At 66.3% G+C, this 54,334-nt stretch carries 56 protein-coding genes (2 of these 56 running past the window's edge); 30 read left to right on the top strand and 26 right to left on the bottom strand.

Going from position 1 to position 54,334, the window contains the following annotated elements:
- Window positions 1-768 carry the 3' portion of a 3-hydroxybutyrate dehydrogenase gene (locus ACTZWT_RS20465; RefSeq protein WP_444771510.1) on the top strand. The gene continues 21 nt to the left of window position 1, outside the view, so the window shows 768 of its 789 coding nt (coding positions 22-789); the start codon falls outside the window, past its left edge; its stop codon occupies window positions 766-768.
- A gap of 167 nt (window positions 769-935) precedes the next feature.
- On the opposite strand, the gene ACTZWT_RS20460 is transcribed toward ACTZWT_RS20465, so the two are convergent.
- The 3 genes from ACTZWT_RS20460 to ACTZWT_RS20450 form a co-directional block, all read right to left on the bottom strand.
- On the bottom strand, window positions 936-1,193 hold the full coding sequence (locus ACTZWT_RS20460) for a BrnA antitoxin family protein (RefSeq protein ID WP_444771509.1): 258 nt from the start codon (window positions 1,191-1,193) through the stop codon (window positions 936-938).
- A complete protein-coding gene (locus ACTZWT_RS20455; RefSeq protein WP_444771508.1) occupies window positions 1,162-1,467 on the bottom strand; it encodes a BrnT family toxin in 306 nt (101 codons plus the stop codon). The genes ACTZWT_RS20460 and ACTZWT_RS20455 overlap by 32 nt, the downstream gene beginning before the upstream one ends.
- Window positions 1,468-1,538: 71 nt before the next feature.
- Entirely contained in the window at window positions 1,539-2,900 is a 1,362-nt protein-coding gene (locus ACTZWT_RS20450) for a lipopolysaccharide biosynthesis protein (protein ID WP_444771507.1), read from the bottom strand.
- A 247-nt stretch (window positions 2,901-3,147) separates the two neighbouring features.
- Here ACTZWT_RS20450 and ACTZWT_RS20445 point away from each other — a divergent pair, with 247 nt between their 5' ends.
- The 4 genes from ACTZWT_RS20445 to ACTZWT_RS20430 all read left to right on the top strand — a co-directional run bounded on the left by ACTZWT_RS20445 (window position 3,148) and on the right by ACTZWT_RS20430 (window position 5,876).
- The gene (locus ACTZWT_RS20445) at window positions 3,148-3,357 is read left to right on the top strand and encodes a hypothetical protein (RefSeq protein ID WP_444771506.1); all 210 of its coding nucleotides are present in this window, start codon (window positions 3,148-3,150) and stop codon (window positions 3,355-3,357) included.
- 204 nt (window positions 3,358-3,561) lie between these two features.
- Window positions 3,562-4,107, top strand: coding sequence for a PAS domain-containing protein (locus ACTZWT_RS20440; protein WP_444771531.1), 546 nt, complete (start codon window positions 3,562-3,564; stop codon window positions 4,105-4,107).
- Window positions 4,082-5,404, top strand: coding sequence for a methyl-accepting chemotaxis protein (locus tag ACTZWT_RS20435; RefSeq protein ID WP_444771505.1), 1,323 nt, complete (start codon window positions 4,082-4,084; stop codon window positions 5,402-5,404). The genes ACTZWT_RS20440 and ACTZWT_RS20435 overlap by 26 nt, the downstream gene beginning before the upstream one ends.
- A 169-nt stretch (window positions 5,405-5,573) precedes the next feature.
- Window positions 5,574-5,876, top strand: a complete 303-nt coding sequence (locus tag ACTZWT_RS20430; protein ID WP_444771504.1) for a hypothetical protein — start codon at window positions 5,574-5,576, stop codon at window positions 5,874-5,876.
- Between the two features lie 62 nt (window positions 5,877-5,938).
- Here ACTZWT_RS20430 and ACTZWT_RS20425 read toward each other — a convergent pair whose 3' ends face one another.
- The 3 genes from ACTZWT_RS20425 to ACTZWT_RS20415 form a co-directional block, all read right to left on the bottom strand.
- On the bottom strand, window positions 5,939-6,427 hold the full coding sequence (locus ACTZWT_RS20425; protein WP_444771503.1) for a YbaK/EbsC family protein: 489 nt from the start codon (window positions 6,425-6,427) through the stop codon (window positions 5,939-5,941).
- Window positions 6,424-7,161 carry a haloacid dehalogenase type II gene (locus ACTZWT_RS20420; protein ID WP_444771502.1) on the bottom strand — a complete coding sequence of 246 codons (738 nt, stop codon included), beginning with the start codon at window positions 7,159-7,161 and terminating at the stop codon, window positions 6,424-6,426. The genes ACTZWT_RS20425 and ACTZWT_RS20420 overlap by 4 nt, the downstream gene beginning before the upstream one ends.
- A gap of 264 nt (window positions 7,162-7,425) precedes the next feature.
- Window positions 7,426-8,295 carry an amidohydrolase family protein gene (locus tag ACTZWT_RS20415; RefSeq protein WP_444771501.1) on the bottom strand — a complete coding sequence of 290 codons (870 nt, stop codon included), beginning with the start codon at window positions 8,293-8,295 and terminating at the stop codon, window positions 7,426-7,428.
- A gap of 315 nt (window positions 8,296-8,610) precedes the next feature.
- Here ACTZWT_RS20415 and ykgO point away from each other — a divergent pair, with 315 nt between their 5' ends.
- The 4 genes from ykgO to ACTZWT_RS20395 all read left to right on the top strand — a co-directional run bounded on the left by ykgO (window position 8,611) and on the right by ACTZWT_RS20395 (window position 11,023).
- Window positions 8,611-8,736 (top strand): type B 50S ribosomal protein L36, encoded by a 126-nt coding sequence (ykgO, locus tag ACTZWT_RS20410; protein ID WP_011440316.1) that lies wholly within the window; start codon window positions 8,611-8,613, stop codon window positions 8,734-8,736.
- A 116-nt stretch (window positions 8,737-8,852) separates the two neighbouring features.
- On the top strand, window positions 8,853-9,521 hold the full coding sequence (locus ACTZWT_RS20405) for a tetratricopeptide repeat protein (RefSeq protein ID WP_444771500.1): 669 nt from the start codon (window positions 8,853-8,855) through the stop codon (window positions 9,519-9,521).
- Between the two features lie 70 nt (window positions 9,522-9,591).
- The gene (locus ACTZWT_RS20400) at window positions 9,592-10,554 is read left to right on the top strand and encodes an alpha/beta fold hydrolase (RefSeq protein WP_444771499.1); all 963 of its coding nucleotides are present in this window, start codon (window positions 9,592-9,594) and stop codon (window positions 10,552-10,554) included.
- Between the two features lie 40 nt (window positions 10,555-10,594).
- Window positions 10,595-11,023, top strand: a complete 429-nt coding sequence (locus ACTZWT_RS20395; RefSeq protein WP_444771498.1) for an OsmC family protein — start codon at window positions 10,595-10,597, stop codon at window positions 11,021-11,023.
- A gap of 468 nt (window positions 11,024-11,491) precedes the next feature.
- Here ACTZWT_RS20395 and pyk read toward each other — a convergent pair whose 3' ends face one another.
- Window positions 11,492-12,925 (bottom strand): pyruvate kinase, encoded by a 1,434-nt coding sequence (pyk, locus tag ACTZWT_RS20390; RefSeq protein WP_444771497.1) that lies wholly within the window; start codon window positions 12,923-12,925, stop codon window positions 11,492-11,494.
- Complete coding sequence (locus ACTZWT_RS20385; RefSeq protein ID WP_444771496.1) at window positions 12,922-13,512, bottom strand: DUF1036 domain-containing protein; 591 nt, start codon at window positions 13,510-13,512, stop codon at window positions 12,922-12,924. Before ACTZWT_RS20385 ends, pyk begins: the two co-directional genes overlap by 4 nt.
- A gap of 217 nt (window positions 13,513-13,729) precedes the next feature.
- On the opposite strand from ACTZWT_RS20385, the gene ACTZWT_RS20380 reads away from it, so the two are divergent.
- On the top strand, window positions 13,730-14,023 hold the full coding sequence (locus ACTZWT_RS20380; RefSeq protein WP_444771495.1) for a DUF1244 domain-containing protein: 294 nt from the start codon (window positions 13,730-13,732) through the stop codon (window positions 14,021-14,023).
- Between the two features lie 174 nt (window positions 14,024-14,197).
- Window positions 14,198-14,470, top strand: a complete 273-nt coding sequence (locus tag ACTZWT_RS20375; protein ID WP_011440324.1) for a DUF2312 domain-containing protein — start codon at window positions 14,198-14,200, stop codon at window positions 14,468-14,470.
- Between the two features lie 316 nt (window positions 14,471-14,786).
- On the opposite strand, the gene ACTZWT_RS20370 is transcribed toward ACTZWT_RS20375, so the two are convergent.
- The 5 genes from ACTZWT_RS20370 to ACTZWT_RS20350 form a co-directional block, all read right to left on the bottom strand.
- The gene (locus tag ACTZWT_RS20370) at window positions 14,787-16,382 is read right to left on the bottom strand and encodes a DUF882 domain-containing protein (protein ID WP_444771494.1); all 1,596 of its coding nucleotides are present in this window, start codon (window positions 16,380-16,382) and stop codon (window positions 14,787-14,789) included.
- Between the two features lie 265 nt (window positions 16,383-16,647).
- Window positions 16,648-18,828 (bottom strand): L,D-transpeptidase family protein, encoded by a 2,181-nt coding sequence (locus ACTZWT_RS20365; RefSeq protein ID WP_444771493.1) that lies wholly within the window; start codon window positions 18,826-18,828, stop codon window positions 16,648-16,650.
- Between the two features lie 324 nt (window positions 18,829-19,152).
- Entirely contained in the window at window positions 19,153-20,655 is a 1,503-nt protein-coding gene (locus ACTZWT_RS20360; protein WP_444771492.1) for a sigma-54-dependent transcriptional regulator, read from the bottom strand.
- 72 nt (window positions 20,656-20,727) lie between these two features.
- Window positions 20,728-21,378, bottom strand: a complete 651-nt coding sequence (locus ACTZWT_RS20355; protein WP_444771530.1) for a TerC family protein — start codon at window positions 21,376-21,378, stop codon at window positions 20,728-20,730.
- A gap of 389 nt (window positions 21,379-21,767) precedes the next feature.
- Window positions 21,768-21,941: a hypothetical protein gene (locus ACTZWT_RS20350; RefSeq protein WP_444771491.1), complete on the bottom strand. Its 174-nt coding sequence runs from the start codon at window positions 21,939-21,941 to the stop codon at window positions 21,768-21,770.
- Between the two features lie 25 nt (window positions 21,942-21,966).
- Here ACTZWT_RS20350 and ACTZWT_RS20345 point away from each other — a divergent pair, with 25 nt between their 5' ends.
- The 7 genes from ACTZWT_RS20345 to ACTZWT_RS20315 all read left to right on the top strand — a co-directional run bounded on the left by ACTZWT_RS20345 (window position 21,967) and on the right by ACTZWT_RS20315 (window position 27,939).
- Window positions 21,967-23,718, top strand: a complete 1,752-nt coding sequence (locus ACTZWT_RS20345; RefSeq protein WP_444771490.1) for a M3 family oligoendopeptidase — start codon at window positions 21,967-21,969, stop codon at window positions 23,716-23,718.
- Between the two features lie 137 nt (window positions 23,719-23,855).
- On the top strand, window positions 23,856-24,080 hold the full coding sequence (locus ACTZWT_RS20340) for an AbrB/MazE/SpoVT family DNA-binding domain-containing protein (RefSeq protein ID WP_041798053.1): 225 nt from the start codon (window positions 23,856-23,858) through the stop codon (window positions 24,078-24,080).
- Window positions 24,081-24,092: 12 nt separating this feature from the next.
- Window positions 24,093-24,485 (top strand): type II toxin-antitoxin system death-on-curing family toxin, encoded by a 393-nt coding sequence (locus tag ACTZWT_RS20335; RefSeq protein ID WP_444771489.1) that lies wholly within the window; start codon window positions 24,093-24,095, stop codon window positions 24,483-24,485.
- Between the two features lie 346 nt (window positions 24,486-24,831).
- A complete protein-coding gene (locus tag ACTZWT_RS20330; RefSeq protein ID WP_444771488.1) occupies window positions 24,832-24,984 on the top strand; it encodes an aa3-type cytochrome c oxidase subunit IV in 153 nt (50 codons plus the stop codon).
- A gap of 77 nt (window positions 24,985-25,061) precedes the next feature.
- A complete protein-coding gene (locus ACTZWT_RS20325) occupies window positions 25,062-26,186 on the top strand; it encodes a Re/Si-specific NAD(P)(+) transhydrogenase subunit alpha (RefSeq protein WP_444771487.1) in 1,125 nt (374 codons plus the stop codon).
- 12 nt (window positions 26,187-26,198) lie between these two features.
- Window positions 26,199-26,522, top strand: coding sequence for a proton-translocating transhydrogenase family protein (locus ACTZWT_RS20320; RefSeq protein ID WP_011440334.1), 324 nt, complete (start codon window positions 26,199-26,201; stop codon window positions 26,520-26,522).
- Window positions 26,523-26,535: 13 nt separating this feature from the next.
- A complete protein-coding gene (locus ACTZWT_RS20315) occupies window positions 26,536-27,939 on the top strand; it encodes an NAD(P)(+) transhydrogenase (Re/Si-specific) subunit beta (RefSeq protein ID WP_444771486.1) in 1,404 nt (467 codons plus the stop codon).
- A gap of 126 nt (window positions 27,940-28,065) precedes the next feature.
- Here ACTZWT_RS20315 and ACTZWT_RS20310 read toward each other — a convergent pair whose 3' ends face one another.
- Both ACTZWT_RS20310 and ACTZWT_RS20305 read right to left on the bottom strand, forming a co-directional pair.
- The gene (locus ACTZWT_RS20310) at window positions 28,066-29,181 is read right to left on the bottom strand and encodes an endonuclease/exonuclease/phosphatase family protein (protein WP_444771485.1); all 1,116 of its coding nucleotides are present in this window, start codon (window positions 29,179-29,181) and stop codon (window positions 28,066-28,068) included.
- 274 nt (window positions 29,182-29,455) lie between these two features.
- Complete coding sequence (locus ACTZWT_RS20305; protein ID WP_444771484.1) at window positions 29,456-29,833, bottom strand: VOC family protein; 378 nt, start codon at window positions 29,831-29,833, stop codon at window positions 29,456-29,458.
- Between the two features lie 186 nt (window positions 29,834-30,019).
- Between ACTZWT_RS20305 and ACTZWT_RS20300 the strand changes: the two genes are divergently transcribed.
- Window positions 30,020-30,307 (top strand): cupin domain-containing protein, encoded by a 288-nt coding sequence (locus ACTZWT_RS20300; protein ID WP_444771483.1) that lies wholly within the window; start codon window positions 30,020-30,022, stop codon window positions 30,305-30,307.
- A gap of 146 nt (window positions 30,308-30,453) precedes the next feature.
- A complete protein-coding gene (locus ACTZWT_RS20295; RefSeq protein WP_444771482.1) occupies window positions 30,454-31,293 on the top strand; it encodes a hypothetical protein in 840 nt (279 codons plus the stop codon).
- Window positions 31,294-31,442: 149 nt separating this feature from the next.
- On the opposite strand, the gene rpsU is transcribed toward ACTZWT_RS20295, so the two are convergent.
- The 3 genes from rpsU to purE all read right to left on the bottom strand — a co-directional run bounded on the left by rpsU (window position 31,443) and on the right by purE (window position 33,522).
- Entirely contained in the window at window positions 31,443-31,748 is a 306-nt protein-coding gene (gene rpsU, locus ACTZWT_RS20290; RefSeq protein ID WP_322513935.1) for a 30S ribosomal protein S21, read from the bottom strand.
- Between the two features lie 194 nt (window positions 31,749-31,942).
- The gene (locus ACTZWT_RS20285) at window positions 31,943-33,037 is read right to left on the bottom strand and encodes a 5-(carboxyamino)imidazole ribonucleotide synthase (protein ID WP_444771481.1); all 1,095 of its coding nucleotides are present in this window, start codon (window positions 33,035-33,037) and stop codon (window positions 31,943-31,945) included.
- Window positions 33,034-33,522 carry a 5-(carboxyamino)imidazole ribonucleotide mutase gene (gene purE / locus ACTZWT_RS20280; RefSeq protein ID WP_444771480.1) on the bottom strand — a complete coding sequence of 163 codons (489 nt, stop codon included), beginning with the start codon at window positions 33,520-33,522 and terminating at the stop codon, window positions 33,034-33,036. The genes ACTZWT_RS20285 and purE overlap by 4 nt, the downstream gene beginning before the upstream one ends.
- Before the next feature lie 153 nt (window positions 33,523-33,675).
- On the opposite strand from purE, the gene ACTZWT_RS20275 reads away from it, so the two are divergent.
- Window positions 33,676-34,434: a GGDEF domain-containing protein gene (locus tag ACTZWT_RS20275; protein WP_444771479.1), complete on the top strand. Its 759-nt coding sequence runs from the start codon at window positions 33,676-33,678 to the stop codon at window positions 34,432-34,434.
- Here ACTZWT_RS20275 and ACTZWT_RS20270 read toward each other — a convergent pair.
- Window positions 34,424-34,630, bottom strand: coding sequence for a YdcH family protein (locus ACTZWT_RS20270; protein ID WP_444771478.1), 207 nt, complete (start codon window positions 34,628-34,630; stop codon window positions 34,424-34,426). The genes ACTZWT_RS20275 and ACTZWT_RS20270 overlap by 11 nt on opposite strands.
- A 364-nt stretch (window positions 34,631-34,994) precedes the next feature.
- Between ACTZWT_RS20270 and ACTZWT_RS20265 the strand changes: the two genes are divergently transcribed.
- Window positions 34,995-35,177: a YdcH family protein gene (locus tag ACTZWT_RS20265; protein WP_322513931.1), complete on the top strand. Its 183-nt coding sequence runs from the start codon at window positions 34,995-34,997 to the stop codon at window positions 35,175-35,177.
- 346 nt (window positions 35,178-35,523) lie between these two features.
- Here ACTZWT_RS20265 and ACTZWT_RS20260 read toward each other — a convergent pair whose 3' ends face one another.
- Entirely contained in the window at window positions 35,524-36,630 is a 1,107-nt protein-coding gene (locus tag ACTZWT_RS20260; protein WP_444771477.1) for an NAD(P)/FAD-dependent oxidoreductase, read from the bottom strand.
- 172 nt (window positions 36,631-36,802) lie between these two features.
- Here ACTZWT_RS20260 and ACTZWT_RS20255 point away from each other — a divergent pair, with 172 nt between their 5' ends.
- The 4 genes from ACTZWT_RS20255 to ACTZWT_RS20240 all read left to right on the top strand — a co-directional run bounded on the left by ACTZWT_RS20255 (window position 36,803) and on the right by ACTZWT_RS20240 (window position 42,580).
- Window positions 36,803-39,487: a sensor domain-containing protein gene (locus ACTZWT_RS20255; RefSeq protein WP_444771476.1), complete on the top strand. Its 2,685-nt coding sequence runs from the start codon at window positions 36,803-36,805 to the stop codon at window positions 39,485-39,487.
- Window positions 39,488-39,557: 70 nt separating this feature from the next.
- Window positions 39,558-40,706 (top strand): ABC transporter ATP-binding protein, encoded by a 1,149-nt coding sequence (locus tag ACTZWT_RS20250; RefSeq protein WP_444771475.1) that lies wholly within the window; start codon window positions 39,558-39,560, stop codon window positions 40,704-40,706.
- A gap of 10 nt (window positions 40,707-40,716) precedes the next feature.
- Complete coding sequence (locus tag ACTZWT_RS20245) at window positions 40,717-41,634, top strand: ABC transporter permease (protein ID WP_444771474.1); 918 nt, start codon at window positions 40,717-40,719, stop codon at window positions 41,632-41,634.
- A gap of 145 nt (window positions 41,635-41,779) precedes the next feature.
- Window positions 41,780-42,580, top strand: a complete 801-nt coding sequence (locus ACTZWT_RS20240) for an ABC transporter permease (RefSeq protein WP_444771473.1) — start codon at window positions 41,780-41,782, stop codon at window positions 42,578-42,580.
- Window positions 42,581-42,873: 293 nt separating this feature from the next.
- Here ACTZWT_RS20240 and ACTZWT_RS20235 read toward each other — a convergent pair whose 3' ends face one another.
- The gene (locus ACTZWT_RS20235) at window positions 42,874-44,829 is read right to left on the bottom strand and encodes an AsmA family protein (protein WP_444771472.1); all 1,956 of its coding nucleotides are present in this window, start codon (window positions 44,827-44,829) and stop codon (window positions 42,874-42,876) included.
- A 199-nt stretch (window positions 44,830-45,028) separates the two neighbouring features.
- On the opposite strand from ACTZWT_RS20235, the gene ACTZWT_RS20230 reads away from it, so the two are divergent.
- The 3 genes from ACTZWT_RS20230 to ACTZWT_RS20220 all read left to right on the top strand — a co-directional run bounded on the left by ACTZWT_RS20230 (window position 45,029) and on the right by ACTZWT_RS20220 (window position 49,695).
- Entirely contained in the window at window positions 45,029-45,745 is a 717-nt protein-coding gene (locus tag ACTZWT_RS20230; RefSeq protein ID WP_322513918.1) for a CoA transferase subunit A, read from the top strand.
- An 11-nt stretch (window positions 45,746-45,756) separates the two neighbouring features.
- Complete coding sequence (locus tag ACTZWT_RS20225) at window positions 45,757-46,407, top strand: 3-oxoacid CoA-transferase subunit B (RefSeq protein WP_444771471.1); 651 nt, start codon at window positions 45,757-45,759, stop codon at window positions 46,405-46,407.
- 558 nt (window positions 46,408-46,965) lie between these two features.
- Window positions 46,966-49,695 carry an HAD-IC family P-type ATPase gene (locus ACTZWT_RS20220; protein WP_444771470.1) on the top strand — a complete coding sequence of 910 codons (2,730 nt, stop codon included), beginning with the start codon at window positions 46,966-46,968 and terminating at the stop codon, window positions 49,693-49,695.
- 33 nt (window positions 49,696-49,728) lie between these two features.
- Here the strand turns inward: ACTZWT_RS20220 and ACTZWT_RS20215 are convergent, their stop codons facing one another.
- Window positions 49,729-50,388, bottom strand: coding sequence for a hypothetical protein (locus tag ACTZWT_RS20215; protein ID WP_444771469.1), 660 nt, complete (start codon window positions 50,386-50,388; stop codon window positions 49,729-49,731).
- 152 nt (window positions 50,389-50,540) lie between these two features.
- Between ACTZWT_RS20215 and ACTZWT_RS20210 the strand changes: the two genes are divergently transcribed.
- Window positions 50,541-50,717: a PLDc N-terminal domain-containing protein gene (locus tag ACTZWT_RS20210; protein WP_011440359.1), complete on the top strand. Its 177-nt coding sequence runs from the start codon at window positions 50,541-50,543 to the stop codon at window positions 50,715-50,717.
- 25 nt (window positions 50,718-50,742) lie between these two features.
- Here ACTZWT_RS20210 and ACTZWT_RS20205 read toward each other — a convergent pair whose 3' ends face one another.
- From ACTZWT_RS20205 to ACTZWT_RS20190, 4 genes are all read right to left on the bottom strand, one after another.
- Window positions 50,743-52,401, bottom strand: a complete 1,659-nt coding sequence (locus ACTZWT_RS20205) for an ABC transporter permease (RefSeq protein ID WP_444771529.1) — start codon at window positions 52,399-52,401, stop codon at window positions 50,743-50,745.
- Between the two features lie 181 nt (window positions 52,402-52,582).
- Entirely contained in the window at window positions 52,583-53,608 is a 1,026-nt protein-coding gene (locus tag ACTZWT_RS20200) for a Fe(3+) ABC transporter substrate-binding protein (protein ID WP_444771468.1), read from the bottom strand.
- A 150-nt stretch (window positions 53,609-53,758) separates the two neighbouring features.
- Window positions 53,759-53,962 carry a hypothetical protein gene (locus ACTZWT_RS20195; RefSeq protein ID WP_444771467.1) on the bottom strand — a complete coding sequence of 68 codons (204 nt, stop codon included), beginning with the start codon at window positions 53,960-53,962 and terminating at the stop codon, window positions 53,759-53,761.
- A gap of 129 nt (window positions 53,963-54,091) precedes the next feature.
- Window positions 54,092-54,334 carry the 3' end of a Crp/Fnr family transcriptional regulator gene (locus ACTZWT_RS20190; RefSeq protein WP_444771466.1) on the bottom strand. 468 nt of this gene lie beyond the right edge of the window, so the window shows 243 of its 711 coding nt (coding positions 469-711); its start codon lies beyond the right edge, outside the window; it ends in the stop codon at window positions 54,092-54,094.

Here is a 54,334-nt window from a genome sequence, read left to right as displayed (position 1 = left end):
ACCGCGGTCGTCACCGGCTCGACCTCGGGCATTGGCCTCGCTTATGCCCGCGCCTTCGCCAAGGCCGGCGCCAATGTGGTGATCAACGGCATGGGCGAGGCGGATGCGATCGAGAAGGAGCGCAAGGCGATCGAGACCGACTTCGCCGTCAAGGCGGTGTATTCGCCGGCCGACATGCTGAAGCCCGCCGAGATCGCCGAGATGGTCGCGCTCGGCGAGAAGAGCTTCGGTTCGGTCGACATTCTGGTCAACAATGCCGGCATCCAGTTCGTCTCGCCGATCGAGGATTTCCCGATCGAGAAATGGGACGCGATCATCGGCATCAATCTGTCGTCCGCCTTCCACGGCATCCGCGCCGCGATCCCCGGCATGAAGAAGCGCGGCTGGGGCCGCATCATCAACACCGCCTCGGCGCATTCGCTGGTCGCCTCGCCGTTCAAGTCGGCTTATGTCGCCGCGAAGCACGGCATCGCCGGTCTCACCAAGACCGCCGCGCTCGAACTCGCGACCCACAAGATCACCTGCAACTGCATTTCGCCGGGCTACGTCTGGACTCCGCTGGTGGAAAAGCAGATCCCCGACACCATGAAGGCGCGCGGTCTCACCAAGGAGCAGGTGATCAACGACGTGTTGCTGCAGGCGCAGCCGACCAAGCAGTTCGTCACCTCCGAGCAGGTCGCGGCATTGGCGGTCTATCTCTGCAGCGACGACGCCAGCCAGATCACCGGCGCCAATCTGTCGATGGACGGCGGCTGGACCGCGGCGTAAGCCGAACAGATCGCGATGAACGTGTGCGAGGGGGCACACGCGCACAACTCGACAAGACGTCATCCTCCGCGAAAGCGGAGGATCCAGTATCCCAGAGCATCGCCTCTCTGGGATACTGGATCGCTCGGCCGAGCCGGGCGACGACGAGTGATAAGCGCGCGCCCGCGCTAGTTCTTCGACCTTTGCACGGCTCTTTCCAGAGCCATCCGGATGAAGCGTTGATACGGCACGCCGGCCGTCTTGGCCTCCTTGCGGACCGCCGAGAGTAATTGTTCTGGCAGCCGCAGGTTGACCGACTTGTTCTTCGGCTTCATCTCGAACTGCATCGTCACCAGTCCTGACAGATCGTAGTCGGTCAGATCGGCGTTTGCGACGAAAGCCTCGGCCTCTTCGTCACTTTCCAGCTTTGGCAGCTTCTTCTTCATAATGCGCGACCTCTTTGCGGTGCATGTAACGCGCGCTGATGGGTCTGATAAGCGTTCCATCGCCCGGGTGCCTGAGCGTGAAGATCAGAAAGATCATCCGCTCCGCTTCAGATCGGCCGATCGCCTTGAAACGTTCTTCGGCATCGGAGTGGACAGGGTCGGGAAACACGGCGACGGGCCCGCGAAAGGTGCTCTCGATTTCAGCCCGGGTCACGCCGTGCTTTTCGCACTTCGCGCGATTGCCCTGGTCCCAGTCAAAGCCGGCAACGTCCATGGAACGCCTCCGGGTTTGTGTAGCCGTTTGTATAGGCAAATGTCAACGTGCTGGAGGGATCAAGCTCCCCCTCAGCCTCTCTTCCCGAACGCCAGCACATGCAGGCCGAGGCGTTTGCGGACGATCCAGAACAGCAGCACGGTCTCGAAGGTGAGCGCGACCGAGGTCGCGGCGGCGGCGCCGTAGCCGCCGAAGCGCGGCACCAGCACGAGGCACAGAACGAGGTTGACCGCGAACGCCAGCGCATAGGCCAGCGCGCACATATTCTGGTGGCCGAGCATGTTCAGCAATCGCTCGACCGGGCCGATCGCGGCGCGGACCATCAGGCCGATCGCGGCGACGAACATGATGCCGTAGCCTTGCGTGAATTGCGGGCCGAACAGCCACAGCAACGGCTTGCCGAGCGCGAGCAGCATCAGGGTCGCCGCCAGCGACGGCCAGAACGTCCAGGCGATGGCGTGCTTCACATAGGCCGCGAGCCGGTCCTTGTCGCCGGCGGCGTGATATTCGGTGAAGCGGTGCGCGGTGGTCGCCGACATCGCGTAGTGGATGAACGACACCAGCGCCAGCGTCTTCACCACCGCGTAGTACACGCCGACTTCTTCCGCCGAGCGAAATTGCTGCAGCACCAGCACATCCGTATAGGACAGCAGCAGATAGAAGCTCTCGACCAGCAGGATCGGCAGCGAGGTCGCGAGCCAGCCGCGGACATCGTAGGCGCGGGGACCGCTCGCGACATGGCCGGCGAGTCGCCGGTTCAGCGCGATCATCTGCCCAATCATCGCCAGCCACACCGCAGCGCAGCTCGCCGCCATCGCGGCGACCGCGCCGAGCTGGAAGCCCAGCACGAACAGGCCGGCGGTGAAGCCGATGATCAGCGCCTGGCGAATGATGAATTGCGGCATCAGGCCGAGCTTCATCCAGTCGTGCGAGCGGGCGATGCCGTCCTGGGTGTTGGCGACCACGAAGGCCGGCAGCGTCAGGCAGCCGAGATACAGCGGCAGCACGGTCGCCGGGTCGATCGACGCCGACAGCGCCCACACCAGCGCAGCCAGCAGCAGCGACACCAGGCTCGAGGCGGCGAGCGTTCCCCAGCGGCTGCCGGACAGGAAGCCGCGCAGCCGGTCGAGGTCGCCGCTGGCGCGATATTCTGGAATGATCTTCTGCGCCGACGCGGAGATGCCGAAGTCGAGCATCGAGCCGAGCAGCAGCACCCAGGTCCAGACATAGACGTAGACGCCATAGTCTGAGGTGCCCATCCAGCGCGCCAGCAGGATTTGCGCGCCATAGGCCATCGCGGCGCTGACGACGCGGATGAGGAAGATGGTGCCGGCAAGGCGATTGGTCAGCGAGCGTTCGTTCGAGCTGCCGAACAGGGCAGCGAGCCGAACTTTCAGCCCGGCGAGCGGCGATGTTGCCGGTGGATCATCCATGACAGCCAAAGCGCCCCCGAATGGTCGGGCCGCGGGCGGCCACGGTAGCCTGATCCCTTTAGCAACCAGATGTTAAGATTGGGTTGGGCGGCTCGGCAGCCGCGAACGTGAATAATTCGCAAAAATCCTCTGGCCGGCAGTGTAGGCTGGAACAGGGAACCGGCCCTTCCGTTGGTGGGCAACGGACACTCGACGTTGCGCCTCTTGTCGTCATCAATCACCCAACGCGCAAGGCAGGATATTACCGATGCCCAAGCTTACTCTGAAGACGGTCGGGCTATTCGCGGCGGCAGGTCTGGCTGCGATCATCGTCGCCGCTGTGGTGAACGCGATCATGCACAAGACGTTCGGCTTCTCGCCGAATGCGGTCCGCGAAGGTGCGCTCAATGTCGCGAGTCTCGTCGTCGCGTTTCTGCTGGTCGCAGGGATCGGCCGTCGGCAGAAGGACGAGCGCTGAGTGATTGATTGCGTCCGGATCATCAGAGTCGTGTCCGTCATTTCACGGACAATTTTCGCTGTTGGTTCTGCGTGAGTAGTACATTGGTAGGTCGATCTGAGGAAATATGCCGCGATCGGATAGATCGCGCAGTCGTCGAGCGAACTAACTCTTAAGGGCCTGGCTCGTATTTGTTCGAGGCCGGAACGTTGCGTGCCCGGTCTGATGGTTTGCAGCCGGATAGTGCCCGTGAAACAGATCGCCTCGCCGACCAATGTCGAAGTCTTCTTCGACGCCGACGATATCATCGTCTCCAAGACCGACCTCAAAGGCCGCATCACCTACGCCAACAAGGTGTTCACCGACATCTGCGGCTACAGCGAAGCCGAACTGATCGGCCAGCCCCATTCGATCGTTCGTCATCCCGACATGCCGCGCTGCGTGTTCAAGCTGTTGTGGGATACGCTGGCGGACGGCCGCGAGATCTTCGCCTATGTCAAGAACATGACGCGCAGCGGCGAATTCTATTGGGTATTCGCCCACGTCACGCCGTCGTTCGACGCGGCCAAACAGGTCGTCGGTTATCACTCCAATCGCCGCGTGCCGGATCGCCGTGTCGTCTCGGCGCTGGAGCCGGTCTATGCCGAGCTGCGCGCGGTCGAATCGCGGCACCGCAACGGCAAGGATGGACTCGCCGCCGGCACGCAGCATCTGCTCGATTTCGTCAAAGCGAAGAATGTCCCCTATGATCAGCTCGTCTTCTCTCTCTAACGCGGCCGTCTGTCTCGGCGGCATCGTCGTCTCCGCCCTGACGGCGGCGGCCGGCTTGCTGATCGGCGTGCCGGTGCTGCTGCCGATCGGCCTCGCCGCGACGCTGGCGTTCGCCGCATTGCTCGGCCTGATGCTGCTGCGGCTCGACCGGACCTTGGCGAATCTGGCTGTGGTCTGTCGGCGCATCGCCGACGGCGATTTCGAGGCGCGGGTCATCGGCAGCCGCGAGGGCGGCCGGATCGGGGCGCTGCATCACGTCTTCAACGACATGATAGACCGCTGCGACGCCTTCGTGCGCGAGGCGAGTGCGGCGATGGGCGCGATTCGTGACGACAAATACTATCGTCACATCCTGCCGGCGGGGTTGCGCGGCTCGCTGCTGATCGCGAGCCGGACGATCAACGACGCCATGCAGGCGATCGAGACGCGGGTCGCGGCCTTCAACGCCAACACCGCCGAATTCGAAGGCACGATCGGTGCGGTGATCGACACGGTGTCGTCGGCGTCGAACAACATGGGCTCGACCGCGGGCAGCCTCAATCTCGGCGTCGCTGCGACGCGCGAGCGCACGCTGGCGGTGTCGGCCGCTTCGGAACAGGCCTCGACCAATATGGAGACGGTCGCGGCGGCGACCACGGAGCTCACCGCGTCGGCCAACGAAATCCTCGGCAGCGTCAATCGCTCGGCCATGATCGCCAAGACGGCGGTCGGCGCCTCGGATCATGCGCGCGAGACGGTCGGCAGCCTGTCGACCGCGACCGAGCGGATCGGCACCATCGTTCAACTGATCGAGGAGATCGCCTCGCAGACCAATCTGCTGGCGCTGAACGCCACGATCGAGGCCGCGCGCGCCGGCGAAGCGGGCAGGGGCTTCTCGGTGGTGGCGCAGGAGGTCAAATCGCTGGCCGCGCAGACCGCCAAGGCGACCCACGACATCTCCGTCAGTATCGCCGAAGTGCAGGAGACCACCCGCGCCGCCGTCGACGCCATCTCGGGCATCGGCCAGAGCATCGGCGAGGTCGACGCCATCACCCGTCAGGTGGCGGTGGCGGTCGAGGCGCAGACCGCTGCGACCGGCGAGGTCGCGCGCAACATCGAGCAGGCCTTCGCCGGCATCCGCGACATCTCGTTCAACATTCAGAGCGTGAGCGTCAACGTCGCCGAAACCGAGCAGCACGCCGGAACCACATTGACCGCGTCGGGCTCGCTGGCGCAGCAGGCGACGACGCTCGGCGACGCGGTGCGCGACTTCCTGCGCTCGCTGCGGCGGGACGAAACGTCGCGCCGCGCCGCGTGAGTTTCGCCTCCCCGAGCTGATAGCTGCGCGCCGCACGCGCTGGACGAAGCCAGAGGGGTCTGCACCTTACCAGGATTTCATCAAGATGAATTCGCCCGTCAGCCGCCGTTCACCTGCAACTTCCTAGATTGTCCGCAGGTTTTGGTTTGGACTGAAGGAGGTTGATCCGATGAAACTCAAACTCGCCATTGCTGCTGCGGCCGCACTCGGGGCCGCTATTCTTGCGCCGGGCGTCGCGTCCGCCGCGATGCCGAATGGTCTTCCCGGCCCGGCCAACGCGGTCGGCAGCCAGGCCGCCAACGTCGATCAGGTGCGCTACGTTTGCGATCGCTGGGGTCGTTGCTTCTGGCGTCCGAACTACTACGGCGCTTATGGCTATTATGGCCCGCGGCGGTACTATGGCCCCCCGCGCTTCCACGGCGGCCCGCGCTTCTATGGTCGTCCGGGCTGGCACGGCGGACGGCGCTGGTAACAGTCCTTATACATTGGATGGATCGCGGGGCCTTCGGGCCCCGTTGCCATGTGCGGACTCGCCTACGGTTGCGGCGCGGCCTGTTCGGCGCGCACTTCACTGACATCGACCCATTCGGCGCCGACCAGCTCCGCCATCCGGTGCGGCGAGATCCGCACCGCGCTGTGGGTCGAGCCCGCCGCCGGCACCACGACGTCGAACGCCTGCAGCGAGACGTCGCAATAGATCGGCAGCGGCGACTTCAGGCCGAACGGGCAGACGCCACCGACTTCATGGCCGGTGAGTTCGGCGACCTCGTGCACGCCGAGCATCTTCGGCTTGGCGCCGAACGCCGCCTTGGCCTTCTTGTTGTCGAGCCGTGCGGTGCCGCTGGTCACCACCAGCACGACGCGCTCGCCGAGACGCAGCGACAACGTCTTGGCGATCTGCTCCGGCGGCACGCCATGAGCTTCCGCCGCGAGCGGCACCGTGGCCGAGCTCTTGTCGGATATCTCGACGGCGATGTCAGGGGCGTGTGTGGCGAACCAGGCGCGGACAGTTTCCAGACTCATGCGGACACCACCCGCGCAAGCTCCGCAAGCGAGGCGATGCGGTGATCCGGTTCGAAGCCGAGCACGTCCATCTGCGTGCGGAGCGCCTTGAACATCGTCAGCGGCGGCAACGGTCCGGAGCGCGCCAGCTCACGCGCCATCGTCTCGCGGCTGACACGCTCGATCCAGGCGACGGTGAAGCCGAAGGCTTTGGCGCCGGCGACGTCCCACGGATTGGACGACACGAACAACACTTCGCGCGGTGTCACGCCGAGCCGGGTTTCGGCGAGCGCATAGGCGGCCGGATCGGGTTTGAACACCTTGGCCGCATCGATGCTGATGACGTCGTCGAGCAGGCCGTCGAGACCCGTGTTCCTGGTGAGAGCGCCGAGCATGTCCGGGCTGCCGTTCGACAGGATCGCGAGCTTGCGCCCGTGTAGCGCGGTCAGCGCCGCGATCGCGTCGGGATAGGGATCGAGATGCAGGTATTTGTCGAAAATCCGCCGGGCCGCCGCGCCGCCATCGTCGAGCCCGAGGCAATCCAGCGTGTAGGCCAGCGAGTCCCGGGTGACGACGCCGAAATCTTCGTAGGTGCCCATCAGCGATCGAAGCCACGTGTATTCGAGCTGCTTGATTCGCCAAACCTGGGTGATCACATCGCCGTAGCCGGGGAATGCCTGCTCGGTGACGGATGCGACCGACTGGATGTCGTACAGCGTGCCGTAGGCATCGAACACGACGGCTTTGATGGTCATAGGGGGGGCTCGGTAGTTGCTGCGATTTCGCTGGTAGGGCGACGCTATCGCAGTGGTCGAGCGATGAGAAGCGCGGGCGCCGTTGCTTCGGGAAGCGGTGCAAGGATTGCGGCGGGCTCCCTCGCCCCGCTCTTGCGGGGAGAGGGGTGGGGTGAGGGGCGACGCGAGTCGCTGCGGCTCGGCTGCGGCGAAGCGCCCCCTCACCCGGCATGCATCTGACGATGCATGCCGACCTCTCCCCGCGCGCGGGGAGAGGTGACAAGCTCAGATCCCCAGCAGCTTGCGGGCGTTCTGCTTCAACACCTTGGGGCGGACCTCGTCGCGGATCTCGAGCTTGGCGAAATCGGCGAGCCAGCGGTCCGGCGTGATCACCGGCCAGTCCGAGCCGAACAGCATCTTGTCCTGCAGCAGGCCGTTGATGTAGCGCACCAGGATCGGCGGGAAGTATTTCGGCGACCATCCCGACAGGTCGATATAGACGTTGGGCTTGTGGGTCGCGACCGACAGCGCCTCCTCCTGCCAGGGGAACGAGGGATGCGCGAGGATGATCTTCATGTCGGGGAAGTCGACCGCGACGTCGTCCATGTACATCGGGTTGGAGTATTTCAGCCGCATTCCCATGCCGCCCGGCATGCCGGAGCCGACGCCGGTCTGGCCGGTGTGGAACAGCGCGATCGCGCCGCCTTCCTGGATCGCTTCATACAGCGGGTAGGCGAGGCGGTCGTTGGGATAGAAGCCCTGCATCGTGGGATGAAACTTGAAGCCCTTGATGCCGTAATCGGCGATCAGCCGCTTGGCTTCGCGGACGCCGAGCTTGCCCTTGTGCGGATCGATCGAGGCGAACGGGATCAGTACGTCGGAATTGGCCCGCGTGACCTCGATCATCTCGTCGTTGTTGTAGCGGCGAAAGCCGGTCTCGCGCTCGGCGTCGACCGGGAAGATCACCGCGGCGATTTTCTTGGCGCGATAATAGGCCGCGGTTTCCGGCACAGTCGGCGGATGCTTGTTGGGCGAGCCGAAATACTCGGCCATCCGTGCCTGGAAATCGTCGTAACCGTCGTCGCCGTGGCAGCCGCACGGCTCCTCGGCATGGGTGTGGATGTCGATGGCGACGAGATCGTCGGGATTGAGCATCGGGGCGTTTCCTTGGCCTTCTTGGCGGGGCGGGAGAATTGATTATGGTGTATAACCATTTTTGGAAACTGTGAAGCCGCCCGACCGGCGTTCTGCCGCGCGCGGGCTGCGGGAGGGACCCCTGCGCCGCCTGCTCGGGCCGGCATCCGGCATTTTCCTTGCGGAAACAGGGACTGTGGTCGTCCGGTTCGATTGACAGGCCGGGCTGCCCTCGCTAGAAACCGACCGTCCCGGGCGGAGTGCCGCCGGCGGGAAAGGTATGTTTTACACCTTCGGCCAGTCCCAAACGGCCTTTCAAACAGTCAGGATAGACCCATGAAGGTCCGTAACTCGCTGAAATCGCTGCGTGCCCGTCATCGCGACAACCGCCTCGTGCGGCGCAAGGGCCGGCTCTACGTGATCAACAAGGTGCAGCGCCGCTTCAAGGCCCGCCAGGGTTGATCGCTACCGGGACCGCGCGCGGCTGAGCATTTGCCGGCCGCCGGTCGTTTTGTCATCACGCCTGTGTGACGCGCGCGCTGCTTTGCAGCGCGCTGTGCTGCGTCTAGACTTCGCGGATGGCCCCTGGTTTGACCTTCCGCCGATTCCTGCCTTGCGCGGCCCTGCTGGCCGCGCTGCTGCCGCTCGCGGCTTACGCTCAGGCGCCCGAATCGCCCAGGAACGCGCCGCCAGAGCATTCCCTCGACAAGCCGCTGGAACAGCCGCCGTCGCCGCCGGCGAAGCTCCCCCGCGTCGTCGGTGATCCGGCCAAGGGCCTGGATTTCCTGTTCGGCGCGCTGAAGGCCGCGCCCGACGAGGCCAGCGCCAAGCATGTCGAGGCGCGGATCTGGGCGCTGTGGAGCCAGACCTCCAGCGACACCACGGCGCTGCTGATGTCGCGTGCGAAGGTCGCGATCGAGGCCAAGCAGTTCGACGTCGCGGTGAAGCTGCTCGACGCGGTGGTGAAGCTGCGGCCGGACTATCTCGAGGGCTGGAACAGGCGCGCCACGATCTTCTATCTGCAGAATGAATATGCCCGCTCGCTGGGCGATATCGAGCAGGTGCTGGCGCGCGAGCCGCGCCATTTCGGCGCGCTGGCCGGGCTCGGCATGATCATGCAGGAACTCGGCGACGACAAGCGCGCGCTCGACGCCTTCCGCAAGGCGCTGGCGATCAATCCGCATCTCGACAAGGTGCCCGACCTGGTGAAGACCCTGACCGAAAAGGTCGAGGGCCGCGATATCTGAGCGGGACGACGAAACATTCGCGGCCGCACGGCGTAACTCACACGTGCGAAAATTCTCCCGGGTCTCTTCCATGATCGTGATTGGCGCCATTGCGACGCTCTCCGCGCTGGCGCTGCTGACGCAGGCCGGCGTGCTGTGGCTGCAGGGCAGGTTTCCGCCGCAGGGCGAGACGATCGCCGTCAGCGGCGGCAAGCTGCACGTCGTCGATCTCGGACCGCGCGGCTTGGCCACGCCACCGATCGTGATGATCCACGGCGCAAGCTCGAATCTCGGCGCGATGCGCGTGCCGCTCGGCGACGAGCTTGCGCGGCGGCACCGCGTGCTGCTGATCGACCGGCCGGGCCATGGTTGGAGCAGCCGCGACGTCCTCGCCAATTCCTCGCCTGCGATGCAGGCGCAGGCGATCGGCGAGGCGCTCGATTCGCTCGGCGTGTCGCGCGCGATCTTTGTCGTGCATTCGATGGCCGGCGCGCTCGGCGCGCGGATGGCGCTGGATCAGCCGCAGCGCGTCGCGGGGCTGGTGATGCTGGCGCCGGTGACGCATCCGTGGCGGGGCGGCGTCGGCACCTATAACCAGGTGATGACTACCCCGGTGGTGGGCCCACTGCTGGCTCATACCGTTACGCTCCCGCTCGGATTGTTGCTGACGGAGCCGGGGGCCCGCTCGGCGTTCGCGCCGCAGACCATGCCCGAGAATTACGTCGACGCCAGCGCGACGCCGCTGCTGCTGCGGCCGCGCGCATTCCTCGCCAATAGCTGGGACTTGACCACGCTGAAGGAGGCCGTGGCCGAACAGGCCGCGCGCTATCCGCACATCACCGCGCCGACCGTGCTGATCCATGGCGACGCCGATGAGATCGTCTCTGTCGACATCCATTCGCGCGCCTTCGCCGCGGCGGTCCCGCAGGCGAAGCTGATCGTGCTGCCGGATGTCGGGCACATGGTGCAGAACGCCGCCCCCGATCTGGTGCAACGTGAGATCGAGGCGTTGATAGCGACCGCCGTCACGAAATCGCACGCAGCGATGCACTAGTCTTTCATCCCCGACCACTCACCAAAGCAGGAGCTACGCAATGAGCACGACATTCGGTTCGGCCAAATGGCAGGGCGGCATCAAGGACGGCAAGGGCGCGATCTCGACCAAGAGCGGCGCGCTGTCGGACTACCCCTACGGCTTCGCCAGCCGGTTCGAAGGCAAGCCCGGCTCCAACCCCGAAGAGCTGATCGGCGCGGCGCACGCTGCCTGCTTCACCATGGCGCTGTCGCTGATCCTCGGCGAAGCCAAGCTCACCGCCGAGCAGATGGAAACCAAGGCCGACGTGACGCTGGAGAAAGATGGTGATGGCTTCTCGATCACCGCGGTACATCTGACGCTGACCGCCAAGATCCCCGGTGCCGACGACACGACCTTCCAGGAACTCGCCGGCAAGGCCAAAGCGGGCTGCCCGGTGTCGAAACTGCTCAATACCAAGATCACGCTGGAGGCGAAGCTGGCGGGCTGAGCTTTCAAGTGAAAGTCCAGATCATGCGGCCGCAAGCACTCTCGTGACCTCATGGTCTTTGTGCGAACAACCTCTCGTTCGTCATTCCGGGGCGCGAGCGTAGCTCGCGAACCCGGAATCCATACTCCCCGTGTTCGCGGTGACGCAGAGGGTATGGGTGATCGGAACTAACTAGAGCAGCTCTGTTTTTGATCGAATCACCGGCGTCATCCTGAGGTGCCCGCTGGGCCGCGCCATGCGCGGCCCAGCGGGCCTAGAAGGATGAGCCGCAAGTGCCTTGGCCGCATCCTTCGAGGCTCGCTGCGCTCGCACCTCAGGATGACGACTCCGCCCGCGAGAATGCCGCGTTGCTTCAATCATTCGATGAAGGGCTCTAGCTCCGGGGCTGGATTCCGGGTTCGCGCTGCGCGCGCCCCGGAATGACGAACGCTGATGTTGTGCGGACCGCGCGGAAGCCGACGACCTACATCACACATCCGTATCGGTCGGCCCGACATAGGCGATCCGCACCATGTTGGTGGCGCCGGGGGTGCCGAGCGGGACGCCGGCGACGATGATGACGCGCTGGCCGGATTTGGCGAAGCCGTCGCGGAAGGCGATGCGGCCGGCGCGGTCCACCATGTCGTCCTGATCCTTGGCGTCCTCGGCGACGACGCAATGCACGCCCCACACCGCGGACAGTTTGCGGCCGGTGTTGATGTTCGGCGTGATCGCCACCACCGGCACCTTCGGCCGTTCGCGCGCGACGCGCAGCGCGGTCGAGCCCGAGCTGGTCCAGCAGATGATCGCGGACAGATCGAGCGTTTCGGCAACCTGCCGCGCCGCGCCGGCGATCGCGTCGCCGGCGGTGGCTTCCGGCTCCGGCCGCTGCGCCGTCACCACGGTGCGGTAGATCGAATCGCGTTCGACCTCCTCGCCGATCCGGTTCATCGTCGAGACCGCTTCGACCGGATATTTGCCGGCGGCGGATTCCGCCGACAGCATGATGGCGTCGGCGCCTTCATAGACCGCGGTGGCGACGTCGGAGACTTCGGCGCGCGTCGGCACCGGGCTGGAGATCATCGATTCCAGCATCTGGGTGGCGACGACCACCGGCTTGCCGGCGCGGCGCGCCATGCGGGTCATCTGCTTCTGAAGACTCGGCACCCGCTCGAGCGGCATCTCGACGCCGAGGTCGCCGCGCGCCACCATCAGCGCGTCGGACACGTCGAGGATGTCGTCGAGGCGGTCGATCGCCTGCGGCTTCTCGATCTTCGCCATCACCGCGGCACGGCCGCGGATCATCCGCTTGGCCTCGGCGACGTCCTCGGCGCGCTGCACGAAGGACAGCGCAACCCAGTCGATGCCGGCCTCGCAGGCGGCTTCGAGGTCGGCGCGGTCCTTGTTGGTCATCGCCGACATCGGCAGATCGGTGTCGGGCAGGCTGACGCCCTTGCGGTCGCTCAACTTGCCGCCGATCACCACGCGGGTCACGGCGCGATCGGGTGAGGTCTCCTCGCAGATCAGCCGGACCTTGCCGTCGTCGAGCAGCATCGCGTCGCCGACTTTCAGCGCGGAGAGAATTTCCGGATGCGGCAGGTGGACGCGGTCGGCGTCGCCGGGCTCCTTGCTGGAATCCAGCACGAAGGTGGCACCGTTGTTGAGCTGGATCGGCCCATTGCCGAACATGCCGACCCGCAGCTTCGGTCCCTGCAGATCGACCAGAATGCCGATCGGGCGGCCGTAGCTCGATTCGACGTTGCGGATCGTCTTGATCAACTCCCGCATCATGTCGTGCGAGGTGTGGCTCATGTTGATGCGGAACACGTCGGCGCCCGCCTCGAACAGCTTGCGGATCATCGCGCTGTCGGAAGAAACGGGGCCCAGTGTCGCGAAGATCTTGATCCGGCGCAGGCGTCTCATGGCTTGGTTCCGCCGTCGCCTGGCGGTGCGGTCGGCGTAGCCGGCGCGGTGCGGCCCGGCGTCTGCGGGATGCCGGGCATCGTGGCGCCTGGCGGCGCCCCCGGCAAGCCCGGCAGTCTCTGGGGGTTCTGTTCGTTGCTCTCGGTGAGCTGAACGGTCCAGGCGCGCTGTTCGCCGGTGTCGACCTCGAAGAACCCGGTGCGGTCGAAGCCGCGCGCGAGACAGTTTTCGGTGCCCTTGATGGTGAACTCCTTGTCGCGCGAACACATGAAGGCCTGGCCCGACCACTCGCCGCCGCGGTCGTAATCGAGCGCATAGATGTAGTAGTAGCGCGCGACCAGCGTGCCGCGCAGCAGGGTCTCGCAACTCCGCGACGACACGTTCCACCAGCCCTCGGTGGTCCAGCCGTCGACGTCCTTGTAGCCGAGCGCGATGCCGACCCGGCTCGATGTGTTGTTGCACAGCCGGAAATCGGCCGCGGCCGGAGCGCTGGCCAGCAGCAGGGCGCACAGCGCCAGCGCCGCCGTCAGGGCGATCGGGACACGGCGCAGTCGTGGGGTGCGGGGGGGAGAATCTGTGCTGAACATGCCGCCAAGCTATAACAAAACGGGAATGATTTCGCGTGACATGACCGGCCTGTCAACGGGGCGCGACGGCAGCTGGGACCGCTGGCGCAATCAGGTGGGGCGGGGAAAGCTCGATCCCGCCCATCGTTGTAGCCGCAAGATGTGGCAAAATCCGTCACGACCCCCATGTCAGCGGGACGATTCAGCGGGACGATCCGTGCACGAGAAGGTGAGCGAAATGGACGACAACACCCGAACAGAACTCGAAGCCGCGGCGTTCCGCCGGCTGGTGGCGCATCTGCGCGAGCGCACCGACGTTCAGAACATCGACCTGATGAATCTCGCCGGATTTTGTCGCAATTGCCTGTCGAACTGGCTGAAGGACGCCGCCGACGCGCAGGGCGTCGCGATGAGCCGCGACGAGAGCCGCGAGGCGGTCTACGGCATGCCCTACGAAGCATGGAAGGCGAAACATCAGAGCGCGGCGACGCCGGCGCAGGTCGATGCGTTCGACAAATCCCGCGGCCACTGACGCGCGAGTCCAGCACGCAAATCGTGGCCCGCGATTTCTTCTGTGCGGTCGCTGTGGATGAGCGCGATGCCCCTTGACGGGGCGGGCCGCTGTGGGGACTGTCCCCCTCAGATGCGGCGCGTGGCGTTCATCCCCGCCGCCCTTTCCCGATCATCAAATCCCCAGGAGTGAACGATGGCCACCTCTGCTGCCGCCGTCCAGGACGAGCCCGCGACCAAATTCGCCAAGGACCAGCTCAAGGCCATCATCGAACGCATCGAGCGGCTGGAAGAAGAGAAGAAGACGATCTCCGACGACATCCGCGACGTCTATGCCGAAGCCAAGGGCAACGGCTACGACGTCAAGGCGCTGCGCACCATCGTGCGGATGCGCAAGCAGGACGCCAACGAGCGCGCCGAGCAGGAGACGATCCTCGAGACCTACATGCAGGCGCTCGGAATGCTGTGAGGGCGCGAGCTCTCGATCAGCCCTTCGCTGCCTCGACAGGCCGCGCACAACCGCAACGTCGTCATCACCCGCGCATGCGGGTGAACCAGTATCGCAGAGACTCGACCGTTTGCGCGCCGTCGACGCGGTGACTGCGAGCCTGAACCCCAAGCGCTCTGAATAATGGGTCGCCTGCTTCCGCGGGCGATGACGCCGGTGAAGGGTGCACGTCGACGTCTGCGAAGGGTGCAGCGTGGGCGCTCGTGAAGGGTGCAGCGTCGCGCTGCAACCAGTTCAATCGTAGCGTCCGGGAAAGCGCCGTGCGAGGCGCCCGCGCTCAGCGCAGCGCGGCGGTGGTGAAGCTCGTGGTCGCCACGGTGGCCACGGCCGGTCCGGTGAACGTGTCGACGTAGAGGCCGGGCTGCGGATCGTCGCAGAACGTCATCGTCACCGCGACGTTTGGCTTGGCGAAGTGTTTGGTCAGCAGCGTCATGTCGGCATCGCCGATCGCCGTCGCGCCGGTCGTGACCGCGCTCGGCATCAGGATCATCGCGCGCATCCAGACGTCGCTGTCGCGGCTGCCGGCGGCGGCGATCCGCGCAGAATTCGAGACCACGCGGGACTTACCCTGCGCCGTCTTGCCGACCACGGTGTCGATCCTGGACGAGACCACCGGGTGGCGCGCCGGCGACGGCGGCCGTATGCCGGTCGGCATCGGGGCGCTGGCGGTCACGATATGCGGATGGGCCGGCTGCGGTTTCGAGACCTTCTCGGTCGAACTGGCGGCGAATGCCATCGCGTTCATCGGCGATTGCGGGTCGGCGGCCTCGAGCGCCTGTCGGGCACTGATCGCCGCGACCTGCTGTGGACTGGCCTGCTTCGGCGCCACCGGGATGTCGTCCCAGAAGCCGCGGGCATTGATGATATCCGCCGGCGTCAGTTGCTTCGGCTCGGATCGGGCCGTCGGCTTCGCGACCGGCAGCGGCACGCTGTCGTCCGCAGAAGCAACCTGGATCGGCAGCGCCGGCTTGGCGCGCGGCATCGGCACCGGCTCGGCGCCAACAAGCTTGGCCTCGGCGTCCGCGACCTTGATGTCGGGAAGCTTGCCGGCGGGCTTGGCGCTGACGGCTGCGGGCGTCGCACTGGCGCCGGCGCTTTCGTCTTCGTCGTCGGCCGACTTGCCGCCGAACAGCGCGGTCAGGAAATTGGTCTTCGAGGCCGAGGCATTGCTGCCGTCGCCGCGCTTGCGGATATCGGCCATCGCCATTTCATAGCCACGCAGCGGCTTGCCGTCGGTCGGCAGATGTACGGTGCGGCCATCCGGGAAGACCCGGGCGAGCTGGTCGGGGGACATCCGCGGCCAGTGGCGGATCCGGCCGGTGTCGAGATGGACGAAGGGCGATCCGGAGGTCGGATAGAAGCCGACGCCGCCACGCTGCAGACGAAGCCCGGCGAAGCGGATCTTCTCCAGGGCGACGCCCGGAATGAAGAAGTCCATCGCGTGGCCCATGGTGTGCTGGCTGTGGCGGGCCACGCCGGAGGAGCGGCGGCGGAGCATGGCGTTGGTGGCGGGGGAGCGGTAGGCGGAGATGATCTGGATCGGCTGCTTGCCGTCGACGTCGCGGTAGACTTCCCAGAGGATGTCGAACAGCGTCCGGTCCATGACGGTCTTGTCCTGGCTGCGCCAGTCCCGCAGGAAGTGATTGAGCTTGCCGAGTGCCTCTTCGTCGTAGCGGCCGTTGCGCTTGAAGGTGACGGTGAGGTCTTCGCCGGAATGGGTGTGATGGAAGGAGAGGGTGCGGCTGTCGCCGACGGCGGAGGCGTCATGCACCGAGCCTGCGCCGGCCAGCAGCAGGGCGGACGACAGCGCGGCGCCGTAGCCGGCTCGGGGCAGCGACAATGATTTCAGACGGCGCGCAAGTCCAGCCAGCACAAAAGAGCCCCACCAGAAGGACGACCGAACGGGAGCCTGTCTCAACCCCGAATTCGTGAGACAGGTGACTGCATCGTTCACGGAGCGTTACCGACCGCGACTACGATGCCCGTTTCCCCAAGTCGATCATCAACCATAACCTGCGGACTATGGCGAAATCGAGCCCGCTGCCGGCATCCTGATGGACAATGGTTAATGGAAAGGGCTCAGCCGGAGCTGAGCCCTTGTTCCATTTCAGCTTTCCGTCTTAACGATGGAACCGCCTTCAGCGCGTGAAGCGTTGCTGCGGGCGGCGCATCTGCGGCTGCTGGGGTGCCGGAGGACCGCCGAACAGGCGTTCGAAGAAGTTGAACCCGGACGACTGCGACGAACCGGTGTAATCGCCGGCGACGTTCACGCCCGGCGGCAGGTTGGTCGGGCGACTGTAGTTCGGCTGGGCATGGGCGACCACGGCTTCGAGGTTCTTGCCCTTGTCGTTCTTCAGCAGAGTCAGCATCCTGGCGTCGCGGCCGTAGACGTCCTTGCGGATCTGCAGCTTGCCGTCGTCGTCCACGAATGCGGTCTGATAGGTGATGTGGACCGGGATCGGCGTCGGAAAGTTCAGATTGATCTCGCTGCGGCCGTACATCGCGCGGATCTTGGCCGGGGTGTAGTCCTTGTCCGGCATCGCGATGTTCAGCAGCGCCGCGGCGTACTGATCCGGGTTCTGCACCCGCATGCAGCCGTGGCTGAAGGCGCGCTCTTCCCGGGCGAACAGTTTCTTGTCCGGGGTGTCGTGCTGATACACCAGGAACTTGTTCGGGAAGTTGAAGCGGATGCGGCCGAGTGCGTTGGCATCGCCCGGCGGCTGCGAGATGTGGATCGAGCCGTCGCGGTTGCGCGACATCTTCAGGCCCATCCGGTCGAGCACGGTCGGGTCCTGCGCAAGCGCCGGCAAGTACTCGTTGTTGATGATCGACGGCGGCACGTTCCAGGTCGGGTTGACGGTGATGTACTTCATCGTCTCCGTCAGCAGCGGCGTTGCGTGCTTGCCCGGCTTGCCGATCACCACCCGCGTGGACCAGACCTGTGCGCCGTTGTGCATCAGCTTCAGCGTGTAGTCCGGCACGTTGAGGATCACATAGGCGTCGCCGAGCGACGGCGCGCCGAGCTGGCGCGGCAGCCAGCGCCAGCGCTCCATGTTGACCATGATGGTATCGATGCTGCGGTCGCGCTTCGGCGTGTTCAGCGTCTGGACGGTGCGGTTGCCGAGAATGCCGTCGGCCTGCAGGCCGGCGCCGCGCTGGAATTCGCGCACCGCTTCGGCGACCCTGGCGTCGTAACGGGTGCTGTCGGCGTCTTCGGTGATGCCGAGCCGGGCGCGCAGTTGCGGCACCCGCGGATCGTCCATCGTCGCCGCCGGGCGCTTGTTGCGCTCCGGGACGAATTTCAGCGTCTCGCCTTCGGCGATCTCCAGCAGCGGCTTGTCGCCTTCGCCGCGCAGCCGGGCGAGTTTCTTCTTGAGCTCGCGATACAGCTTGTGCGGCGGGTTGTAGCTGTCGAGCGCCGCGGAGGCGTCCTTCGCGGTGGTGACGTTGGCGAGCACTTCCGCAGGGTCGATCGGATGCTCGGGATACTGAACGTCGGACCCGGTCTGCGACCAGTGCATCCGGCCGCTCTGGGCATGACGCGCATAGTCCATCATGCTCCCGGTCAGCCGCAGCTCGGCTTCGGCGAGCGCGTCGGGGGCGGTCGCGGCGGCGAAATCGGGCACCGGATAGTCGGACGGATCGAGGCCGTCGGCGGCGGCGTCTTTGAGCCGCGCGATCACGCCCTTGCCGGCCGCGGTCAGCGCCCCGGATTGGGTCCACACCGGCGCGTAGTCGCGCGCTTCGTAGAACTTCTCGACCGCGGCGCGCTCGGCCTTGCGGTCGAAATAGCGCGACGCCCTGGCCGCGAGCGTGTCGCGGATCTTGTCGGCGACCGGCTGATCGGCCGCCGGCACATGGCTCGCGGCCTTCTGCGGTTCGGCGGGCTGATCCTTGGTTGCCTGCTCCTTGACCGGCTCGGCGGCCGGCGCCGTTGCGGCGGCGGCTGCAGGGGTGCCGGCAGGCATTGGCTCAGGCGCGGCGGCGGTCGGTGCGGGCACCGCGGACGCCGGCGCGGTGGCGCTGTCGGCCTTGGGGTCTGTGTCGGATTCAGTCGTGGTTTCGGTCTTGGCTTCAGTCGACGACTCGGTCGGCGGGGGCGCCGGAGCGGCGATGGAATCGAGTTTGAAATCGCCGATCGAGGGCGGCGGCAGGTCGACGGGCTGAGGCACCGGAACCGCGGCGTCGATGGCGAGCTCGGCAGGGGTCTTCGGGGCCGATTGTGCGATCACCGAATTTGCCGAAACGGTCAGGAAAGTCGCCGCAACGGCCATCAGCACGCCTTCGAATCCGCGGCGGCCAGTCGAGTGATCTCGCATTCGTGTACCCCTTGGGCGAAGCTGCCCGGCGGGCAGTTCATGGTCTTGCGGTTCGGTTCCCGGCCGCCCCGCGCGATAAGCGACAACGCGTCTCAAACTCACGATCCAGTCGGACGATACACATGCCCGGTTCATGCGGCCAGCGCCGGCCGGGTAGATTCACGACAAACTGACCGCGCAGGCTCCGAGTTTCAATGCGTTAGCCGCATTCATCGGGTGCTTTTGCCATGTGCTGCCAGCTTTGTCTGTCACCACGCCGCAACGGTTCGAATCTTCCAGGCGCGGATTTCGCGCCGCCGTTGCCGCGGCGGCACCCCAATTCCCTCAACGCGTGTCCGCCGGCGAGGAAGCCTGCGCTGCGCGAGTCGCTTCCATCTCGTCCAGCTTGCGATACAGCGTCGAGCGCCCGATCTTCAGCCGCCGCGCGACTTCCGACATCTGGCCGCGATAATGCGAGATCGCGAAGCGGATGATTTCGTTCTCCAGTTCGTCCAGCGGGCGGACGTCGCCGCCGGCAGTCAGCATCGGCAGGATGCCGTGCGTCGGCAGTGGCGCGATCGGCACCTCGTTCGCTGCAACGAACTGCGTCGAGGTTGCCGGTTCCAGGATCAGCGGTTCGCCGTCGGCTTCGCCGGTCGGCACCGTCGAGGGTGCGCTCGCCAGCGGGAAGTCGTCGACGCCGAGCTGATCGCCGTCGCTCATGACCACCGCGCGATACACCGCGTTTTCGAGCTGGCGGATGTTGCCGGGCCAGTCGAGCTGGGCGAGGCGGGCCATTGCCTCGCCGTTGATGCCGCCGATCTTGCGGTTTTCCTCGGCGCAGAACCGCACCAGGAAATGCCGCAGCAGCGGTGGAATGTCCTCGCGCCGCGCCCGCAGCGGCGGCACCGTCAGCGGCAGCACGTGCAGCCGATAGAACAGGTCTTCGCGGAACAGGCCGGCCTTGACCCGGTCGAGCAGCCGGCGATTGGTCGCCGAGATGATGCGGACGTCGACCTTGAGCGGCTTGCGCCCGCCGACCGCCTCGACCGCGCCTTCCTGCAGCGCGCGCAGCAGTTTGACCTGCGCGGCCAGCGGCAATTCGCTGACCTCGTCGAGAAACAGCGTGCCGCCGGTGGCTTCGACGAACTTGCCCATGTGGCGATCGGTGGCGCCGGTGAACGCGCCCTTTTCGTGCCCGAACAGAATCGACTCGACCAGATTGTCCGGGATCGCGCCGCAGTTCACCGCGACGAACGGCTTGGCCCGCCGCTCGCTAGAGCCGTGGATGGCACGCGCGAACATCTCCTTGCCGACGCCGGATTCGCCCTCGATCAGCACCGGGATCGAGGAGCCCGCGGCCTTCTCGGCGGCGCGCAGCACAGCGGCCATCGCGTCGCTGCGGGTGATGATGTCGGAAAACGTCAGCCGGCCTTCGCGGCTGTGGCGGATCCGCTGCAGCTCGCCCTTCAGGGCGCTGGCGTTCAGCGCGTTGCGCAAGCTGACCTGCAGCCGCTCGATACCGACCGGCTTGACCACGAAATCATGGGCGCCGGCGCGCATCGCCGACACGACATTGTCGATGCCGCCATGCGCGGTCTGCACGATCACCGGCACGTTCAGGCCGGCCTCGCGGATCTTGCCGAGCACGCCGAGGCCGTCGAGGCCGGGCATCACCAGATCGAGCACCACGGCGTCGATCGCGGCCGTGTCCGGCGCGGTCAGCAGCGCCATCGCGGAGTCGCCGCTGTCGGCCAGCACGGCCTCGTAGCCGCACTTCTGCACCATGTTCTCGACCAGCCGGCGCTGCACCGGATCGTCGTCCGCGATCAGAATTCGCTCAACCATACCACTCTCAAGCCTTCAGTGTCCCGAATTGGTGCACCATGGGCGTGAAAGCGTTAATGACTCCTGAAGACGTCAGAGCGCCGCGAATGCGTGCGGCCAGATTTCCAGCGCGCCGCGATAGATCATGTCGAGCGCGACATAGAGAATGATGGCGAGGCCGACATAGGCGATCCAGCGGTGGTTCTGCAGCAGCCGGGCGATGAAGGTCGCGGCCAGCCCCATCAGCGCGATCGACAGGCCGAGGCCGAACACCAGGATGATCGGGTGTTCACGCGCGGCGCCGGCAACCGCGAGCACGTTGTCGAGCGACATCGAGACGTCGGCCAGTGTGATCTGCCAGACCGCCTGGCCGAGCGTCTTGGTCGGCGCGCCGGATGAGGTGCCGTTCTGGCTGCGATCCTCGTCGGCATCGTCGTCGCTGGCATGGTGGGTGCGCAACTCGCGCCACATCTTCCAGCACACCCACAGCAGCAGCACGCCGCCGGCCAGCAGCAGGCCGATGATCTGCAGCAACTGCACGGTGACGCTGGCGAAGGCGATGCGCAGCACGGTGGCGGCGATGATGCCGATCAGGATCGCCTTGTTGCGCTGTTCCTTCGGCAGGCCGGCGGCGGCCAGCCCGATGACGACGGCGTTGTCGCCGGCCAGCACAAGGTCGATCATGATGACCTGCGCCAGCGCGGTCATGCCCTCGGGCGTGAAGATCGTGAGGAATTCGTTCATCATCGGGCCTCTCCGTGAACGTCCAGTCCGACATCACAGTTCCTGCGAACTGCCAGAGGGGCCCGGTCCTTGGACGTCATTGTTGTGACAGGACGCCGGCGGCGTCCGCAGGTTGACTGACTTGCTCGGCTTGATCGGACTGCGGCAGGAGACACAGCATCTGATTCGGATCGATCGATTGAAACCGCGCCGGCATGAACGAGCAGGCCGGCGGCGTCGAGATATCTCGCGCTTGTAGCGCTGTCACGTAACAAAATGCCGACGCGGGCGATACCGGCTTGCGGCGACGGGCAGCAATGTTGCGTCCGCTGCAGTCAACGCCCGGAACCAGCGCTGCGCTAGGCCGAAACCGCGCCTTGAAACAGGCACTTGCAGAGGCCACGTGTCAGCTAGTAGCGTTTTGCGATACATTCACGCGCCATGTCGAAAGTGTCCATGCCGAAATCAGTCACGACCCGTAGCGCCAAGACTGCACGCTCCGTCAAGACTTCCCGCAAGCCGCCGTCGCGCAAATCCGCGCCCGCCAGGCCGGCCAAGAAGGCAGCGGCTTCGGCGGTCCGCAAGCCCGCAAGGCTCCCGGAATGGAATTTGGCCGATCTTTATCCGGCGATCGACGCCCCGCAGGTCGCCGCCGATCTCGACCGGCTGGACGCCGAATGCGCCTCGTTCGAGGCGGATTTCAAGGGTAAGCTCGCCGAGGAAGCCGCCCGGGACGGCGGTGGCGCGTGGCTGGCCTCCGCGGTGAAGCGCTACGAGGCGATCGAGGATCTTGCCGGACGGCTCGGCTCCTATGCCGGCTTGGTCCATGCCGGCGACAGCGTCGACCCGGTGAAGTCGAAATTCTACGGCGACGTCTCCGAGCGGCTGACGGCGGCGTCGGTGCATCTGTTGTTCTTCATGCTCGAGCTCAACCGCGTCGACGACGAGGTGCTGGAGCGCGCGATGCAGGCGCCCGAACTCGGCCACTACCGGCCGTGGATCGAGGACCTGCGCAAGGACAAGCCGTATCAGCTCGAGGATCGCGTCGAGCAGCTCTTCCACGAGAAGTCGCAGACCGGCTACGGCGCCTTCAACCGGCTGTTCGACCAGACCATCTCCGGCCTGCGCTTCAAGCTCGGCGGCAAGGAACTGGCGATCGAGCCGACGCTGAACCTGCTGCAGGACCGGGCGCCCGCCAAGCGCAAGGCCGCGGCCGAGGCGCTGGCCAAGACCTTCAAGGCGAATGAGCGCACCTTCGCGCTGATCACCAACACGCTCGCCAAGGACAAGGAGATCTCCGACCGCTGGCGCGGCTTCGAAGACGTCGCCGACTCGCGGCATCTCGCCAACCGGGTCGAGCGCGAGGTCGTCGACGCGCTGGTCGCCTCGGTCCGCGGCGCCTATCCGCGGCTGTCGCATCGCTACTACAAGCTCAAGGCCGGCTGGTTCGGCAAGAAGAAGCTGCCGCATTGGGACCGCAACGCGCCGCTGCCGTTCGCGGCCACCGGCAGCATCGCCTGGCCCGACGCGCGCAACATGGTGCTGACCGCCTACAGCGCGTTCTCGCCGGAGATGGCGCGGATCGCCGAGCGCTTCTTCACCGATCGCTGGATCGACGCGCCGGTGCGTCCCGGCAAGGCGCCGGGCGCGTTCTCACACCCGACCACGCCGTCGGCGCATCCCTATGTGCTGATGAACTACCAGGGCAAGCCGCGCGACGTGATGACGCTCGCCCACGAACTCGGCCACGGCGTGCATCAGGTGCTCGCCGCCGGCAATGGCGCGCTGATGGCGCCGACGCCGCTGACGCTGGCCGAGACCGCCAGCGTGTTCGGCGAAATGCTGACCTTCCGCCGGCTGTTGGCGCAGACCAAGAGCGTCAAGCAGCGCCAGGCGCTGCTCGCCGGCAAGGTCGAGGACATGATCAACACCGTGGTGCGGCAGATCGCGTTCTATTCTTTCGAGCGCGCGATCCACACCGAGCGCCGCAGCGGCGAACTCACCGCGCAGCGGATCGGCGAGATCTGGCTCAGCGTGCAGAGCGAGAGCCTGGGTCCGGCGATCGAGATCAAGCCGGGCTACGAGAACTTCTGGATGTACATCCCGCACTTCATCCATTCGCCGTTCTACGTCTACGCCTATGCGTTCGGCGACTGCCTGGTGAACTCGCTCTACGCCGTCTACGAACACGCCCAGGAGGGCTTCGCCGAGCGCTACCTCGCGATGCTCTCTGCCGGCGGCACCAAGCACTATTCCGAATTGCTGGCCCCGTTCGGTCTCGACGCCAAGGAACCCAGCTTCTGGGACGGCGGCCTCTCCGTGATCGCCGGCATGATCGACGAGCTGGAGGCGATGGGGTAGGGCGGGTTGTCGCTGTCGTAAAACATTTGTTGAACGGACCCCGGAGGGCATGTTATACAGATGTATGACATGCCCTTTGCTTTTCAGATGAGATTTGGATCTCAACAGGCGCAATTGCGCGCATTCAGAGGCTCATCATGAAAATCGAGATCAAGAAGATCGGCAATTCCGATGGTCTGTTGCTGCCGAAGGAACTGATGCAGCGCCTCGATCTGAAGCGCGGCCAGGAACTGCACATCACGGAGCTCGCCGGAGGCGGCTTCCAGGCGATGCCCTACGACCCCGACTTCGAGCGGACGATGGAGATCGCCGACGAGGTGATGGAAAAATACAAGGACACGCTCGCCGCCCTCGCCAAATGATCGGAAGTCCGGATGAGTGAGCCCGTCGAACCGCTGTGGATCACCTACGAGCAGGCGATTGCGATGCACGCCCGCCAATTGCGCCGCTTCGGCGGCGCGCCCGGCTTGCGGGACGAGGGTATGCTCCGATCGGCGCTCGAGCGCCCGATCAACAAATGGCGCTATGAGTCGTCGGATCTCGCAGAGCTGGCGGCCGCTTACGCCTTCGGCCTCGCCAAGAATCATGCGTTCGTCGATGGCAACAAGCGGATCGCCTTCATGGCGTTGATGGTGTTTCTGACCAAGAACGGCGTCGCCTTCGACCCTGCGCCTGCGCATGCGACCTCGATCATTCTCTCCCTCGCCGCAGGCGAAGTCAGTGAAGCGAGCCTGACCCGCTGGGTCAGGGACAATTGGCCGGCTTAGAGCTTTTCAAGCGAGGCGATCATTGGCCGGGCATGAAGCGCGGCAGTCGGCAGCAGGCAGAAATCGCCGGGCTTTCGACTGATCATCAGCACCAAAATGAAGTGTGCACTGCGCAAATCAGGCGCGACGGTCCGCACCGCGGAATAATCGTCGCAGTTATTGCGAGCGCCTCCGAAGTGCTTGTCGTTAGGCCTCGTTGCGATCACACTGCATCGTCGCAGGGCGGCAGCCGAGCCGATTTGGAATGATCCAAACTGGTTAGGTGAGTGCGTTGCAGCGCCGTTGCCCTCGCATTGGGATTGCGCTAATGGCACAGCACTTTCACGAAAATCGCTCGGAGAAGACGATGGCTGAGAAACACGACCTTGCCTACACCGCGGCTTCGGGCAACGACTACGCTGCCCACGAGCAAACCTACGAAGGTTTCATCAAGCTGGTGAAGTATGGCTCGGCGGCCGTGATCGCGATCGTCGCCTTGATGGCGATCTTCCTGACCTGACTTCGACCGAGTGCATCGCCGGAAAGCGGTGTCGAGATTGCTAGCTCACGCGCGCGCCAGGCGCCGCAGGAGGCTCCATGAAAATTGCTGTTGCCAAAGAACTCGATGCTTCTGAACCGCGTGTCGCGGCGACGCCGGACACCGTGAAGAAGCTGAAGGCGCTGGGTGCCGACATCGTCGTCGAGCCAGGCGCCGGCATCAAATCCGGCCTGCCGGATTCCGAGTTCACCGCCGTCGGCGCCACCGTCAGCGCCGACGCGCTGAAGGACGCCGACATCGTCCTCAAGGTGAAGCGTCCGGAAGCGTCCGAGCTGTCCGCCTACAAGCGCGGCGCGCTGGTGATGGCGATCATGGACCCGTACGGCAACGACGCCGCGCTGAAGGCGATGGCCGACGCCGGCGTCACCGCCTTCGCCATGGAGCTGATGCCGCGCATTACCCGCGCGCAGGTGATGGACGTGCTGTCGAGCCAGGCCAACCTCGCCGGCTATCGGGCGGTGATCGACGCCGCCGAGCAGTTCGGCCGGGTGTTCCCGATGATGATGACCGCGGCCGGCACCGTGCCCGCCGCCAAGGTGTTCATCATGGGCGTCGGCGTCGCCGGTCTGCAGGCGATCGCGACCGCGCGCCGGCTCGGTGCCATCGTCACCGCGACCGACGTCCGCCCCGCCACCAAGGAGCAGGTCGAGAGCTTGGGCGCCAAGTTCCTCGCGGTCGAGGACGAAGAGTTCAAGAACGCCCAGACCGCCGGCGGCTACGCCAAGGAAATGTCGAAAGAGTATCAGGCCAAGCAGGCCGCGCTGACCGCCGAGCACATCAAGAAGCAGGACATCGTCATCACCACCGCGCTGATCCCGGGCCGGCCCGCGCCGCGCCTCGTCACCGCCGAGATGGTGAAGTCGATGAAGCCGGGCTCGGTGCTGGTCGATCTCGCGGTCGAGCGCGGCGGCAACGTCGAGGGCGCCAAGCCCGGCGAAGTCGTCGAGACCGACGGCGTCAGGATCGTCGGCTACACCAATGTCGCCGGCCGCGTCGCGGCGTCGGCCTCGGCCCTGTATGCGCGCAACCTGGTCAGCTTCATCGAGACGCTGGTCAACAAGGACAGCAAGGCGCTGGCGGTGAACTGGGACGACGATCTGGTCAAGGCCACCGCGCTGACGCGCGACGGCGCCGTCGTTCACCCGAACTTCCAGCCGAAATAAAGGAAAGCCGCCATGGAGCATGTCGTGCAGGCCGTCGATCCGTTCGTGTTTCGGCTGTCGATTTTCGTTCTGGCCGTGTTCGTCGGCTATTTCGTGGTGTGGGCGGTGACGCCCGCGCTGCACACGCCGCTGATGTCGGTCACCAATGCGATCTCGTCGGTGATCGTGGTCGGCGCGTTGCTGGCGGTCGGCGTGTCGCTGGTCGGCAGCGACAACGGGCCGCTGTGGGCGCGCGGCTTCGGTTTCGTCGCGCTGATCTTCGCGTGTATCAACATCTTCGGCGGTTTCCTTGTCACCCAGCGCATGCTGGCGATGTACAAGAAGAAGCAGAAGTGATTAGGGGCCGTCGATGAACGCCAATCTTTCCGCACTTCTGTATCTGATCGCCGGCGTCCTGTTCATTCTGTCGCTGCGCGGTCTGTCGTCGCCGGCCACCAGCCGTCAGGGCAACCTGATGGGCATGACCGGCATGGGGATCGCGGTCCTCACCACGCTGGCCGGCCATCCGCCGGCCGATTTCCTCGGCTGGGTGCTGGTGCTGCTCGGCATCGGCATCGGCGGCGGCATCGGCGCGGTGATCGCCAAGCGCGTGCCGATGACCTCGATGCCCGAACTGGTCGCCGCCTTCCACTCGCTGGTCGGCATGGCCGCGGTGCTGGTCGCCGCCGGTGCGTTCTACGCGCCCGCCGCGTTCGACATCGGCACCCCCGGCAACATCCACGGCGCCAGCCTGGTGGAAATGTCGCTCGGCGTCGCCATCGGCGCGCTGACCTTCACCGGCTCGGTGATCGCGTTCCTCAAACTGTCCGGCAAGATGAGCGGCTCGCCGATCATTCTGCCCGCCCGCCACGCGGTCAACATCGCGCTCGGCGTGATCATGCTGGTGTCGATCGTGGTGCTGGTGATCACCGGCCACGAATACGCCTTCTGGGTGATCACCGGCGTCGCGCTGCTGCTCGGCATCCTGATCATCATCCCGATCGGCGGCGCCGACATGCCGGTCGTGATCTCGATGCTGAACTCGTATTCGGGCTGGGCCGCCGCCGGCATCGGCTTCACGCTGGGCAACTCGGCGCTGATCATCACCGGCGCGCTGGTCGGCTCCTCGGGTGCGATCCTGTCCTACATCATGTGCAAGGGCATGAACCGCTCGTTCATTTCGGTGATCCTGGGTGGCTTCGGCGGCGAGACCGCGGCTGCGGCCGGCGCCGGCGGCGAACAGCGCCCGGCCAAGCTCGGCTCGGCCGACGACGCGGCCTTCATCATGAAGAACGCGCAGAAGGTCATCATCGTGCCGGGCTACGGCATGGCGGTGGCGCAGGCCCAGCACGCGCTGCGCGAAATGGCCGACACGCTGAAGAAGGAAGGCGTCGAGGTGAAGTACGCGATTCATCCGGTCGCCGGCCGTATGCCGGGCCACATGAACGTGCTGCTCGCCGAGGCCAACGTGCCGTACGACGAGGTGTTCGAGCTCGAGGACATCAACTCCGAATTCGCGCAGTCGGACGTCGCCTTCGTGATCGGCGCCAACGACGTCACCAACCCGGCGGCCGAAGAGGATCCGTCCTCGCCGATCTACGGCATGCCGGTACTGCAGGTCTGGAAGGCCGGCACCGTGATGTTCATCAAGCGCTCGCTGGCGTCGGGTTACGCCGGCATTGACAACCCGCTGTTCTATCGCGACAACACGATGATGCTGCTCGGCGACGCCAAGAAGATGACCGAGAACATCGTCAAGGCGATGAATCACTGAGGGTTCGACGTTCGAATGACCAACGCCCGGCCGCAAGGCCGGGCGTTTTGATTCTGGGGGAAGGCGAACCGCTGTTCCGTCATGGCGGGCAGCGAAGCGATCCAGCTCGGCGCTGGTCGAGCCGCGTCAGCCTGCGGGCGCCCACTGAAACCAGATACGAACTTGCCCGTGATCCGATTCGGCATGCGAGGCGTGGGCGACATGATCATTGAAGAACTGCATCTCGCGAAATGCCCACAGTCTCTTTTCGGAATGGTCATAGAACTGTTCCGAGACCAGAGCGTGGTCGATCACCTCGCGCACATTCTTGAATTCATGAGTGTAGTAGACATCGCCGAGGCTGCGAAGCTGTTGCAGCGTTACGCCGGTATAAAGTCCGACGTCGCTGCGCCCCCCCGATCTGCTGGCTGCGATGACACGAAACGTTGGCTGGCCTGACAGGATCGACACGACGTTGGAGAACTGCCCATCGTTGATGTCGCCGAGGACGATCGTCGGATCGTCCGTGTCGCGCATGGTGTCGTTCAGGATGATGCGCAGCGCTGCGGCCTCGGCAGTGCGCCGGATCGCAGACAATGCGGCCCCAAGGGCGTTAGTGTGCGGACGGATCGCCGGGTTCCGGTACTCTTCGTTGTCGAGAGGGGTCGAAAGTTTCGATTTCAGGTGAGTGCAGAACACTTGAATGGGCGGCACTGAGGGGCTCTTCGCGGTGCCGTGCGTCACCGTGACCTGCAGCGGCGAGCGCGAAAACTCGTTGATCGACACTTCGATGCGTTCGTCTTCGTGGCTGGGCCCGAACTCGTCGTTCTCGTCCGGGACGATATCCTCGTCGGCCTCAGGCGGATCGGCCCGAAGTCCCTTCATGGTTCGCTCGCGCTTCTTCAGCCGGAGGCCTTGCGGGAAAGCCTTGTGCCTTTTGACGCCGGTGATCTCCCACGGTTTGCGAACCGCGGCAGCCACAGCGATGCCGTCCCAAGCTCCTTCCATGATATAGGCGAAGGAGTAGCTCTCGCTCAGGCCGGCGGCCTCGAAAGCGGTCTCGAGCGCCTGACGATCCCACAGCTCCTGGAAGGCGATGACGTCCGCGTCCAGGCGTTTGATCATCGATGCGATCCATCCGATCTTGGCGTCGTACTGCTCTTGGGTGTACGGCCGGCTTTTCGGGTACATCGGCTGATCGGGAAGCTGAAGATTGTAGAGATTGAACGTGGCAAAACTGATGTTGCGCTTGTTGGCAGGCATATCGAAGCTCCCTTTGAAATATAAATAGACGATCAGATTGGCATCGACTTGGGCGCTGATAATTGGAGGCACTGATAATGAAAAATGTCTCGAACCGGATTGAATACCGGCTGCATGTCAGAACTGCGTCACTTAGATGAAGCGTCCGGTCCTCATTGGGACCGGACGACCGTAAGTCTTGTGAAAGACCGGCGGCGAAGGGCGCCGGTCCGATGACGATTCCGACCGTCATGCGTTCTATGCGCGAACTGCAACGACGGAGCTTGCGTCGGTCTCACCCCATCCGGTGCATCACGCAGATCTTGTTGCCGTCCGGATCGCGCAAATAGGCGAGGTAGAGCTTCAGATCGCCCATCGCGCGCACGCCGGGCGGGTCTTCGCAGCTCGTCGCGCCATTGGCGACGCCGGTGGCGTGCCAGGCGTCGGCTTCCTCCTGAGACTTCGCCGCGAACCCGATCGTCCCGCCATTGGCCGGCGTCGCCGGCTCGCCGTTGATCGGCTTACTGACCGCGAAGGTACCGGTCTTGGTGCGATAGAAGATGCGATGACGATCGACCGTCGCCGGGGCGACGCCGAGGGTGCCGAGCAGCTTGTCGTAGAAATCCTTCGCCGCTTCGAGATTGTTGGTGCCGATCATGACGTGTGAAAACATGGTGCTCCCATAGGTTGTTTTTGATTTCACCCCGAGGGTGATACGCGACTATACGCGCCGCGTGCGGTTTGGCGAGAGCGCGACGCCCGCCGATGCGTGTCCCATGCTTCCCGCGTTCAGGTCATTGCGATTCGATGGTATGCGTGGCGTTCGCAATCCCGCCGATCCCGCTCGAGGATGATCACAATGACGCTTGCTGCCCAGTCCGAAATCCAGATCGACAATGACGAGGTGCGTGTCACCGAATGGCGGCTGGCGCCCGGGGCCGCCACCGGTCCGCACCGGCACGGCATGGACTACGTCATCGTCCCGGTGGCGGACGCCGAGATGACGATCGTGGCGCCGGACGGCACGCGCTCCATTGCGCAGCTCAAGACCGGCAAGTCGTATTTCCGCAAGGCCGGCGTCGAGCACGACGTGCTCAACGAGAGCACGACCGAGATCGTGTTTCTGGAGGTCGAGCTGAAAGCTTAACCGCGTCTTAAGCGTTGTGGACCAGCTTCTCCGAGGGCGCGCCGCGGCGCGCCCTTTTGCACGTTCTGATGCCACCGATCCGTCGCAGTTGATCCCTCAATCAGCCTCAAACGGCGATCATCAAGCGTGCGGGGAAGAGTCAGGCCATGCTGAAATACATCACCGAAAAATTGGTTGGACAGATTCTGCCGTCGGTGGTCGCCACCGTGATCGGCGCCTATGTGGTGAATCAGTACATCGTGTCGAGGCCTGACAACGCGCCTCCCGCGGCTCAGACCGTCAAGGCCGAGCCCGCCAAGGTGACGGTCGATCCGCCTGCGCTGGCCGCGGCACCGGAGCACGATTCCGACAAGGCCGAGCCGGCCAAGTCCAAGACCTCCACCGACAAGTCGGCCGAGCGATCGACATCCCGCGGTCTGCGCTCTGCGGAGAAGCCGGCCGAGAAGGTCGCCGCCAAGCCAGCCGCCGCGACCGAGCCCGCAAAGCCCGTCGCGAAGGCCAGCGAGAAAGCCAGCGAAAAGAACGCCGACGAGCGCCGCGAGGCCAATCGTGATCCCAACGAGGTGCTCCGCGCCGCCGTCGAGCGGCTGCGCGCCGCGGAGCCGGTGCGGCCCGCGCCGACCGAAGTCATGGCGCGCACGCCGGAGCCGGTGAAGGTTCAGGAGCCGTTCAAGGTCCAGGAGATGCCCAGGGTGCAGGAGCCGCCGCGCAGCACCGCGGCGCTGCAGCCGCTGCCGCCGCCGGTCAGCATTGCGACGCCCGCTGCCAGCGCCACGATGACCACCGGCACGAGCTTCACCGGCTCGGTGCCGCCCGCCGCAACGGCGGAAGCCAGCTTCGGCGGCCCGCGGATCGCCCCGCCGGCCGACATCCCCTCTGCCGCCGCGATGCGCGGCGAGGGTGGCGCGTCAGAGCAGAAGCCCTCGGTCGCCGAGGACGTGCTGCTGGCCGCGAAATCCGTGTTCCACGCCGTGCTGCCGCGCTGAGTTCTCGATCTCGCTTCAGCCAGAATGCCCGGGCGAGCCCGGGCATTCTGGTGGCTGCAGCGCCGATGGCCCCGGTTGACGGCTGCCCCGAAACGCAAAACGCGGGCACAAGGCCCGCGTTTCGAAATCCAGAATTGAAATCCGAACGATCAGCGCGGACCGCGCGGACCCGCACCCGGGCCGCCGGCACCGGGACCCGCGGCACCCGGACGGCCGCGATCGGCGCCAAACGCCGGCTTCGGCTTCATCGGCAGCAGGCCTTCGCGCTGCAGCTTCTTGCGGGCCAGCTTGCGGGCGCGGCGCACGGCTTCGGCCTTTTCACGGGCCTTCTTCTCGGACGGCTTCTCGTAATGACCGCGGAGCTTCATCTCGCGGAAAATGCCCTCGCGCTGCATCTTCTTCTTGAGCGCCTTGAGAGCTTGATCGACATTGTTATCGCGAACGAGAACCTGCACGCGGCATCCTCTTTGACTGGTCCGATTGACGTGTGTCGGATTTGAATTTCTGAAACAGGCGGGGCCGACAGCGGCCAGGCCCTCAGCCTTAAGGGCGCGGATGTATCAGATAGGGCCGCCGCTGTCCACCTCGGTTGAGGATAAGTTTTTGCGCCATTGGTCGGCCGCGGATCGGCTTTTGGCCGACGGTTCGATCACCCTGGTTCGATGACCGTGACATGGCCCATCTTGCGGCCGGGCAAGGCGGTCCGCTTGCCGTAGAGATGCAGCGTGGCGCCGGGAACCGTCAGCCAGCGGGCACAATCGTCGACGTCGTGGCCGATCAGATTGGTCATGGTGACGGCGCCGTGGCGCAGCGGCTCCGCCAGCGGCCAGCCGGCGATCGCCCGGATGTGCTGCTCGAATTGCGACACCGAGGCGCCGTCGAGCGTCCAGTGGCCGGAATTGTGCACCCGCGGCGCGATCTCGTTGACCAGCACTGTCGCGCCGCCGTCGCCCGGCACCACGAACATCTCGACCGCCAGCACGCCGACATAGTTCAGCGCGTCGGCGATCGCGGTGGCGATCCGCCGGGCTTCCCCGGCGACAGCGTCGCTCACCGGCGCGGGTACCCTGGACACTTTCAGGATGTGGTCGCGGTGCTCGTTTTCGGTGACGTCGTAGCACACCACCTGGCCGTCGCTGCCGCGCGCGGCGATCACCGAGACCTCGCGCTCGAACGGCACGAATGCCTCGAGAATCGCGGCGCGGGTTTCCAGCTTTTCCCAGGCAGCGTCCGGGTCGTCGCCCTCGCGCAGGATGATCTGGCCCTTGCCGTCATAGCCGAACCGCCGCGTCTTCAGCACCGCGGGCAGGCCGAGCCTCGCGATCGCGGCGCGCAGCGTCTGCGCCGAGGTCACGTCGGCATAGGCGGCGGTGCCGATGCCGAGCTTGGTGACGAAGTCCTTCTCGGCGAGGCGGTCCTGGGTGGTCGCGAGGATCTGGTAGTCGGGCAGCACCGGCTTGCGCGCCGCCAGCACCAGCGCCGCCGAGGCCGGCACGTTCTCGAACTCGTAGGTGATGACATCGACCTCGGCGGCGAACATCTCCAGCGCCTCGACGTCGGCATATTCGGCGCAGGTCGCGTTCTGGACGACGTCGAAGGCCGGCGAATCCGGGTCCGGCGAGAACACGTTGCAGCGCAGGCCGAGCCTTGCTGCGGCCATCGCCAGCATCCGTCCGAGCTGGCCGCCGCCGAGAATGCCGATGGTGTCGCCGGGTTTGAGCACCTGCTGCACGGGACCGGTCACGCCGATCCCTCCGGCCGGGCGGCGATCGCATCCGTCTGTTTCTGGCGCCACGCGCTCAGCCGCTCAGCCAGCGCCTCGTCGGCCAGCGCCAGCACGCTCGCCGCCAGCAGCGCCGCATTGACCGCGCCGGCCTTGCCGATCGCCAGCGTGCCGACCGGAATGCCGGCCGGCATCTGCACGATCGAATACAGCGAATCCACCCCCGACAGCGCTTTCGACTCGACCGGCACGCCGAATACCGGCAGCTCGGTCAGCGCCGCCGTCATGCCCGGCAGATGCGCCGCGCCGCCGGCGCCGGCGATGATGACCTTGAAGCCGGCCGCTTTCGCGCCCCGGGCGAAGCCGTAGAGGCGATCGGGGGTGCGATGGGCGGAGACGATCTGCGCATCATGGGCAATGCCGAGCGCGGTCAGGGTTTCGGCGGTATGCCGCATCGTGTCCCAGTCCGACTGGCTGCCCATGATGATCGCAATGGGGGCTGTCATTCGAGCGATTCTTTCGAGAATCCAGAAGCATAAGCGGGGGAATATAGGGACCGCCGGGGCCTCGGCCAAGGCGTCGGGAATGCACTATCCTTTCTTGGTGAAGACCGGCAAGTGTTGTGGTGTGAGTTTGTGGTGGTTCTCGCGCGGATTCTGATGAAAAAGACGCCTCCCCGATCCCCGAAGACGTCCCGGTCCGGCCGTGGGCCATCGGCAGGTCCCGTTTCCGCGAAGCGTCCGCGCGCCGTCGCCGGCGCGACCAAGGTGCTTCCGACCAAGGTGCTTCCGGGTAAGGCCATGGCGCGCGCGCAGGTCGGCTCCGGCCGGCTGCCCACCGACGCTCAGGCGAAGATCCGGCGGCTGAAGGCGCAACTCGCCGCGGCGCTGGCGCAGATCGACGAGCTGCGCGCGTCCGCCGACACCGATTTCCTGCTCGGCATTTCCAATCGCCGCGGCTTCGAGCGCGAACTCGCCCGCGCGCTGGCCTACATCAAGCGCTACGGCGCCGGCGGCGCGCTGGTCGTGCTCGACGTCGACCGGCTCAAGCCGGTCAACGATACCTACGGCCATGCCGCTGGCGACGTCGTGCTGAAGGCGGTGGTCGACGCCTTGCTCCGCCACGTCCGCTCCTCCGATCTGATCGGGCGGCTCGGCGGCGACGAATTCGCGCTGCTGCTGTGGAATCTCGGCGAGGCCGACGCCCGGATCAAGGCGGCGGCGCTGGAGCTGGCGGTGGATCACCTTGCGATTCAATACGGCGCGCACACCCTGGCCGCCGGTGTCTCGGCCGGCGTGGCGATGCTGACGGCAGACATGGACGTGGCCGAAGCCCTCGCGATCGCCGACCAGGCGATGTATGCGCGCAAGGCCGAGCGCCGCGCGGCGGCGGTGCCGCCGGACGCGCTCAGGCGATGATGTCGGGCGTGATCTGATCTTCGATGAAGGCAATGCGGTCACGCAGCGCCAACTTGCGCTTCTTCAGCCGTTGCAGCCGCAACAGATCGGGCGCCGGCGAATGATGCAGAGCTTCGATCGCCGCGTCGAGATCGCGGTGTTCCTGCTGCAGTTTTGCGAGCTCGGCCGTGAGCTCGCCTTCGTCTTCGTCGGTCATGACCAGAAACAGCTTGAGCCGGATCGCTGAAGCGCGAACCGCTGCGGGAAGGATCAGTAGCAGGAGTATCGCCTTTGCCAGCCTTGCGGGCAAGCGGCGCGGCTCGGCCGTTCGTCGAACACGACCTTCGGCGGGAAATGATTTCGAAGACGTTAAAGACCGGCGCGGTCAGCCGTCGGCGCTTTGCTGATGGCGATATCATGGCAGGCTGACCGCGCAGCGCAGGACCGCTGTAATCACGAATCGTTTCGGACGATCGGGTAATTGTGACGCACGTATTTCAAAGCTACTCGACAGCCGTCATGAGAGATGTACACTCATACGTCCGGATGGAATCTAGTCTCACCCACAGAGGAGGTTTCGTATGGCACTTCAGGCTCATCTCGTTGAACTGGAACGAAAACACAAAGTTCTGGAGTCCGAACTGCACGACGCGCTCGTCCATCTTTCCACGGATGATCTGCGTATCGTCGAGCTGAAACGCCGTAAACTCATGGTTCGTGACGAAATCAATCGGTTGAGACAAGTCTCCAGCACACTCCACTGAACATGCTCCACTGAACACACTGCACTGACAGCTCCTTTCGCAATGCAACGGGAGCTCGCCACCGCCCTCTAGCGCGAGACCTTCGCGAGCGAGACCGCGCGTGCGAGATTTTCGCGAGCGGGATTTTCGCGAAAGGGTGTAGCGATCAGGTTGCTGGTATCCAGTCTGCGCCACCTGTCCGGGACGCACTCGCGTCGGCGCCAAGACTGGATCCCACCCCTGAACGCTGGCAGACTTGATTGCGAGCCCGAAGGCTTCGGTCGATTGCCGATCAGCCTCCACGCTGGCTCTGTCCTGCTGGCTCCATCCTCGCTGGTCATTCCGAACTTCACTTCAGCCTGATCACTCAGGCGCGTCCGGTCATCCCGGCGACGTCCTCGGCGATCGCCAGGGACGCGGTCAGACCCGGCGACTCGATTCCGAACAGGTTGATCAGCCCCGCGACGCCGTGCGAGTCCGCACTCTGGATGACGAAATCCTGAACCGCGACTGCAGGCGGGACGATCTTCGGTCGTATCCCGGAATAGCCCGGCGCCAGCGCGCCGTCGGGAAGGCTCGGCCAGTATCTGCGGATCGCAGGATAGAAACGCTCGGCCCGCGCCGGGTCGACGACATAGTCGATGGCGTCGATCCATTCGACGTCCGGCCCGAACCGCGCCTGCCCGGCCAGATCCAGCGTCAGATGCACGCCGAGCCCGCCGGGCTCCGGCACCGGATAGATCAGGTGCGAGAACGGCGCGCGCGCGTTGCACGTGAAGTAATTGCCCTTCGCGAGATACGCGGCCGGCACCAGCGCCGCCGGCATCCGCGCAATGGTCCGCGCTACTGCCGGCGCCGCGAGCCCAGCGGCATTGATCAGCAGCCGGCATCCGAGCGTCATCGGCGCCTCGCCGCCGACCTCGAGCGCGAAGCCGTCGGCCTCGGCCGTGGCCCGCAGCAGCGGCGCGTGAAACGCGAACGCAGCGCCGGCGGCCTCGGCGTCGCCGCGTAGCGCCAGCATGTAGGCGTGGCTGTCGATGATCCCGGTCGAGGGCGACAGCAGCGCCGCGACGCAAGTGAGCGCCGGCTCCATCGCGCGGGCTTCGGCGCCGTCGAGCGCGCGCAGATCGTCGACGCCGTTGGCGGCCGCATGGGCGCGGATCGACGCCAGCTTCTCGGCCTCCGCCGCTGTGGTCGCCACGATCAGCTTGCCGCATTGCCGGTGCGGCACGCCATGGTCGCGGCAGAAGCCGTACAGCGCCTGCCGGCCGTCGACGCAGAGCCGCGCCATCAGGCTGCCGGCGCGATAGTAGATCCCCGCATGAATCACCTCGCTGTTACGTGACGAGGTGCCGGTTCCGATCCCCTCGGCGGCTTCCAGCACGATCACTTCGCGTCCTGCTTGCGCCAGCCGGCGCGCGATCGCGAGCCCGACCACTCCGGCGCCGACCACGACGCATTCAACCTGTTCCATTGCCCGCCGCCCCTGACCGGGCACGAGCCCGAAAGTGCTGTGTTATCGCGGCATTAACCATCGCAGGTCAATTGATGAAAATCAGCTCAATAGCCCCACAATGTGGCAGCGATGTTTACGCGTTTCCAACAGCTCGCAAGTGAGACTCCGCCGGTAATTTTTCAGGTGTTTCATGGTGTTGAGCATTGTGAAGAAAGGCAACGGAGGCGGGGGGATTGCGGCGGCGACATTGCTGCTCGTGTCGAGCGGCGTTGCGCAGGCGGCCTCCGGCTTCCAGCCGAATAGTTACATTGGCGGATTCGAGCCCGAACTGATCTGGGAGCTGCTGATCGGCGGCCTCGTGCTGGCGTCTTTCACCAGCGCCATCGCGCTGTGGGCGACGGCGCTGCTGCGCAAGCAACGCCGCATTCAGCGCCGCAGGAACATGCTGGTCGACTCGGTGCTCAACAAGCTGCAGCAGGGCGTCGTCATCGTCGACGCCAGGAACCGGGTGGTGTTCTGCAACGATCGCTATCTCGAGATGTACGGTCTGCAGCGCTCCGATGCCCCGCACGGCATCGCCGGCAGCGCTCTGCTCGCGCTGCGCCGTGCCCGCGGCACGCTCGACGTCAGCAATGAGGAGTTTCTGCGCAACGCGAAGATGCCCGAAGGTTACGTCAGCGAACTGCCGGACGGCCGCTTCGTCCAGGTGAAATTTTCCGCGCTGGCCAACGGCGGCATGATCTCGACCCACGACGATTGCACCGAGCTCCGTCTGCTCTCGAAGCAGCTCGCGACCACCAAGCAGTTCCTGGAATCGGTGATCGACAACATCCCGGTCTGCGTCGCGGCCAAGAGCATCGAGGACGGGCGCTACATTCTCGCCAACCGCGCGTTCGAGAAACTGTCGAAGCTGCCGCGCGAACGGATCATCGGCGCGACCGCCGAAGACCTGTATTCGCCACGCTCCGCCGCCGCGATCCGCGAAGCGGATCAGAGGGCGCTGGAGTCGGGCAGGACGAGATGCCGAGCCGAACTGACGGTCGAGTTCGGCCAGCGTGAACTGGTGCTGGAGAGCGACCGCGTCGTCGCCTACAACGAGCGCAACGAGCCGGAGTTCATCATCGCGATGTTCGAGGACGTCACCAACCGGCAGGTGCTGGCGCGCGAGCTCGACAAGACGCGGAAGTTCCTCGAACTGGTGGTCGACAACATCCCGGTCGGGCTCACGGTGCAGAGCACCAGCAGCGGCCGCTATCTGCTCGCCAATCGCGGCGCGGAGATCATCCTCAATCGCCGCCGCGAGGACGCCATCGGCCTGACCTGCGGCGACATCTTCAACCCCAAGGAAGCACGGCTGATCGGCGAGCGCGACGAAATCGCGATCCGCAAGGGCGACCTGATGGTCGAGGAGCATCCGATCAGCACCAGGAACGGCCTGCGACTGTTCGTGACCCGTCGCATCACCGTCGCCGACGAGGCGGGTGCGGAGAACTATCTGATCAAGACCCATGTCGACGTCACCGATCGCCGCCAGACCGAGGCGCGGATGGCGTACATGGCGTATCACGACGGCCTGACCGATCTGCCCAATCGCACCTCCTTCCTGAAGTCGCTGTCGCAGATGATCGAGGCCTGCGACGGCTCGAAGGACGAGTTCGCGGTGCTGTCGGTCGACCTCGACGGCCTCTCGGAGATCAACGACGTGTTCGGCCACGCCGTCGGCGACCAGCTGCTGGTCGAGGTCGCACGAACGATCGCAGAGGCGTCGCGCGGAGGCGTCGTGGCGCGGCTCGGCGGCGACGAATTCGGACTGCTGATCGACGGGCCGCAGCCGGAATCGGCGTGCGAACTCGCCGAGCGGGTTTCGAAGGCGCTGGCCTGCGGCTTCGAGATCGAGGGCAAGACGGTTCGGGCCGGCGGAACCACCGGCGTCGCGCTGTTTCCGCGCGACGGCAAGGATGCGGCCTCGCTGCTCGCCAATGCCAGCGCGGCGTTGTTCCGCGCCAAGGCACATGCGCGCGGCTCGATCGGCGTGTTCGCCCCCGAGATGGACATGCAGATCCGCGACCGCAGAGCCTTGCATCAGGATCTGTCGAATGCGATCCGCAACGGCGAATTGTCGCTGTACTATCAGCCGCAGGCGTCGAGCAAAAAGCAGATCGGCGAGGGCGACATCGTCGGCTTCGAAGCCCTGGCGCGATGGCGCCACCCGACGCGCGGCTTCGTGCCGCCGGGCGAGTTCATTCCGCTGGCGGAAGAGAGCGGCCTGATCGTCGAGATCGGCGAATGGATCCTGCGCGAGGCCTGCCGCGAAGCGGCGTCGTGGCCGAAGCCGTTGCAGATCGCCGTCAACCTGTCGCCGGCGCAGTTCCTCAACACCGATCTGGTCGGGATCGTGCACCAGGTGCTGCTCGAGACCGGGCTGCAGCCCGGTCGGCTCGAGCTGGAAATCACCGAAGGCGTGCTGATCGAGGATTTCGAGCGCGGTCTGGCGCTGTTGCGTCGGCTGAAGACGCTCGGCGTCCGGGTGTCGATGGACGATTTCGGCAGCGGCTACTCGTCGCTGACCTATCTGCAGGCGTTCCCGTTCGACAAGATCAAGATCGACCGGGCCTTCATCATGAATCTCGGCCGCAACGTGCAGTCGGCCGCGATCGTGCGCGCGGTGATCGGGCTCGGCCACGGCCTCGGCGTGTCGCTGGTGGCGGAGGGCGTCGAGACCCAGGAACAGCTCGACTTCCTGGTCGACGAGGGCTGCGATGCGGTGCAGGGCTATCTGATCGGCATGCCCGCGCCGATCGATCAATACCCGGTCCTGGTCGGCCTCGCCCGGGCGACCGGCTCCTTGCCCGCGCGCGCCCGCCAGGTCGGCTGAGCGCGCCCCGCCCTGGCTGTTGAGCCTCCCGCGATCCGGGGCTAGCGTGCAGCGGGACCTGGGTGGTGAAATGATCGAGGACATTGCGGCAGGCGATGCGCCTGCAGAATCCGCTGTTGCGCCGCTGTTGCGGATCGAGGCGGTCGAGAAGCGATTCGGCGGCTTCGTCGCGGTCGACCGGCTGTCGCTCGATATCAGGGCCGGCGAGTTCTTCGCGCTGCTCGGGCCGAGCGGCTGCGGCAAGACCACGCTGCTGCGGATGCTGGCGGGGTTCGAGACGCCCGACAGCGGCCGCATCCTGCTCGACGGCGAGGACATCGCCGCGGTGCTGCCGCATCGGCGCCCGGTCAACATGATGTTTCAGAACTACGCGCTGTTTCCGCATCTGTCGGTGGCCGACAACATCGCCTTCGGTCTGAAGCGCGCCGGCCTCCCGCGCCGCGAGTTGAAGGAGCGCGTCGCCGAGATGGTGGCGCTGGTCAGGCTCGAGGGCCTGGAGAAGCGCAAGCCGGATCGGCTCTCCGGCGGTCAGCAGCAGCGCGTGGCACTGGCGCGCGCGCTGGCGCGGCGGCCGCGGCTGCTGCTGCTCGACGAGCCGATGGCCGCGCTCGACAAGAAGCTGCGCGAAACCACTCAGCTCGAACTGATGGCGCTGCAGAAGCGGCTCGGCACCACCTTCGTGATCGTCACCCACGATCAGGAGGAGGCGATGACGGTCGCCGACCGGATCGGCGTGATGCAATCCGGCCGGCTCGAACAGGTCGCCGTCTCGCGGCAGCTCTACGAGACGCCGGCGTCGCGCTGGGTCGCGGAGTTCGTCGGCGACGTCAATATGCTCGACGGCAGCATCGCGTCGCGCGACCACGGCCGCCTCACGGTCGCGACCGGCGGTGCGGGGACCGTCACCGCTGCCGCGCCGCGCCAGCCGACCGAGGCGACCGCGATCAGCCTCGCGATCCGGCCGGAGAAGATCAAGCTGTCGCGGCGCGGCCCCGCCGACGACCGCGGGCACGCCGACGCGATGAACCGGCTCGACGGCGAAGTCGTCGAGGTCGGTTACTATGGCGGGACGACCAGCTACAGGATCAGGCTCGATTCCGGCGCGACGCTGCTGGCCAAGATGGCCAACACCACGCGGCTCGACGTCGACGCCTATCGCACCGGCGAGCACGTGGTGGCGTGGTTCGCGCCCGACGATTGCGTGGTGCTGGAAAAATGAGAACGTTCCGATGAGCGGCGCACGGCAGATCTTCACGAGGCCCGCCCGCATCGCGGCGGTCGCGCCGTATCTCTGGATGGCGCTGTTCTTTCTGGTGCCGTTCGGCTTCGTGGTGAAGATCAGTCTGTCGCAGACCGCGATCGCGCAGCCGCCTTACACGCCGGTGTTCGACATCGCCGCCGGCTGGGACGCGCTCGTCGCGGCGTTCGCGGCGCTGTCGCTCGACAATTTCCGGCTGCTGATCTCGGACAATCTCTACGTCCTGTCCTATCTGCGCAGCCTCGTCGTCGCCGCGGTCTCGACCGCGATCCTGCTGGTGATCGGCTATCCGATCGCCTACGCGATGGCGCGGCTGCCGCGGGGCTGGCAGCCGTTGGCGATGATGCTGGTGATCGTGCCGTTCTGGACCTCGTTCCTGATCCGGATCTACGCCTGGATCAACATTCTGCAGCACGACGGCCTGTTGAACCAGACGCTGCTGGCGCTGCATCTGGTCTCGGCGCCGCTGGTGTGGCTGTCGACCGATACCGCGATGTATATCGGCATCGTCTATTCGTATCTGCCGTTCATGGTGCTGCCGCTGTACGCGACGCTGGCGAAGCTGCCGCCGTCGCTGAACGAGGCCGCCGCCGATCTCGGCTGCTCGCCGCGCCGGGCGTTCTGGCTGGTGACGTTTCCGCTGTCGCTGCCCGGCATCGGCGCCGGCGTCTTGCTGTGCTTCATTCCGATCGTCGGCGAGTTCGTGATCCCGGATCTGTTGGCCGGCTCCGGCTCGCTGATGATCGGGCAGACGCTGTGGCTGGAGTTCTTCACCAACCGCGACTGGCCGGTGGCCTCGGCGATCGCGGTGGTGCTTCTCGCCGTGCTGCTGCTGCCGCTGATGATCTACGAGCGCCTGCAGCGCCGCCAGCTCGAAGGAGGGCGGTGATGGGCGGTGCGGCGGGGACGGTCTTCTCCCTCCCCCCTTGCGGGGGAGGGTCGGGGTGGGGGGTGCCCCGGAGCGTGGCTCCCGTTGTTGACCCCCACCCCCGACCCCTCCCCGCAAGGGGGAGGGGAGCAGGAGGGGATCGCCCATGAAACTCTCCCGCTTCAACCTCGTGTCGCTGACGCTCGGCCTGGCGTTCCTGTATCTGCCGATCGTGATCATGGTGATCTACTCGTTCAACGATTCCCGCCTAGTCACGGTTTGGGGTGGCTGGTCGCTGCGCTGGTATCGCGAATTATTCCAGGACGAGGCGATGCTGGCGGCTGCCTGGATGAGCCTCAAGGTGGCGCTGGCGTCGGCGACCGCGGCCGCGGTGCTCGGCACGCTGGCGGCGGTGGCGCTGTCGCGCGCCGGGCACTTCCGCGGCCGTACGCTGTTCTCGGGGATGCTGTACGCGCCGCTGGTGATGCCAGAAGTGATCACCGGCCTGTCGCTGCTGCTGCTGTTCGTGGCGCTGAATGCCGAGCGCGGCTTCTGGACCGTGACGATCGCCCACACCACGCTGACGATGTGCTTCGTCGCGGTGGTGGTGCAGTCGCGGCTCGGCTCGCTCGACCGCAGCTATGAGGAGGCGGCGATGGATCTCGGCTGCGGCCCGGTCGAGGCGTTCTTTCAGGCCACCGTGCCGCTGATCTGGCCGGCGATCGCGGCCGGCTGGATGCTCGCCTTCGCGCTGTCGCTCGACGATCTGGTGATCGCCAGCTTCACCACCGGCCCCGGCTCGGCGACGCTGCCGATCCGGATCTATTCGGAAGTGCGGCTCGGCGTGAAGCCGCAGATCAACGCGATCTGTACGCTGATCATCGCCGTGGTGACGCTGGCGATCGTGATCGCCTCGCTGGCCTCGAAACTGTCCCGCGCCAAGGCCGACAGCGCCGCGCCGATGTGAGGGCCGATGTGACGCGCCTGCTCACCGTCATTGCGAGGAGGCGAAGCCGACGAAGCAATCCAGAGGTGCCGTGCACGGAGCACTGGATTGCTTCGCTGCGCTCGCAATGACGGGAGAATGGCAGTCAGCGCACGAACGATGGGGCTGCAAGGATGCACACCGTCATCCTGAGGTGCGCGCCCTTGCGCGCCTCGAAGGATGGCCGCAAGGCACCTCGCGCGCAGCCGCATCCTTCGAGGCTCGCCGAAGTCGGTGAGCTCCTCAGGATGACGACTCCACAAGCAGCGAACTGATCAGTTCGCCTTCGGCGAAGCGTCCGGCGCTGCGGCGGCGGGCGCCGCCGGCGGCTCGGCGGCCGCGTCGGGATCGGCCTTGCGGCCGCCGGTGATGCGCTCCAGCACCGAGCGCACCGCGTCGCGGGTCTTCCTGTCCTTCACCGCGTCGAGCAGCGGCGCCGAGGCCGGCGAGCGGCGGATCAGGCTTTCCGGGTCGGGGAAGATCAGGGGATCGTCCCACGGCCCCTCGACGATGAACGGCAGGTTGAAGCCGGGTGCGCCGGGCACATTGGCGAGGCTGGCGACGCCCTTGAGGTCGTATTCGCGCGACGGCACCGAGGCGGTGCCGGTCAGCGAGATCCGCGCGGTCGGACCATCGATCCGGATGTCGTCGGCGGTGGCGACGCCGTCGCTGAACCGCACCGCGACGTTGAGCGTGGTGAACGGCGTCTTGCCGTTGCGGAAATTGCCGCCGCCGGACAGCGGCCGACGCTCCAGCCGCTTCAGCAATTGCTCGACATTGAAGCCGGTGATGGCGCCGTCATGGCCGGTCAGCAGCGCCGAGCCGTCGAGCGACTGCGCCAGCCCGAACGGGCTCGACCCGGACGCCTCCAGCGCGATGCTGAGATTGCCGCGGCCCGACAGATTGCGCACGCCGAGCAGATCGGCAGCGCAGGCTTCGAGGTCGACGTCGTTGAACTGGAACTGGGTCTTGATGTTGGCGACGCTGTCGCGCCGGGTGACGCCGAGCGTGCCGCGGACGATGCCGCCATAGACCTGCGCCTCGCCGACGCTGAGCGCCAGCGCGCCGCCGCGCAGATTGGCGCTGAGCGCGGTGCGGCCGAGCGTCGAGGAGCCGAGCGTGACCTTGGCGGCGGACAGCCGGACATCGAGATCGACCGGGTTGGCGGCGCCCAGATCGAACAATTGCCGGTTCCAGTCGCGCGCACCGCTGGTCAGCAGCCGGATCGTCGACAAATACGGCGTGACGTCGATCATGCCGGCGGCGAGCGTCGCCTGCAGGCCCCGATGATTGCCGGCGATGGTGTAGGTCATCACGCCTTCGGCGACGTTCTTGTCGAGCTCGATATTGACGTTGGTCAGCGCGATCGCCGGCCCGACCAGATTGGCGCGCGCCTTCATCGCGAAGCGGCCGAAGCCGCCGGCGCCGGGCGGTTCCTGGCCGGCCCAGCGCAGCGCGTTGCGCAGCGAGACGCTGTCGGCGCTGAGGGTGCCCTCCAGTACCAGGCTGGATTTGTTGCCGATCGCGCCGTCGAACGCGATCTTCATCGGCGCGCCGGCGAGCCGCAGCTTCAGGCCGGAGCGTTCGCCCGCCAGTGCGGCGATGAAATCGTTGACGCTGATGCTGCCGTCGAGGCGCTCGCCGCGCCAGTCGAACTGGCCGGCGGCCGCGAAGGTGCGGGAGATCGACGGCCACGCCAGCGACAGATCGATGTCGGCGAGGGTTTCGCTGATCTTGCCGGCGTCGTCGCGATAGCTGAGCACGCCGTCCTGCAGCCGGATCTCGGAGAACGACACCTGATCGTCGAGCCCGGGCTTCATCGTCCGCGTCAGGCTCTTGATGAACGGCGTCCAGTTGCTGCCGCCGTCGGCGTCGCGGACGACGCGGATCGACGGCTTGATCAGCACGATGTCGGCGATCTCGAAGCGGCGCAGCAGCAGCGGCAGCAGTCGCAGATTGGCGGTGAGCGTCTCGACGACCAGCGCGCTGTCGGCGTCGCCGTCGCCCTTCAGCCGAACCGCCGAAAAGGTGACGTAGCTGCGCGGAAAGATCGCGATCTCGATGTCGCCGTCGATCGCCAGTTCGAGCCCGGTCGCGGCGCGCAACTGCGCCTCGACCGCCTGCCGCATCGCCCCGCGGTCGATCAGCAGCGACAGCGCCAGCGCGCCGATCACGGCCAGAACGATCAGCGCCGCAACCGATATCCCGAGGCGCTTGATTCCCTGGGCCATCGCCAATGAAGATCCGGGTCAGATGAGGGGGGTGAAAGGGCGGGGCCCGCTGGCCCCCTGCTCGGCGGCAACTTGATCGTTTTTCTTGTCTCTTTCAAGGCCTTCCGGGCCGCAGCGTCTCGGCGCAATTGACGGCCCGCGCCGTTTTTGCTGAATAGACGCGCTCGCAGAACAGCTCCTCTCATCAGGTCCCTGCATCATGAACAAGGTTTTTCCCGACGCCCAATCGGCTCTCGCCGGAATCCTGCGGGACGGCATGATGATCATGTCCGGCGGTTTCGGGCTGTGCGGCATCGCCGAGACGCTGTCGGACGCGCTGCGCGATTCCGGGGTCAAGGACCTCACCGTGGTCTCGAACAATGCCGGCGTCGACGGCATCGGCCTCTCCAGGCTGCTGGAGACCCGGCAGATCAAGAAGATGATCTCGTCCTATGTGGGCGAGAACAAGCTGTTCGCCCAGCAGTTCCTTGCAGGCGAGCTGGAGCTCGAATTCGCCCCGCAGGGCACGCTGGCCGAGCGCATCCGCGCCGGCGGCGCCGGCATCCCGGCATTCTTCACCAAGACCGGCGTCGGCACCCTGGTCGCGGAAGGCAAGGAGATCCGCGAGTTCGACGGCGAGAAGTACGTCATGGAACGCGGCCTGTTCGGCGATCTGGCGATCGTGCACGCCTGGAAGGGCGATACCGCTGGTAATCTGGTCTATCGGAAGACCGCGCGTAACTTCAATCCGATGATGGCGACCGCAGCCAAGATCACCATCGCCGAGGTCGAGCATCTGGTGCCGGCCGGCGAGATCGATCCCGATCACATCCACACGCCCGGCATCTTCGTCCAGCGCATCATCGAAGTCGGCTCCGCCAAGAAGCACATCGAGCAGCGCACCACCCGCAAGCGCCCTGAAGCCGCGGCAACCTGAGGAGAGTTCTGATGGCCTGGACCCGCGAACAGATGGCGGCGCGCGCCGCGAAGGAATTGCGCGACGGTTTCTACGTCAATCTCGGCATCGGGATTCCGACGCTGGTGTCGAACTACATTCCCGACGGCGTCGACGTCGTGCTGCAGAGCGAGAACGGCATGCTCGGCATGGGCCCGTTCCCCTACGAGGGCGAGGAAGATCCCGACCTGATCAACGCCGGCAAGCAGACTGTCACCGAACTGCCGTCGACCAGTTACTTCTCCAGCGCGGATTCGTTCGCGATGGTGCGCGGCGGCCACATCGACCTGTCGATCCTCGGCGCCATGCAGGTGGCCCAGAACGGCGATCTCGCCAACTGGATGATCCCCGGCAAGATGGTCAAGGGCATGGGCGGCGCGATGGACCTCGTCGCCGGCGTCAAGCGCGTCGTGGTGGTGATGGAGCACTCCGCCAAGGACGGCCCGAAGCTGCTGAAGCAATGCAACCTGCCGCTGACCGGCGAGCGCGTCGTCGACATGGTGGTGACTGATCTGGCGGTATTCACCATCGACAAGCACGGCAACGACGGCATGGCGCTGATCGAACTCGCCGACGGCGTCACGCTCGACGAGGTCAAAGCCAACACCGAAGCCGAATTCCGCGTCGCGCTGAAGAACGCGTAGTACGTCGCCGCGAGGACGGGCTCCTCATTAGATCAGGCATTTGAATTCGTCTTTGCGAGGAGCGCCCGGATCGGCGCTTCGCGCCGTCCGAGCACAGGCTCCGCGAAGAAGCAATCCAGACTCCTGTGCTCGGCGCAGTGGATTGGTTCGCTTCGCTCGCAATGACGGGGATGGGGCGTTGCGGCCTACGTTTTCGGTCAGGCTCCGAGGTGCGAGGGCGAAAGCCCGAGCCGCGAAGGATGACGCGCGCTCGGCGGCATTGTGTCGCACGAAACGTCGCGTGTCACGTCGGCGCGACTCCGCGACGTCCATTGTCGCAACCATCACCGGCATTCGCGCGTTCCCGTCGATGACCTCGTCATCGCGACGCGCGGCATCGTCGCATGCGTCTTCATGACGTGGCTCAATGCCATCTCCGATCCGTCGGCAAATCATCATGCGCTCGTGCGATGTTCGCCGTGGGTTGCCTCGCGCCGCTGACTCATCCCACGGTCGGAGCAAGAGACGACGTAGTTCATCCTGCGGCGCCGAGGCGCATGACATCTTGGAACGGAATTCATGGCACCCACGGATAGCTCGGCCCTTCGACGCGACGATGCGCCCGACGCGTCGATTCAGAACTGGCACGCGCTCGACGCCGGCGCCGCGCTCGCCGCGATGCGCAGCCGGGCGGACGGGCTGACGGAGGACGAGGCGTCGCGGCGGCTCGCCACCTTCGGCTTCAATCGTCTGCCCGCCAAAGCCGAGCGCAGCGCGCTGCTGCGGTTCGCGCTGCAGTTCCACAATCTGCTGATCTACGTGCTGCTGGCCGCGGGCGTGCTGGCGGGCGCGATCGGCCACGTCACCGACGCGATGGTGATCGTCGCCGTCGTGCTGATCAACGCGGTGATCGGCTTCGTCCAGGAGGGCAAGGCCGAGAAGGCGCTGGAGGCGATCCACAAGATGATCGAGCCGCACGCCTCGGTGCTGCGCGACGGTCGCCGGGTCACGATCGCCGCCGATCACGTGGCGCCGGGCGATGTCATGGTGCTCGAGGCCGGCGACCGGGTTCCGGCCGACCTGCGGATTCTGCGCGCGCGCAATCTGCGCATCGACGAAGCCATCCTCACCGGCGAATCCGTGCCGGCCGAAAAGAACGACGTCGCGGTGGCGGCCGACGCGTCGCTCGGCGACCGCCAGTGCATGGCGTTCTCCGGCACGCTGGTGACCGAAGGCGAGGGCACCGGCGTGGTCATCGCCACCGGCGGCGCCACCGAGCTCGGCCGCATCAGCGCCATGATCGGCGCGGTCGAGAAGCTGGCGACGCCGCTGGTGCGGCAGATGGATCAGTTCGCGCGGCAGGTCACCTTCGTGGTGCTCGCGGTCTCGGTGCTGGTGTTCGCCTATGCGGTGTTCGTGCAGGCCTACCGCCTCGACGAAGCGTTCATGATCGTGATCGGGCTGGCGGTGTCGGCGATCCCCGAAGGCCTGCCGGCGGTGATGACGATCACGCTCGCGGTCGGCCTGCAGCGGATGGCGCGGCGCAACGCCATCATCCGCCGGCTGCCTGCGGTGGAGACGCTGGGCTCGGTCTCGGTGATCTGCTCCGACAAGACCGGCACGCTGACGCGCAACCAGATGACGGTGCGGACCGTCGTGGCCGCGCGCGGCCGGATCGAGGTCGAGGGCGTCGGCTATGAGCCCAAAGGCGGCTTTCGCCTCGATGGGACCGGGGCGATCGATCCTGCCGCGGACGCCGTGCTCGAGCAGCTCACGCTCGCCGCGCTGTTGTGCAACAACGCCGGCCTGCGCCAGCTCGGCGCCGACTGGGTCGTCGACGGCGATCCGATGGAAGGCGCGCTGGTCGCGCTGGCGGTCAAGGCCGGCCATGACCGCGCCGCGGCTGTGGCCGCGTTTTCGCGCATCGACGACCTTCCGTTCGATCCGCGGCATCGCTTCATGGCGACGCTGCACCTGTGCGACGGCGAGCCCGTCGTCTATGTCAAAGGCGCGCCGGAATCGGTGCTTTCGATGTGCGGCGATGTCGCGACGATCGACGGCGTGCGGCCGCTCGATCGCGACTGGTTCGATCGCCAGAGCGACGCGCTGGCCGCCAGCGGTCAACGCGTGCTGGCGATCGCCCGCCGCCGCCTGCCGGGCGACGTCCGCGATCTCGCGCCGGCCGACGTGGCGCAAGGCCTGACGCTGCTCGGCCTGGTGGGGCTGATCGATCCGCCGCGCCCCGAAGCGATCGACGCGGTCGCCGAGTGCCGCGCGGCCGGCATCCGGGTGAAGATGATCACCGGCGATCACGCCGCCACTGCACGCGCGATCGCGCTGCAGCTCGGCCTCTCCGACGATCCGATCACGGTGACCGGACGCGATCTCGATGTCGCCGAAGACGACGTGTTCCGCCGCTATGCCCACGAGGCGGTCGTGTTCGCCCGCGCCAGTCCCGAACACAAGTTGCGGCTGATCGAGGCGCTGCAGGAGGACGGCTCCGTCATCGCCATGACCGGCGACGGCGTCAACGACGCCCCGGCGCTGAAACGGGCCGATGTCGGCATCGCGATGGGCGCCAACGGCACCGAGGCCGCCAAGGAGGCCAGCGAGATGGTGCTGGCCGACGACAATTTCGCCTCGATCGCCGCCGCCGTCCGCGAGGGCCGCACGGTCAACGACAACCTCACCAAGGTGATCGGCTGGACGCTGCCGACCAATGGCGGCGAAGCGCTGACGATCATCCTCGCCATCGCGTTCGGGCTGACTCTGCCGGTGACGGCGATCCAGATCCTGTGGATCAACATGGTCACCGCGGTCGCGCTCGGCCTGACGCTGGCGTTCGAGCCGACCGAGCCGAACGCGATGCGGCGTCCGGCGCGCCCGGCGAAACAGCCGCTGTTGTCGGCGCTGCTGCTGTGGCGGATCGTGTTCGTGTCGGTGCTGATGGTGGCGAGCACGTTCGGGATCTACGCCTGGGCGACCACGCGTGAGCTGCCGGTCGAGACCGCCCGCACCATGGCGGTCAACGCGCTGGTGGTGATGGAGATCTTCTATCTGTTCAGCATCCGCTACATTCGCGGCCCGTCGCTGACCTGGCGCGGCGTGGTCGGCACGCCCGCGGTGCTGATCGGCGTGGCGATCGTGGTGATCGCGCAGCTAGCCTTCACCTACGCCCCGCCGCTGCAGAAAGTGTTCGATACCCGCGCGGTGTCGCTCGCCGACGGTCTCGTCATCGTCGCGGTCGGCGTCGTCCTGCTGGTGCTGGTGGAGATCGAAAAGCGCTGGTCGACGCCCGGCGGTGCGTAACTTCAGGCCTGACCCGGTCGAAACCGGACGGGCTTATCGCCGCCCGCCCGAGAACATCGTCGATTCGCCCGGCAGCAGATTCGAGCGGATGTCGCTGTCGACGGCGCCGCCCGGCTGGACGTAGCTGCCCGAAAACGACAGGCTGAGATTCGAGGTCGGCCGGATCTCGATGCCGGCGTGGACGGCGGTGGCGGCATTGGTGCTGCTCGAGAAGCCCGGCGAGGTCAACGAGCTGAACACGTCGGGCTGATATTTCAGTTGATCGACGCCGCCGAACAGCGTCACCGGCAGCCCGCCGACGCCCTTGAAGTTGTAGCCGTATTGCGAGCCTTCCAGGGCCAGCGAACCGAAATTGCCGAATGCGCCGGCGCCGCCGATCCCGCCGAAGCCGCGCCAGCCGAGGCCGCTGGCGAAGGCATTGACCGGGGCGCTGTAGCTGCGCGCGACGAAACCGGTCCGAAAGCCGTCCTCGTCGACGCTGCTCAACGCCGCGAAGCCCGGCACGTCGCTCCAGCCCGCCGTGCCCCAGCTCTCGGTCACGCCGCCGCCGAAGCCGAACGGGCCGCCGGGGATCCAGTAGCGCACCGGCCCGGCCTGGGCATGGGCCGCGCCCGATCCGAGGCCCAGCACGATCGCCGCGACGGCGAGCGTGCGGCGGCCTGCGGGAACATGGATTCGTTGGACCGTCAGCATGTTGCGAGCTTATACGCCGCGGCGGCCGGGATGGCCAGCGCCGCCGGTTGTCGCAGCTGCGGGAGACGCCGGTTCCTGGATGGAACCATCGCGCCTCTGGCCCATTGCCCTGTCGAATTCCGAGCGTCAGTCAAGCAAAGGGAGATTGCCCGGTGGGTATCGAATTCGGTGGCCTTCTCGGCCTGATCATTCTCGCTCTGGATATCTGGGCGATTTTTCGTGTGATTCAGAGCGGCGCCAGCACCGGCGCCAAGGTGCTCTGGGTGATCCTGATCCTGGTGCTGCCGGTGGTCGGCCTGATCATCTGGTGGCTGGCGGGCCCGAAATAACCGCTCGGCCGGGCCGGCGCGCGGTTCACTCCGGAAGATCGGAGAACCGCGTCAGCCAGATCACCGGCGGAATGCTGGCGGCGACGATGATCAGCGCGGCGAGCGCGCCCTCCTCGAAACTGCCGCGGCTGGCGTATTGATAGATCGAGGTCGACAGCGTCTCGACGTTCAGCGGCCGCAGCAGCAGCGTCGCCGGCAGTTCCTTGAGGCAGTCGACGAACACCAGGATGGCGGCGCCGACCAGCGCCGGCCGCAGCAGCGGCAGGTCGACCTTTGCCAGCGTCACCAGCCGCGAGGCGCCGGCGGCGCGCGCCGAATCGTCGTAGTCGCGCGGAATTCGTTCGAAGCCGGCCTTCAACATTCCGGTCGGCACCGCGAGGAAGCGGATCACATAGGCGGCGACCACCGCGCCGCCGGAGCTCATCAGCAGCAGGCCGGGCGAGGCGAGGCCGACCGATTGCGCCAGCGCCACCAGCGCGCCGTCGAGCGCCAGCAGCGGCGCCAGCAGGCCGAGCGCCAGCACCAGTCCCGGCAGCGCGTAGCCGAGTTGCACCACCGCGACCGCCGTCGTCGCGATGCGGCCGCCACGCCAGCGCGCGGCAAGCACCGCGATCAGCCCGAGCGCGAGCGCCAGCAGCGTCGCGATCGACGCCAGCGTCACCGTATGCAGCGCGTCGCGCCATAGCGACGGATCGATCCGTCCGGCGAGGCCGCGGCGCAGGCTTTCGCCGAGCAGATACGCCGCCGGCACGACGAAGCCGAGCAGCGCCGGCAGCAGGCAGCCGAGAAACGCGAGGCTGCCCTTCGCGCCGCGCAGCGGCGTGCGCGGCCGCAGCCGCGGGTTCTCGGCGGAGAATTCGGTACTGGCACGGCGACGGCCGATCCGCTCGATGGTGATCAGCAGCGCCGCGAAGCCGAGCAGCACCAGCGACAATTGTGCCGCGCCGGCGAGGCTGCCGCGGTTGAGCCAGGTGGTGAACACCGACACGGTGAGGGTGCGGACCCCGAGATATTCGGATGCGCCGATGTCGTTGAGCGTTTCCAGCGCGGCCAGCGCGACACCGACCGCCAGCGCCGGCCGCGCCATCGGCAGCACGACGCGCCGCCAGATCGTGAGGCGCGAGGCGCCGAGCGTGCGCGCCGCCTCGATCGCGTCGGCGCTCTGCGCCTGAAACACCGCGCGCGCCGACAGATACACATACGGATACAGCACCAGCGCGAGCAGCAGCACCGCGCCGGGCAGCGAGCGCAGCTGCGGCAGCCACTGCACCGCCTGCGCCGCCGGCATCAGCAGCGCCAGCGCGCGATGCGCCAGGCCGAGCGGCTCGAACAGGTCGACATACACATAGGCCGACAGATAGGTCGGCACCGCCAGCGGCAGCGGCAGCAGCCACACCAGCAGCGTGCGGCCGGCGAAATCATGCGACGACACCAGCCACGCGGTGGCGGTGCCGATCAGCAGCGTCAATCCGCCGACGCCGAGCAGCAGCCAGGCGGTGTCGCGCAGCGATTGCGGCAGCACGTAAGCGACGAGATGCGGCCAGACGTCGGCCGCCGGCTGCAGTGCGGTCAGCGCCAGGCTGATCACCGGCGCGGCGACGATCAGCGCGGTCAGGAGGGCGATGCCGAGCGCGATGTTTTCGCTCGGCGAGGACGGACGGCGATAGGCTTGCGGGCGAGGAATGGCCGTGCCGCTCACGTCCCTCTCCCCTTGTGGGAGAGGGTGCCGGAGCGCAGCGAGGGCGGGTGAGGGGTCGTGGCGCAGCGCCTCGTCCCGCCCCCTCATCCGTCTCGAATTCGCTTCGCTCATTCGAGCCGCCCTCTCCCACGCGGGGAGAGGGAAAAGGCGCGCGTCCCGCTCATGCTCAGTTGTCGAACCCGACCTTGTCGACCAGCGTCGAGGCGGTCTTGCGTTGCGCGGCGATCCTGGCGATCGGCAGCGAGTCCGCGGTCAGTCTGCCGTAGCCGGCGATCGTCGGGTTGAGCGGCACGCCGGGGCGGATCGGATATTCGTAGTTGGCGTCGGCGTAGATCTGCTGCGCCTTCTCGCCGGCCAGCCATTCGATCAGCTTGACGCCGTTGGCCTTGTTGGGCGCGTTCTTCGCCAGCAGCACGCCGGACAGATTGACGTGGGTGCCGCCGCCCTCGAAGGTCGGCAGGATCACCCGGGTCGCGTCCGCCCAGGCCTTCTTGTCGGGGTCCTTCAGCATCAGCGCCCAGTAATAGGTGTTGCCGATGCCGAGGTCGCATTTGCCGGCCGCGACGTCGCGCGCGGTCTCGCGGTCGCCGCCCGACGGCTTCTGCGCCAGATTGGCCTTGAGGCCGCGCAGCCAGGCCTCGGCCTTCTCCTCGCCGTGCTTGGCCACATAGGCGGCGAACAGCGCGTTGTTGTAGATGTGCTGGCCGGAGCGGATGCAGATCTTGCCCTTCCATTTCGGATCGGCCAGTTCCTCGTAAGTAATCGCCTCCTGCTTGACGCGATCCTTCGAGGCGTAGATCACCCGCGCGCGCATCGAGATGCCGGCCCAGTGGCCGTCGGGGTCGCGATAGCGCGCCGGCACGATCTCGTCGATCACCGCCGACTTGATCGGCTGGGTGACGCCGGCCGCGACCGCCTCGTCGATCCGTCCGATATCGACCGTCAGCAGCACGTCGGCCGGGCTGTTGGCGCCTTCGGCCTTGATCCGCTGCTCCAGCCCGGAGCTTGCCGAGATCACGTTGACGGCGATGCCGGTGTCCTTGGTGAAGGCGTCGAACAGCGGCTGAACCAGCTTGGTCTCGCGATAGGTGTAGACGTTGACCTCGTCGGCGGCGACCGCTGGCAGCGGCGCGACGACGGCGGCGAAGACGACAGCGGCGAAGGCGAGGGCAGCGGCGCGAAAGCGGCTCATGCGGCGGGCTCCGTGGACAGTTGATACCGAGTGTCAGTAGCTCAGCACTTCGCAGGGGGGCCGCGGCGGAATGTCGCGATTAGAGCGATTCCAGACACGAGTTTTCGCGTCGCGGCGCGGGCGCCGCCTGCCGGGCAGGAGCGAGCGTCGTCAGCTCAGGTTTTGGCCGTCGTCGCTCTGACAGGACGGGCATTTACAATTGTGGAAATTGATGTCGGCGACGAAATATTCCTTGCCGCAATGGATGCAGGCAATCCGCAACCGCGGGCGCTTGTCGGCGCTGATTGTGCGGTCGACGAGGTACTGACCGAGCGCATTCTGGTCGCCGACGGCGACGTGATAGTTCGCGACCATGGCGTCCCCCGCATCTCGCGTCTGCGATATATCCTAGCACACAGCCCGCGGGGGAACGCAAATGCGATGGTTGCGAGCGATTCGCGGGGTGGCGGTCGCGGCGACCCGCGCGGCGGTATTTCTCCAGGCTCAATTCGTCCCGTCGTCGGGCGTCTGTTCCGCGAGCGCGGCCAGCTGACCCGGTTCGCGCAGCACGATGCGCTGGCGGCCGCCCTCGATCAGGCCGCGGCTCTCCCAGCCGGACAGCAGCCGGCTGACGGTGTGCAGTGTGGTTCCCGTCATTTGCGCGATGTCCTGCCGGCTGATCGGAAAATCGATCGCGATGCCGTTCTCGACCGGGCGGCCGGATTGCCTGGCGAGCCGCAGCAGCGC

This window comes from Rhodopseudomonas sp. NSM (assembly GCF_052445935.1).
Classification (GTDB): Bacteria; Pseudomonadota; Alphaproteobacteria; order Rhizobiales; family Xanthobacteraceae; genus Rhodopseudomonas.
Note: the sequence above shows the minus strand (reverse complement) of the source record. Positions and strands in the feature narration are given on the sequence as shown.

What these genes read in the sequence shown, in the direction of transcription:
- ACTZWT_RS20400 (WP_444771499.1), top strand. Translation starts at nt 9,592, where the DNA reads ATGATCGTGATTGGCGCCATTGCGACGCTCTCCGCGCTGGCGCTGCTG.
- ACTZWT_RS20360 (WP_444771492.1), bottom strand. Translation starts at nt 20,655, where the DNA reads ATGGTTGAGCGAATTCTGATCGCGGACGACGATCCGGTGCAGCGCCGG.
- ACTZWT_RS20260 (WP_444771477.1), bottom strand. Translation starts at nt 36,630, where the DNA reads ATGGAACAGGTTGAATGCGTCGTGGTCGGCGCCGGAGTGGTCGGGCTC.
- ACTZWT_RS20335 (WP_444771489.1), top strand. Translation starts at nt 24,093, where the DNA reads ATGAGTGAGCCCGTCGAACCGCTGTGGATCACCTACGAGCAGGCGATT.
- ACTZWT_RS20420 (WP_444771502.1), bottom strand. Translation starts at nt 7,161, where the DNA reads ATGACCATCAAAGCCGTCGTGTTCGATGCCTACGGCACGCTGTACGAC.
- ACTZWT_RS20450 (WP_444771507.1), bottom strand. Translation starts at nt 2,900, where the DNA reads ATGGATGATCCACCGGCAACATCGCCGCTCGCCGGGCTGAAAGTTCGG.
- ACTZWT_RS20300 (WP_444771483.1), top strand. Translation starts at nt 30,020, where the DNA reads ATGACGCTTGCTGCCCAGTCCGAAATCCAGATCGACAATGACGAGGTG.
- ACTZWT_RS20200 (WP_444771468.1), bottom strand. Translation starts at nt 53,608, where the DNA reads ATGAGCCGCTTTCGCGCCGCTGCCCTCGCCTTCGCCGCTGTCGTCTTC.
- ACTZWT_RS20460 (WP_444771509.1), bottom strand. Translation starts at nt 1,193, where the DNA reads ATGAAGAAGAAGCTGCCAAAGCTGGAAAGTGACGAAGAGGCCGAGGCT.
- ACTZWT_RS20340 (WP_041798053.1), top strand. Translation starts at nt 23,856, where the DNA reads ATGAAAATCGAGATCAAGAAGATCGGCAATTCCGATGGTCTGTTGCTG.
- ACTZWT_RS20440 (WP_444771531.1), top strand. Translation starts at nt 3,562, where the DNA reads ATGGTTTGCAGCCGGATAGTGCCCGTGAAACAGATCGCCTCGCCGACC.
- ACTZWT_RS20195 (WP_444771467.1), bottom strand. Translation starts at nt 53,962, where the DNA reads ATGGTCGCGAACTATCACGTCGCCGTCGGCGACCAGAATGCGCTCGGT.
- ACTZWT_RS20435 (WP_444771505.1), top strand. Translation starts at nt 4,082, where the DNA reads ATGATCAGCTCGTCTTCTCTCTCTAACGCGGCCGTCTGTCTCGGCGGC.
- ACTZWT_RS20425 (WP_444771503.1), bottom strand. Translation starts at nt 6,427, where the DNA reads ATGAGTCTGGAAACTGTCCGCGCCTGGTTCGCCACACACGCCCCTGAC.
- ACTZWT_RS20445 (WP_444771506.1), top strand. Translation starts at nt 3,148, where the DNA reads ATGCCCAAGCTTACTCTGAAGACGGTCGGGCTATTCGCGGCGGCAGGT.
- ACTZWT_RS20315 (WP_444771486.1), top strand. Translation starts at nt 26,536, where the DNA reads ATGAACGCCAATCTTTCCGCACTTCTGTATCTGATCGCCGGCGTCCTG.
- ykgO (WP_011440316.1), top strand. Translation starts at nt 8,611, where the DNA reads ATGAAGGTCCGTAACTCGCTGAAATCGCTGCGTGCCCGTCATCGCGAC.
- ACTZWT_RS20395 (WP_444771498.1), top strand. Translation starts at nt 10,595, where the DNA reads ATGAGCACGACATTCGGTTCGGCCAAATGGCAGGGCGGCATCAAGGAC.
- ACTZWT_RS20430 (WP_444771504.1), top strand. Translation starts at nt 5,574, where the DNA reads ATGAAACTCAAACTCGCCATTGCTGCTGCGGCCGCACTCGGGGCCGCT.
- ACTZWT_RS20240 (WP_444771473.1), top strand. Translation starts at nt 41,780, where the DNA reads ATGAAACTCTCCCGCTTCAACCTCGTGTCGCTGACGCTCGGCCTGGCG.
- ACTZWT_RS20365 (WP_444771493.1), bottom strand. Translation starts at nt 18,828, where the DNA reads ATGCGAGATCACTCGACTGGCCGCCGCGGATTCGAAGGCGTGCTGATG.
- ACTZWT_RS20245 (WP_444771474.1), top strand. Translation starts at nt 40,717, where the DNA reads ATGAGCGGCGCACGGCAGATCTTCACGAGGCCCGCCCGCATCGCGGCG.
- ACTZWT_RS20355 (WP_444771530.1), bottom strand. Translation starts at nt 21,378, where the DNA reads ATGAACGAATTCCTCACGATCTTCACGCCCGAGGGCATGACCGCGCTG.
- ACTZWT_RS20455 (WP_444771508.1), bottom strand. Translation starts at nt 1,467, where the DNA reads ATGGACGTTGCCGGCTTTGACTGGGACCAGGGCAATCGCGCGAAGTGC.
- ACTZWT_RS20255 (WP_444771476.1), top strand. Translation starts at nt 36,803, where the DNA reads ATGGTGTTGAGCATTGTGAAGAAAGGCAACGGAGGCGGGGGGATTGCG.
- ACTZWT_RS20320 (WP_011440334.1), top strand. Translation starts at nt 26,199, where the DNA reads ATGGAGCATGTCGTGCAGGCCGTCGATCCGTTCGTGTTTCGGCTGTCG.
- ACTZWT_RS20235 (WP_444771472.1), bottom strand. Translation starts at nt 44,829, where the DNA reads ATGGCCCAGGGAATCAAGCGCCTCGGGATATCGGTTGCGGCGCTGATC.
- ACTZWT_RS20230 (WP_322513918.1), top strand. Translation starts at nt 45,029, where the DNA reads ATGAACAAGGTTTTTCCCGACGCCCAATCGGCTCTCGCCGGAATCCTG.
- ACTZWT_RS20385 (WP_444771496.1), bottom strand. Translation starts at nt 13,512, where the DNA reads ATGTTCAGCACAGATTCTCCCCCCCGCACCCCACGACTGCGCCGTGTC.
- ACTZWT_RS20380 (WP_444771495.1), top strand. Translation starts at nt 13,730, where the DNA reads ATGGACGACAACACCCGAACAGAACTCGAAGCCGCGGCGTTCCGCCGG.
- ACTZWT_RS20375 (WP_011440324.1), top strand. Translation starts at nt 14,198, where the DNA reads ATGGCCACCTCTGCTGCCGCCGTCCAGGACGAGCCCGCGACCAAATTC.
- ACTZWT_RS20275 (WP_444771479.1), top strand. Translation starts at nt 33,676, where the DNA reads ATGAAAAAGACGCCTCCCCGATCCCCGAAGACGTCCCGGTCCGGCCGT.
- purE (WP_444771480.1), bottom strand. Translation starts at nt 33,522, where the DNA reads ATGACAGCCCCCATTGCGATCATCATGGGCAGCCAGTCGGACTGGGAC.
- ACTZWT_RS20305 (WP_444771484.1), bottom strand. Translation starts at nt 29,833, where the DNA reads ATGTTTTCACACGTCATGATCGGCACCAACAATCTCGAAGCGGCGAAG.
- ACTZWT_RS20405 (WP_444771500.1), top strand. Translation starts at nt 8,853, where the DNA reads ATGGCCCCTGGTTTGACCTTCCGCCGATTCCTGCCTTGCGCGGCCCTG.
- ACTZWT_RS20215 (WP_444771469.1), bottom strand. Translation starts at nt 50,388, where the DNA reads ATGCTGACGGTCCAACGAATCCATGTTCCCGCAGGCCGCCGCACGCTC.
- ACTZWT_RS20220 (WP_444771470.1), top strand. Translation starts at nt 46,966, where the DNA reads ATGGCACCCACGGATAGCTCGGCCCTTCGACGCGACGATGCGCCCGAC.
- ACTZWT_RS20270 (WP_444771478.1), bottom strand. Translation starts at nt 34,630, where the DNA reads ATGACCGACGAAGACGAAGGCGAGCTCACGGCCGAGCTCGCAAAACTG.
- pyk (WP_444771497.1), bottom strand. Translation starts at nt 12,925, where the DNA reads ATGAGACGCCTGCGCCGGATCAAGATCTTCGCGACACTGGGCCCCGTT.
- ACTZWT_RS20225 (WP_444771471.1), top strand. Translation starts at nt 45,757, where the DNA reads ATGGCCTGGACCCGCGAACAGATGGCGGCGCGCGCCGCGAAGGAATTG.
- ACTZWT_RS20250 (WP_444771475.1), top strand. Translation starts at nt 39,558, where the DNA reads ATGATCGAGGACATTGCGGCAGGCGATGCGCCTGCAGAATCCGCTGTT.
- ACTZWT_RS20310 (WP_444771485.1), bottom strand. Translation starts at nt 29,181, where the DNA reads ATGCCTGCCAACAAGCGCAACATCAGTTTTGCCACGTTCAATCTCTAC.
- ACTZWT_RS20265 (WP_322513931.1), top strand. Translation starts at nt 34,995, where the DNA reads ATGGCACTTCAGGCTCATCTCGTTGAACTGGAACGAAAACACAAAGTT.
- ACTZWT_RS20295 (WP_444771482.1), top strand. Translation starts at nt 30,454, where the DNA reads ATGCTGAAATACATCACCGAAAAATTGGTTGGACAGATTCTGCCGTCG.
- ACTZWT_RS20325 (WP_444771487.1), top strand. Translation starts at nt 25,062, where the DNA reads ATGAAAATTGCTGTTGCCAAAGAACTCGATGCTTCTGAACCGCGTGTC.
- ACTZWT_RS20330 (WP_444771488.1), top strand. Translation starts at nt 24,832, where the DNA reads ATGGCTGAGAAACACGACCTTGCCTACACCGCGGCTTCGGGCAACGAC.
- ACTZWT_RS20415 (WP_444771501.1), bottom strand. Translation starts at nt 8,295, where the DNA reads ATGCTCAATCCCGACGATCTCGTCGCCATCGACATCCACACCCATGCC.